Origin of the sequence: Pseudoxanthomonas sp. X-1 (assembly GCF_020042665.1) — a bacterium.
Taxonomy (GTDB): domain Bacteria; phylum Pseudomonadota; class Gammaproteobacteria; order Xanthomonadales; family Xanthomonadaceae; genus Pseudoxanthomonas_A; species Pseudoxanthomonas_A spadix_A.
On sequence record NZ_CP083376.1, the window covers coordinates 2,730,652 to 2,786,165 of the forward strand.

The 55,514-nt window shown below is 70.1% G+C and carries 48 protein-coding genes, 4 tRNA genes and 1 pseudogene (1 of these 53 running past the window's edge); 28 read left to right on the top strand and 25 right to left on the bottom strand.

Features of this window, described 5'->3' with window-relative positions; translation table 11 throughout:
* The first annotated feature begins 52 nt into the window (after nucleotides 1–52).
* Nucleotides 53–943: a LysR family transcriptional regulator gene (locus LAJ50_RS12170; RefSeq protein WP_023103878.1), complete on the top strand. Its 891-nt coding sequence runs from the start codon at nucleotides 53–55 to the stop codon at nucleotides 941–943.
* 22 nt (nucleotides 944–965) lie between these two features.
* Here the strand turns inward: LAJ50_RS12170 and LAJ50_RS12175 are convergent, their stop codons facing one another.
* Complete coding sequence (locus LAJ50_RS12175) at nucleotides 966–1,259, bottom strand: helix-turn-helix transcriptional regulator (protein WP_009459591.1); 294 nt, start codon at nucleotides 1,257–1,259, stop codon at nucleotides 966–968.
* Between the two features lie 119 nt (nucleotides 1,260–1,378).
* Between LAJ50_RS12175 and LAJ50_RS12180 the strand changes: the two genes are divergently transcribed.
* Both LAJ50_RS12180 and LAJ50_RS12185 read left to right on the top strand, forming a co-directional pair.
* Nucleotides 1,379–2,032 carry a substrate-binding domain-containing protein gene (locus LAJ50_RS12180; protein ID WP_023106332.1) on the top strand — a complete coding sequence of 218 codons (654 nt, stop codon included), beginning with the start codon at nucleotides 1,379–1,381 and terminating at the stop codon, nucleotides 2,030–2,032.
* Nucleotides 2,033–2,150: 118 nt separating this feature from the next.
* Complete coding sequence (locus LAJ50_RS12185) at nucleotides 2,151–3,119, top strand: Dyp-type peroxidase (protein WP_020924940.1); 969 nt, start codon at nucleotides 2,151–2,153, stop codon at nucleotides 3,117–3,119.
* 37 nt (nucleotides 3,120–3,156) lie between these two features.
* Here the strand turns inward: LAJ50_RS12185 and LAJ50_RS12190 are convergent, their stop codons facing one another.
* From LAJ50_RS12190 to LAJ50_RS12250, 13 genes and pseudogenes are all read right to left on the bottom strand, one after another.
* Nucleotides 3,157–5,100 (bottom strand): integrase arm-type DNA-binding domain-containing protein, encoded by a 1,944-nt coding sequence (locus LAJ50_RS12190; RefSeq protein WP_009876631.1) that lies wholly within the window; start codon nucleotides 5,098–5,100, stop codon nucleotides 3,157–3,159.
* Nucleotides 5,101–5,326: 226 nt separating this feature from the next.
* Nucleotides 5,327–5,402: transfer RNA gene (locus LAJ50_RS12195), tRNA-Gly, on the bottom strand.
* A gap of 47 nt (nucleotides 5,403–5,449) precedes the next feature.
* Nucleotides 5,450–5,523 (bottom strand) — tRNA-Cys (locus LAJ50_RS12200).
* A 108-nt stretch (nucleotides 5,524–5,631) separates the two neighbouring features.
* Nucleotides 5,632–5,707: transfer RNA gene (locus LAJ50_RS12205), tRNA-Gly, on the bottom strand.
* A complete protein-coding gene (gene pgsA, locus LAJ50_RS12210) occupies nucleotides 5,698–6,342 on the bottom strand; it encodes a CDP-diacylglycerol--glycerol-3-phosphate 3-phosphatidyltransferase (protein WP_138651583.1) in 645 nt (214 codons plus the stop codon). Before pgsA ends, LAJ50_RS12205 begins: the two co-directional genes overlap by 10 nt.
* On the bottom strand, nucleotides 6,339–8,210 hold the full coding sequence (uvrC, locus tag LAJ50_RS12215; RefSeq protein WP_130553096.1) for an excinuclease ABC subunit UvrC: 1,872 nt from the start codon (nucleotides 8,208–8,210) through the stop codon (nucleotides 6,339–6,341). The genes pgsA and uvrC overlap by 4 nt, the downstream gene beginning before the upstream one ends.
* The gene (locus LAJ50_RS12220) at nucleotides 8,207–9,625 is read right to left on the bottom strand and encodes a redoxin domain-containing protein (protein WP_138651581.1); all 1,419 of its coding nucleotides are present in this window, start codon (nucleotides 9,623–9,625) and stop codon (nucleotides 8,207–8,209) included. Before LAJ50_RS12220 ends, uvrC begins: the two co-directional genes overlap by 4 nt.
* An 88-nt stretch (nucleotides 9,626–9,713) precedes the next feature.
* On the bottom strand, nucleotides 9,714–10,493 hold the full coding sequence (gene kdsB / locus LAJ50_RS12225; protein ID WP_138651579.1) for a 3-deoxy-manno-octulosonate cytidylyltransferase: 780 nt from the start codon (nucleotides 10,491–10,493) through the stop codon (nucleotides 9,714–9,716).
* Between the two features lie 124 nt (nucleotides 10,494–10,617).
* Complete coding sequence (lpxK, locus tag LAJ50_RS12230; protein ID WP_138651577.1) at nucleotides 10,618–11,628, bottom strand: tetraacyldisaccharide 4'-kinase; 1,011 nt, start codon at nucleotides 11,626–11,628, stop codon at nucleotides 10,618–10,620.
* Nucleotides 11,625–13,382, bottom strand: a complete 1,758-nt coding sequence (gene msbA, locus LAJ50_RS12235; RefSeq protein ID WP_138651575.1) for a lipid A export permease/ATP-binding protein MsbA — start codon at nucleotides 13,380–13,382, stop codon at nucleotides 11,625–11,627. The genes lpxK and msbA overlap by 4 nt, the downstream gene beginning before the upstream one ends.
* On the bottom strand, nucleotides 13,379–13,807 hold the full coding sequence (locus LAJ50_RS12240; protein ID WP_138651573.1) for a biopolymer transporter ExbD: 429 nt from the start codon (nucleotides 13,805–13,807) through the stop codon (nucleotides 13,379–13,381). The genes msbA and LAJ50_RS12240 overlap by 4 nt, the downstream gene beginning before the upstream one ends.
* 12 nt (nucleotides 13,808–13,819) lie before the next feature.
* Entirely contained in the window at nucleotides 13,820–14,443 is a 624-nt protein-coding gene (locus LAJ50_RS12245) for a MotA/TolQ/ExbB proton channel family protein (RefSeq protein ID WP_130553102.1), read from the bottom strand.
* Nucleotides 14,444–14,483: 40 nt separating this feature from the next.
* A pseudogene (locus LAJ50_RS12250) lies at nucleotides 14,484–16,819 on the bottom strand (DNA internalization-related competence protein ComEC/Rec2); the annotation flags it as partial.
* Nucleotides 16,820–17,103: 284 nt separating this feature from the next.
* Here LAJ50_RS12250 and LAJ50_RS12255 point away from each other — a divergent pair.
* Nucleotides 17,104–18,336, top strand: coding sequence for a TCR/Tet family MFS transporter (locus LAJ50_RS12255; RefSeq protein ID WP_138655086.1), 1,233 nt, complete (start codon nucleotides 17,104–17,106; stop codon nucleotides 18,334–18,336).
* On the opposite strand, the gene LAJ50_RS12260 is transcribed toward LAJ50_RS12255, so the two are convergent.
* Together LAJ50_RS12260 and LAJ50_RS12265 are read right to left on the bottom strand one after the other, a co-directional pair.
* Nucleotides 18,337–18,894, bottom strand: coding sequence for a 2'-5' RNA ligase family protein (locus LAJ50_RS12260; protein ID WP_138655084.1), 558 nt, complete (start codon nucleotides 18,892–18,894; stop codon nucleotides 18,337–18,339). It lies immediately after the preceding gene.
* 47 nt (nucleotides 18,895–18,941) lie between these two features.
* A complete protein-coding gene (locus LAJ50_RS12265; protein ID WP_138655082.1) occupies nucleotides 18,942–19,283 on the bottom strand; it encodes a RidA family protein in 342 nt (113 codons plus the stop codon).
* Between the two features lie 373 nt (nucleotides 19,284–19,656).
* On the opposite strand from LAJ50_RS12265, the gene LAJ50_RS12270 reads away from it, so the two are divergent.
* On the top strand, nucleotides 19,657–19,839 hold the full coding sequence (locus LAJ50_RS12270; RefSeq protein WP_130519540.1) for a hypothetical protein: 183 nt from the start codon (nucleotides 19,657–19,659) through the stop codon (nucleotides 19,837–19,839).
* Between the two features lie 312 nt (nucleotides 19,840–20,151).
* Here the strand turns inward: LAJ50_RS12270 and LAJ50_RS12275 are convergent, their stop codons facing one another.
* Nucleotides 20,152–20,490: a zinc ribbon domain-containing protein YjdM gene (locus LAJ50_RS12275; RefSeq protein ID WP_130553106.1), complete on the bottom strand. Its 339-nt coding sequence runs from the start codon at nucleotides 20,488–20,490 to the stop codon at nucleotides 20,152–20,154.
* 169 nt (nucleotides 20,491–20,659) lie between these two features.
* Between LAJ50_RS12275 and LAJ50_RS12280 the strand changes: the two genes are divergently transcribed.
* The 6 genes from LAJ50_RS12280 (at nucleotide 20,660) to LAJ50_RS12305 (ending at nucleotide 25,907) form a co-directional block, all read left to right on the top strand.
* Complete coding sequence (locus LAJ50_RS12280; protein WP_138655080.1) at nucleotides 20,660–21,613, top strand: cation diffusion facilitator family transporter; 954 nt, start codon at nucleotides 20,660–20,662, stop codon at nucleotides 21,611–21,613.
* 162 nt (nucleotides 21,614–21,775) lie between these two features.
* Nucleotides 21,776–22,405, top strand: coding sequence for a hypothetical protein (locus tag LAJ50_RS12285; RefSeq protein ID WP_138655078.1), 630 nt, complete (start codon nucleotides 21,776–21,778; stop codon nucleotides 22,403–22,405).
* Between the two features lie 112 nt (nucleotides 22,406–22,517).
* Nucleotides 22,518–23,000 carry a peptidylprolyl isomerase gene (locus LAJ50_RS12290; RefSeq protein ID WP_138655076.1) on the top strand — a complete coding sequence of 161 codons (483 nt, stop codon included), beginning with the start codon at nucleotides 22,518–22,520 and terminating at the stop codon, nucleotides 22,998–23,000.
* Between the two features lie 110 nt (nucleotides 23,001–23,110).
* Nucleotides 23,111–24,976 carry an ABC transporter ATP-binding protein gene (locus LAJ50_RS12295; RefSeq protein WP_138655074.1) on the top strand — a complete coding sequence of 622 codons (1,866 nt, stop codon included), beginning with the start codon at nucleotides 23,111–23,113 and terminating at the stop codon, nucleotides 24,974–24,976.
* Nucleotides 24,977–24,999: 23 nt separating this feature from the next.
* Complete coding sequence (locus LAJ50_RS12300) at nucleotides 25,000–25,416, top strand: hypothetical protein (RefSeq protein ID WP_224096311.1); 417 nt, start codon at nucleotides 25,000–25,002, stop codon at nucleotides 25,414–25,416.
* Between the two features lie 47 nt (nucleotides 25,417–25,463).
* The gene (locus LAJ50_RS12305; RefSeq protein WP_138655092.1) at nucleotides 25,464–25,907 is read left to right on the top strand and encodes a GNAT family N-acetyltransferase; all 444 of its coding nucleotides are present in this window, start codon (nucleotides 25,464–25,466) and stop codon (nucleotides 25,905–25,907) included.
* Nucleotides 25,908–25,954: 47 nt separating this feature from the next.
* On the opposite strand, the gene hemN is transcribed toward LAJ50_RS12305, so the two are convergent.
* From hemN to LAJ50_RS12320, 3 genes are all read right to left on the bottom strand, one after another.
* A complete protein-coding gene (gene hemN, locus LAJ50_RS12310; protein WP_138655072.1) occupies nucleotides 25,955–27,364 on the bottom strand; it encodes an oxygen-independent coproporphyrinogen III oxidase in 1,410 nt (469 codons plus the stop codon).
* A gap of 112 nt (nucleotides 27,365–27,476) precedes the next feature.
* The gene (locus LAJ50_RS12315; protein ID WP_138655070.1) at nucleotides 27,477–28,274 is read right to left on the bottom strand and encodes an amidohydrolase; all 798 of its coding nucleotides are present in this window, start codon (nucleotides 28,272–28,274) and stop codon (nucleotides 27,477–27,479) included.
* A 348-nt stretch (nucleotides 28,275–28,622) separates the two neighbouring features.
* Nucleotides 28,623–29,771: a pyridoxal phosphate-dependent aminotransferase gene (locus LAJ50_RS12320; RefSeq protein WP_138655068.1), complete on the bottom strand. Its 1,149-nt coding sequence runs from the start codon at nucleotides 29,769–29,771 to the stop codon at nucleotides 28,623–28,625.
* A gap of 138 nt (nucleotides 29,772–29,909) precedes the next feature.
* Between LAJ50_RS12320 and LAJ50_RS12325 the strand changes: the two genes are divergently transcribed.
* From LAJ50_RS12325 to LAJ50_RS12380, 12 genes are all read left to right on the top strand, one after another.
* Nucleotides 29,910–30,389, top strand: a complete 480-nt coding sequence (locus LAJ50_RS12325; protein ID WP_130553114.1) for a DUF3293 domain-containing protein — start codon at nucleotides 29,910–29,912, stop codon at nucleotides 30,387–30,389.
* A 76-nt stretch (nucleotides 30,390–30,465) separates the two neighbouring features.
* Entirely contained in the window at nucleotides 30,466–31,119 is a 654-nt protein-coding gene (ccmA, locus tag LAJ50_RS12330; RefSeq protein ID WP_138655066.1) for a heme ABC exporter ATP-binding protein CcmA, read from the top strand.
* Nucleotides 31,116–31,799 carry a heme exporter protein CcmB gene (gene ccmB, locus LAJ50_RS12335; protein WP_130553116.1) on the top strand — a complete coding sequence of 228 codons (684 nt, stop codon included), beginning with the start codon at nucleotides 31,116–31,118 and terminating at the stop codon, nucleotides 31,797–31,799. Before ccmA ends, ccmB begins: the two co-directional genes overlap by 4 nt.
* A gap of 239 nt (nucleotides 31,800–32,038) precedes the next feature.
* Nucleotides 32,039–32,497, top strand: a complete 459-nt coding sequence (azu, locus tag LAJ50_RS12340) for an azurin (protein ID WP_130553117.1) — start codon at nucleotides 32,039–32,041, stop codon at nucleotides 32,495–32,497.
* Nucleotides 32,498–32,687: 190 nt separating this feature from the next.
* Nucleotides 32,688–33,446 carry a heme ABC transporter permease CcmC gene (gene ccmC / locus LAJ50_RS12345; protein ID WP_130553118.1) on the top strand — a complete coding sequence of 253 codons (759 nt, stop codon included), beginning with the start codon at nucleotides 32,688–32,690 and terminating at the stop codon, nucleotides 33,444–33,446.
* On the top strand, nucleotides 33,443–33,619 hold the full coding sequence (ccmD, locus tag LAJ50_RS12350) for a heme exporter protein CcmD (RefSeq protein WP_130553119.1): 177 nt from the start codon (nucleotides 33,443–33,445) through the stop codon (nucleotides 33,617–33,619). Before ccmC ends, ccmD begins: the two co-directional genes overlap by 4 nt.
* Nucleotides 33,616–34,059, top strand: coding sequence for a cytochrome c maturation protein CcmE (gene ccmE, locus LAJ50_RS12355; protein WP_130553120.1), 444 nt, complete (start codon nucleotides 33,616–33,618; stop codon nucleotides 34,057–34,059). Before ccmD ends, ccmE begins: the two co-directional genes overlap by 4 nt.
* Nucleotides 34,060–34,096: 37 nt before the next feature.
* A complete protein-coding gene (locus LAJ50_RS12360) occupies nucleotides 34,097–36,016 on the top strand; it encodes a heme lyase CcmF/NrfE family subunit (RefSeq protein WP_138655064.1) in 1,920 nt (639 codons plus the stop codon).
* The gene (locus LAJ50_RS12365; RefSeq protein WP_171044679.1) at nucleotides 36,013–36,588 is read left to right on the top strand and encodes a DsbE family thiol:disulfide interchange protein; all 576 of its coding nucleotides are present in this window, start codon (nucleotides 36,013–36,015) and stop codon (nucleotides 36,586–36,588) included. The genes LAJ50_RS12360 and LAJ50_RS12365 overlap by 4 nt, the downstream gene beginning before the upstream one ends.
* Nucleotides 36,589–36,593: 5 nt before the next feature.
* Entirely contained in the window at nucleotides 36,594–37,025 is a 432-nt protein-coding gene (locus LAJ50_RS12370; RefSeq protein ID WP_171044680.1) for a cytochrome c-type biogenesis protein, read from the top strand.
* Nucleotides 37,025–38,044 carry a cytochrome C biogenesis protein gene (locus LAJ50_RS12375; RefSeq protein ID WP_224096312.1) on the top strand — a complete coding sequence of 340 codons (1,020 nt, stop codon included), beginning with the start codon at nucleotides 37,025–37,027 and terminating at the stop codon, nucleotides 38,042–38,044. The genes LAJ50_RS12370 and LAJ50_RS12375 overlap by 1 nt, the downstream gene beginning before the upstream one ends.
* Before the next feature lie 89 nt (nucleotides 38,045–38,133).
* Complete coding sequence (locus tag LAJ50_RS12380) at nucleotides 38,134–39,249, top strand: homoserine O-acetyltransferase (protein WP_138655326.1); 1,116 nt, start codon at nucleotides 38,134–38,136, stop codon at nucleotides 39,247–39,249.
* 413 nt (nucleotides 39,250–39,662) lie between these two features.
* Here the strand turns inward: LAJ50_RS12380 and LAJ50_RS12385 are convergent, their stop codons facing one another.
* Together LAJ50_RS12385 and LAJ50_RS12390 are read right to left on the bottom strand one after the other, a co-directional pair.
* Nucleotides 39,663–42,761, bottom strand: coding sequence for a TonB-dependent receptor (locus LAJ50_RS12385; protein WP_138655324.1), 3,099 nt, complete (start codon nucleotides 42,759–42,761; stop codon nucleotides 39,663–39,665).
* A gap of 506 nt (nucleotides 42,762–43,267) precedes the next feature.
* Nucleotides 43,268–45,829 (bottom strand): glycoside hydrolase family 3 protein, encoded by a 2,562-nt coding sequence (locus LAJ50_RS12390; RefSeq protein ID WP_138655322.1) that lies wholly within the window; start codon nucleotides 45,827–45,829, stop codon nucleotides 43,268–43,270.
* Between the two features lie 110 nt (nucleotides 45,830–45,939).
* Here LAJ50_RS12390 and LAJ50_RS12395 point away from each other — a divergent pair, with 110 nt between their 5' ends.
* Nucleotides 45,940–46,947, top strand: coding sequence for a LacI family DNA-binding transcriptional regulator (locus LAJ50_RS12395; protein ID WP_130553126.1), 1,008 nt, complete (start codon nucleotides 45,940–45,942; stop codon nucleotides 46,945–46,947).
* A gap of 395 nt (nucleotides 46,948–47,342) precedes the next feature.
* Nucleotides 47,343–48,053, top strand: a complete 711-nt coding sequence (locus LAJ50_RS12400; protein WP_138655320.1) for a response regulator transcription factor — start codon at nucleotides 47,343–47,345, stop codon at nucleotides 48,051–48,053.
* On the opposite strand, the gene LAJ50_RS12405 is transcribed toward LAJ50_RS12400, so the two are convergent.
* Nucleotides 48,050–49,420, bottom strand: coding sequence for a HAMP domain-containing sensor histidine kinase (locus tag LAJ50_RS12405; RefSeq protein ID WP_138655318.1), 1,371 nt, complete (start codon nucleotides 49,418–49,420; stop codon nucleotides 48,050–48,052). The genes LAJ50_RS12400 and LAJ50_RS12405 overlap by 4 nt on opposite strands.
* A 210-nt stretch (nucleotides 49,421–49,630) precedes the next feature.
* On the opposite strand from LAJ50_RS12405, the gene LAJ50_RS12410 reads away from it, so the two are divergent.
* A complete protein-coding gene (locus LAJ50_RS12410; RefSeq protein ID WP_224096313.1) occupies nucleotides 49,631–51,976 on the top strand; it encodes a YadA-like family protein in 2,346 nt (781 codons plus the stop codon).
* A gap of 65 nt (nucleotides 51,977–52,041) precedes the next feature.
* Nucleotides 52,042–53,925, top strand: coding sequence for a S8 family peptidase (locus LAJ50_RS12415; protein ID WP_224096314.1), 1,884 nt, complete (start codon nucleotides 52,042–52,044; stop codon nucleotides 53,923–53,925).
* Between the two features lie 241 nt (nucleotides 53,926–54,166).
* Here LAJ50_RS12415 and LAJ50_RS12420 read toward each other — a convergent pair.
* A tRNA-Leu gene (locus tag LAJ50_RS12420) sits at nucleotides 54,167–54,252 on the bottom strand.
* 189 nt (nucleotides 54,253–54,441) lie between these two features.
* Between LAJ50_RS12420 and LAJ50_RS12425 the strand changes: the two genes are divergently transcribed.
* Nucleotides 54,442–55,065, top strand: coding sequence for a TetR/AcrR family transcriptional regulator (locus tag LAJ50_RS12425; RefSeq protein ID WP_171044659.1), 624 nt, complete (start codon nucleotides 54,442–54,444; stop codon nucleotides 55,063–55,065).
* A 7-nt stretch (nucleotides 55,066–55,072) separates the two neighbouring features.
* On the opposite strand, the gene LAJ50_RS12430 is transcribed toward LAJ50_RS12425, so the two are convergent.
* On the bottom strand, nucleotides 55,073–55,514 hold the 3' portion of the coding sequence (locus LAJ50_RS12430; protein WP_138654618.1) for a hypothetical protein. 32 nt of this gene lie beyond the right edge of the window; 442 of the gene's 474 nt are visible here — the last part of the coding sequence; its start codon lies beyond the right edge, outside the window — the gene reads right to left on this strand; it ends in the stop codon at nucleotides 55,073–55,075.

Here is a 55,514-nt window from a genome sequence, read left to right on the forward strand (position 1 = left end):
TTCTATAGGGAGATAGCACAGTGTTGGATAAGTCGGAACGGGAGGGTGGCCTATGGAGCTGCGCCATCTTCGCTGCTTCGTAGTTCTTGCTGAGGAGCTACATTTCACGCGGGCGGCTGAGCGCCTGCATATCGAACAACCACCGCTATCACGAGCCATCAAGGAACTTGAGGACGAGTTGGGCGTAGTGCTCTTCGACCGAAACCGACGAGGAACAGTTCTAACGGCGGCGGGCGCGGTCTTCTTGCAAGATGTTCGCCGTCTATTCACAGTGCTGGAACAGGCTCGTGAAAATGCCAAGGCTGTGGCATCGGGCTTGCGCGGTAGCCTGCGCATCGCTGTATCAGATGGGGCTATCGATCCACGGCTGTCGGCATTTCTGGCTCGTTGCCGCGCCGAGGAGCCGGAGATCGAAATACGCTTGTCAGAAGTGCCTCTGGCAGAGCAAGTGCGTGGCTTGCGTTCGGGCGACTTCATGATCGGGTTCGCGCACACGGGCGATGTCGGCGACGGTATCGCTGCCGAACCAATCTGGCACGACCCGCTGGTGATTGCGGTGCCAGCTCGTCACTCATTGCTCACCTACAAGGAGGTGCCACTTCAAGAACTTCAAGGCCATCCACTTGTCCTGTGCGACCCGCAGGTATGCGAGGGCTATTGCCGCGAACTCAAGCGGCTGCTCAACACGTTGGAGCACAAGCTGAATGTTGTCGAGGAAGTGTCCTCGCTGGACATGATGCTCACGTTGGTCGGCGCCGGCTACGGCATCGGCTTCATGACGGCGACCAAGATTCCCATCTCCCAACGGCCGGATGTGGTGATCCGCCCCTTGGCGATGGATTCTGCCGTGATCACCACCTACCTGCTTCGGCCCGACGGCGGCAATTTATCGGCTTCGGTGGAGCGATTTATCGTTCGCCTTCGCGACTCTTCGGACGGTTGACGGAGCCTGGCAGGCTAGACACTCAGGGATCAGTGTCGGCACGCAGATTGCGTTCGGTCGCCGTCATCAGGTCAGCCGCGCTTATTCCAAGTGCCGTAGAAATTTTCAGTATGAGCGGAAGCGTGGGCACGTGCTCACCACGCTCGATCTTACCCATGTGAGAACGCGAAATGCTTGCCCGAGATGCGAACTCGTCTTGCGCGACTCCTTGAGCGACGCGCGCAGCGCGCACGGCCTGTCCGAAGGCTAACGCCGACTCGGATTCATACGTCGATGTGCCAGAAGGACGGCCTGGCTGAATTGTTGATTTCTGCATTAGCAGAAGCGTCAAACAATCTGCCACAATTAACCACGTTAAAGATAACGACGTTAAACTTCACTCTTTCCTGCAACGCTGGTTTGCCTTTCTGGACAGATCGCTTATTGGGGGCCCTCATGCATGACGCCACCAGCCAGTTTTCCCATTTCAGGCTTGCTATCGCGCCCGGAGTGCCATCCTCTTGCCTCACAACGCTTCTTGCCCTACAGCGCGCGGAGGAACCAGAAGTCACCATCACGTTCTTTGAGACCTCAGCCGATGATCTGTTGACGGGCCTTGAGGAAGGCCGCTACGACGCTGGAATGACGCTTCGGAACGCTGGTGCTCCGGCCGTGAAAAGCCAACCGCTCTGGGTGGAGAACGTGGCTGTTGCAGTGCCGCTGGGGTCCCCCTTAGTTGCCCAGGCGAAGATCACGCTTGCCGAGCTTCTGGACTATCCGGTGTTTCGCTGGCCGGCGGAGGCTTGCCTACTGCTGGATCAGCGACTGTCCTTTCTTCCGTTGAGCCAGCAGAGCATTCAGCACGTGACTTCGTTCGAGATGATGGCGCTTTGGGTGACCGCTGGCTACGGAGTGGGGCTCTCCGCGCAATCGCGCATTGAGCGTGCCCATGCGTGGGGGATCACTATGCGACCGCTTTCAGACGGCCCCTACGAGATCGTGACATATCTGCAGCGGCCCCACGGACGAGCCAATGTTGTTTCTGAGCGGTTCGAGCACAGGGCAATGTTGGTTGCCAGGGACAGGGCGGCTTGCTCGAATACCCCATAGCCCGCTCTCGCCGAGGCTGCGTGCGGGTAATTGCAGCGGCACGCGCCTGTTAGCGCGCCAGTGATAGCGCTTCCATCTCTGGCAATATGATGAATTAACATGGTCTTTGGAGGCACGAATGGTTGGAAGTGGTTGGGATCGAGTACCAATTGACTCGCAAAGCATCGATGCGCCGCTGTCGCGCGCGGCGGTGTTTCTCACGTTGACAGTCGCCGAGGGCCACGAGGCCCTTCAGGCGGTCGCCGGCGTCTTGGACGGGCTGGACGACCTGATCAAAACGGTGGGCTTCCGCGATCTCAACGGCCGGCTGTCGTGCATCACTGCACTGGGATCGGCGCTATGGGACCGTTTCCAGACCGGGAAGCGCCCGAAGGAACTACGGCCCTTCGTGCCCATCGAGGGTGCCAAGCACACCGCGCCTGCCACGCCCGGCGACCTGTTCTTTCACATCCGTGCCGAACGCGAGGACCTCTGTTTTGAATTCGAGCGCCTGCTGCTGGACCAACTGGGCAGCAGCGTGACGGTGGCCGACGAGGTGGTCGGTTTTCGCTACTTCGACTCCCGCGACCTGCTTGGCTTTGTCGATGGCACGGCCAACCCGACCGGGCACGACATCGGCGCCTCGACGCTGGTCGGCAGTGAAGATCAGGCGTTCGCCGGCGGCAGCTACTTGGTGGTGCAGAAGTATCTGCACCAAATGCAGCCGTGGGCTCGGCTCGCCAAGGACGAGCAAGAGCGGATCATCGGCCGGGAGATCGTCAGCAATGTCGAATTGCCCGACGCGACGAGCGGCCAGAAATCGCACAAGACCCTCGCCACGATCGTGGACGACGACGGCACCGAGCACGACATCCTGCGCGACAACATGCCCTTCGGCCGCCCCGGCCAGGGCGAATATGGCACCTACTTCATCGGCTACTCCAGGCATCTGTGGGTGACGCAGAAGATGCTGGAGCGCATGTTCCTCGGCGATCCGCCAGGCATGCACGACCGCCTGCTCGATTTCTCGACGGCGCACACCGGCGCCGTGTTCTTCGCTCCCGCACCGCGCACGCTGAGCGAACTCGTGGAGGCGGTGCAAGCGTAATGCAGGGGCCGCAAGGCCCCTGCAAGGTTTGAGAGCCCTATGCTCCGTCTAGAACTACTGCGCTATCCACCAGCCGACGAACGCTTTGCCGCACATCCTCGGGGATGGGGTACGGGGCAATGGCCTCGGGCATATCCGCATAGTGCTGGTAGTCGCCCATGATGACCTGGATGATCGCCGGCACGTTGGTCGGCGTGACCGCATCAATGGCCGCGCGGTCCCCCAGGTCAGGGTGCGGCTGGGTCAGCATGCGGTACAGATCCCACGAATCCGCGTGCGGGCACTGGTTCATGAGCACCTGGGCCAGCTTGTGCTTGAGCGGCACCAGTTGCCAATCGGGAACACGCTGCCCCCGATTGCCCAAACTGATGGACAGCAACTTGCCCGCTTTCAGTTCGCGGTTGATCTGGTCCTTGGACTTTCCGGCCAGCTTGCCGAACAGCGGGACCGGCAAGCTGCTTGGAGACTCGTAGATGGTCAGCATTTCCTCGCGCTCGCGCTGGATCGCGGACACTTCCGGCTCTGGGGCATGCGTCGGAGGCGGCGGTACCTGAGACAGCCGCTGGAACGTGATGCCGCCGTTGCTCGGGGTTACGACAATAGGCGTGGCCACGACGGGCGGGACGCCGGGAGGAGTGGGCTCGGCCATCGCGAGGGTCGCATCCACCGCTTCCTCCACTTCTGCCATCGCCGGCACCCCGTCGATACGGATGGTCAGATGCGCGCTCGCGGCTTCCACTTCGCCCTGTTCGAGCAGGTCGAGCCGATCGGCCCAGTCCTGCATCATCCGACGGCGCGGCTCAACGTACTTGGCGTGGTTGTAGGACGAACTCACCTTGTTGGGGTCGGAATGGGAAAGCTGCGCGTCCACCCAAATCTTCGGGTAGCCAATCTCGTTGAGCGCCGTCGAGATAGTGCCGCGGATGCCGTGGCCGGTCAGGCGCCCCTCATAGCCCATGAGCTGCACGGCCTTGTTGAGGGTGTTCTCGCTGATGCGCTTCTTGAGTTCGCTGCGGTGTGACAGCAAGTACTTCTGCGCCGGCCGCATCACCCCCAGGAGATAGCGCACGATCTCGATGGCCTGCAGGGATAGCGGCACGATATAGGGGGGCACATCCTGCGGCCGCTTCCCTGCCTTGCGCATTTCATCCTGGAGCTGCTTGACGATCTGCGGTGGGATGATCCACAAGCCCCTGTCGAGGTCGAACTGTTCGGGTTCGGCCAATCGCAGTTCGCCGGTGCGCACCCCGGTCAGGAACAGCAGCCGGACGCCAAGCTGGGTCTGCCAGCCACGGGGGTTGTAGAGCCGGAGCTTCTGGAGGAACTCGGGCATCTCGGGCAGGTGCAGGTAGGGATTGTGGGCTACGGGGGGCTTGGGCTCTGCCACCACGTCCAGGTCGGCGGCCGGGTTGACTTCCAACCCCTCGGCAATGACCAGGGCATAGCGGAACAACTGGTTGAACCAGGTGCGGACCTTCTCGGCGGTGGTGAACGCCTTGCGTTTCTCGATCGCCGCCAAGACGCCCAGGAGTTGGGGGCGGCGAATGTCGTAGATCGACATTCTTCCCAGGGTGGGCAACACGTCCTTGTTGAAGATGCGCAGGATCTGCGACAGCGTGCTTTGACGGCCTTCCTTGAGTTCCTTGCGGCGATGCTCGACCCAGGCATCGAAGACGGTCTTGAAGGTGTATTCGCCCGCCAGCTTGGCCGCGTGCCGTTTCTGGTCGCGCTCGACCTGAGGATCGATCCCCCTGGCGAGCAGGGCCTGGGCCTTGTCTCGCTCGATCCGGGCCTCGCGCAGGCTGAGAGCAGGATAGCCGCCCAGGCACAGGCGCTTTTGCTTGCCCAGCCAGTAGTAGCGGAATTGCCATGACTTGCCGCCTGCGGCTGAGACCATCAGGCCCAGGCAGTCGTTGTCGGAGAGGGTGTAGCGTTTTCCGGTGGTCTTCGCCTGCCGGACGGTCAGATCAGAGAGCGCCATTTCGAGACTCCTAAGTAATGACTTAGGCCCTATGCTCGTCATGGTCCCCGCTCAGCCCCAGCAACTATCCGGTAGCCGACCCACCCGTATTCTTGTGCCTTATTTGGTCACTCAAAAACGGTAGCTGTGGGTGGATTTCCGTGGCACTCGCTGGAATGAAAAAAGGAGCCGAAGCTCCTTTTTTCAATGACCTACAGACCCCAGTAGAAGTCTGTGGATCAAAATTTGGAGCGGGATAAGAGACTCGAACTCTCGACCCCGACCTTGGCAAGGTCGTGCTCTACCAACTGAGCTAATCCCGCGTTGTGTGTTGCGTGAAGCGAAAGTCTACCCTCGCTTCTTCGAGTTGTGGAGGCCTGGGTCGGAATCGAACCGGCGTGCACGGATTTGCAGTCCGCTGCATAACCACTCTGCCACCAGGCCGGTGACGCGCGGTTGGCCGTAAGAGCCTTCCGACAAAACAAAACCCCGATGGGCCGGGGTTTCGTCAACGCCGTTGAAGCAACTCCACTTCAACTGCGCCTTGAAACTTGGAGCGGGATAAGAGACTCGAACTCTCGACCCCGACCTTGGCAAGGTCGTGCTCTACCAACTGAGCTAATCCCGCGAGAGAGGCGAAATTGTAGTGCCTTTCTTGCGCGTGTCAACGGCTGCCTGCTCATCCTCGCGCAGGCTCGGCCAGGCGGCCCGCAGGTACTGGTAGCCCGAGTACAGGGTCAGCAGCGCCGCCACGGCCAGCAGCCAGTCGCCGAGGTGGAACACCGGCACGCTCATCCACACATCGCTCAGCGAATGGCCGGCCGGGCGCACCGAGTACAGCAGGCAGCCCAGCGCGATCATCTGCACGGTGGTCTTGACCTTGCCGATCCAGGCGACCTTGACCTTGCCGCGCTGGCCGATCTCGGCCATCCACTCGCGCAGCGCCGAGACGGCGATTTCGCGGCCCACGATCACCGCCGCCCAGAACGCCATCCACGGCGTGGGATGGCCCTGGACGATCAGGAATAGGGACACGGCCACCATCAGCTTGTCGGCGACCGGGTCCAGGAACGCGCCGAAGGCCGAATACTGGTGCCAGCGCCGGGCGATCCAGCCATCGAGCCAGTCGGTGACCGCGGCGATCGCGAACACCGCCGCGGCGGCCACGCTGGTCCACGCGTACGGCAGGTAGAAGACCACCACCAGCACCGGGATCATCACGATCCGCAGCAGGGTCAGCCAAGTGGGGATGGTCAACTTCATGGGCGATCTGGGCCGGGCGTTGTGGGCGCCGCCGGTTCCGGCAACCCGTGCAGGTTAGCGTAGATGCGCTGGGCCAGCGCGTGATTGACGCCCTCCACCCGCGCGATCTCCTCCACGCCGGCGGCCTTGAGCCCGGCCAGGCCGCCGAAATGCTTGAGCAGACTGGCGCGCCGGCGCGGGCCGATGCCGGCGATGTCCTCCAGCTTGCTGGTGGTGCGCGCCTTCTGGCGCTTGCCGCGATGGCCGGTGATGGCGAAACGGTGGGCTTCGTCACGGACCTGCTGGATCAGCTGCAGCGCCGGCGAGGCGGCGCCGGGGCTGACCTCGCGGCCGTCGTCCAGGATCAGGGTCTCGTGGCCGGCGCGGCGTTCCACGCCCTTGGCCACGCCGACCAGGGCCACGCCGTCCACGCCCAGGTCGGCCAGCACCTCGCGCGCCTGGCGCAGCTGGCCGGCGCCGCCGTCGATCAGCAGCACGTCCGGCAGCACCGTGCCCTCCTCCATCGCACGCCGGAAGCGGCGCTCGATCGCCTGGCGCATAGCCGCGTAGTCGTCGCCCGGCTCGATGCCGGTGATGTTGAAGCGCCGGTACTGCGAACGCACCGCGCCCTTCTCGTCGAACACCACGCACGAGGCCACCGTGGCCTCGCCCATGGTGTGGCTGATGTCGAAGCACTCGATGCGCTGGGCCGGCTCGGCCAACCCCAGCAGCTCGGCCAGGGCCTGGCTGCGCGCGGCCTGGGCGTTGCGGCTGGTCATCTCGGTGGCCAGGGTGATCTGCGCGTTGCGCCGGGCCAGATCGAGGTAGCCGGCGCGCTCGCCGCGCACGTTCCACTTCAGCTGGACCTTGCGGCCGGCGGCGGTGGACAGCGCGGCCTCGATCAGCTCGGCATCGGGGATCTCGCGGTCCAGCAGCAGCTCGCGCGGCGGCACCTGCTCGGCGTAGTACTGCGAGACGAAGGCGGCCAGCACTTCCTCGGCGCTTTCCTCGCCGTTGGTGCGCGGGTAGAAGGCGCGCGTGCCCAGGTTGCGGCCGTCGCGGAAGGCCAGCAGCAGCACGCAGGCGGTGCTGCCCTGCATCGCGCAGGCCAGCGCGTCCAGGTCCGCGGCGTGGCCGTCCACGTACTGGCGCGACTGCATGCCGCGCAGGCGCTTGAGCAGGTCGCGCAGGCGCGCGGCCTCCTCGAAGTCCAGCTTCTCCGCGGCGCGCTCCATCTCGGCGGTCAGCTCGTCGGACAGCTCATCGCTGCGCCCGCCCAGGAACAGACTGGCGCGATGCACCGACTGGTCGTATTCGGCCTGGCCGACCAGCTCCACGCACGGCGCGGTGCAGCGGCCGATCTGGTACTGCAGGCACGGCCGGGTGCGGTTGCGGAAGACGCTGTCCTCGCAGTTGCGGATGCGGAACAGCTTCTGCATCAGGTTGAGCGTGTCGCGCACCGCGCCGGCGCTGGCGTAGGGGCCGAAGTAGCGCCCGGGGATCGCGCGCGGGCCGCGGTGGAAGGCGATGCGCGGGAACTCCTCGCTGGTCAGCAGCACGTAGGGATAGCTCTTGTCGTCGCGCAGGGCCACGTTGTAGCGCGGGCTGAGCGACTTGATCAGCTGGTTTTCCAGCAGCAGCGCCTCGGCCTCGGTGCGGGTGACCGTGACGTCCATGCGCGCGATCTGCGAGATCATCGCGATGGTGCGCGGGTTGCGCGGCGCGTTGTTGAAATAGCTGCCCACGCGGTTGCGCAGCGCGCGCGCCTTGCCGACGTACAGCAGCGTGTCGTCGGCCGCGTACATGCGGTACACGCCCGGCGCGGTGCTCAACGAAGCGGCGAAGGCCTTGCCGTCGAACGGCTGGCCTGGGGAACTGCGACGACTCATGCTTCGATCGGCACCTGCGAGACCGCGCCGCTGGCCAGATCCACGCACAGGACCGCGTGCGCGTCGGTCTCGGCGATCCACAGTTTGCCGCCGAAGGCGGCCACGCCGGCAGGCTGCGCCAGGCGCCGGCCCACCTCCAGCGAGGTCACCGCGCCGCCGCCCAGGCGCAGGCTGCGGATGCGGCCGTTGCCGGTGTCGGCGATCCACAGCACCGGCGCGTCGGGATCCAGCGCCACGTCTTCCGGCGCCTGCAGGCGCGCCTGCTGGCGCTGGCCGTCGGCATCGCCGAACTCCCACGGCCCCTGCCCGCCCACCAGGGTCTTGGCGAAATCGCCGCCCAGCTGCACCGCGCGCAGCGAGGCGCCCAGCGTGTCGCACACGTACAGCGCCTGCTGTACCAGCGCCAGGCCGGTCGGCTGGGCGAAGCTGGCCAGGATGCCGGCGCCGTCGCGCTGCCCCAGTTGGCCCGAGCCGGCGCGGCATTCGAGGATGCGGTTGCCCAGGTCCCAGCTCCACACCCGGTTGTCGCCGGACAGGGCGAAGTGCAGATGGCTGTTGGTCGCCACCAGCCCGGCCGGCGAGGCCAGCGCGACATCCCCGGGGGCGTGGATCGGGCCCTCGGCCGGCACCCCGGCCTTGCCCGTGCCCAGCAGGGTCTGCACCGCCCCGGTGCCCAGGTGGATGCGCCGGATCAGGTGGTTGCCGGTGTCGGCCACGTAGAGCTCGTTGCGCAGCAGCGCCACGTGGGTGGGGCTGCGGAAGCTGGCGATCTCCATGTCGCCGTCCAGCGCGTCGGCGTTGCCGTTGCCGAAGCGCCGCATCACGCGGCCGGCGTGGTTGCATTCCACGATCTGGTGGTGGCCGGTGTCGGCCACGTACAGGCGCTCGGCATTGACCGCCAGGCCGGTGGGGAAACGCAGCGGCAGGCGCGGCTCGGGGTTGGTCTCCACGGGGCGGGTGTCGACCCGGGGTTCTTCCAGCGGCTCGCACAGCGCGCCCAGCCGGTTTTCCAGCGCACCGACGCCGGGGGTGCCGACGATGTGGTCGACCATCATGCCCTGCGCGTCGATCAGCACCACGGTCGGCCAGGCCTCGATGCCGAAGCGCTGCCAGGCGTGCCAGTCCGGATCGTGCGCGATCGGGAAAGAGACCCCGAAGCGGCGCAGGCGCTTGAGCGCGGCCTGCGGATCGCGGTGCACGTCGAAACGCGGCACGGCGATCACCCGCACCTGCAGGCGCGCGCCGAAGCGGCGCTGCAGCACCGCCAGGTCGGCCAGGCGCTGCAGGCACCAGCTCGAGGCCGGATCGACGAAAGCCAGCGCCACCGCGCTGCCACGCAGCGACTGCAGCGCGGTCGGCGCGGCGTTGAGCCACAGCAGACCGTGCGGGAAGTCGGGAGCGTGGATCGGATTCATGGAGACTGGATGATGCCGCAGGCGGCCGGCTTCAAGCCGTGCGCGCCGGCGCGCTTAACGCGCGGCAGCAGCGGCGCGCGGCCGATCCTCACCGCATGCCGTCCAGATGGCGCTGGGCGCGCGCCAGGTCCTCGGGGGTGTCCACGCCGGGCGGGAAGGCCTCTGGCGTCAGCGCCACGGCGATGCGGAAGCCGGCCTCCAGCGCGCGCAGCTGCTCCAGCGATTCGGTGCGCTCCAGCCGGCCCGGCGGCAGCGCGGCGAAGGTGCGCAGGAAGCCGGCGCGGTAGGCGTAGATGCCGATATGGCGCAGGAACGGCGCCGGCGCGTCGGCCAGCGCTTCGCGGCTGCGCGCGAAGCCGTCGCGGTGCCAGGGCAGCGGCGCGCGGCTGAAATACAGCGCATCGCCGTTGTCGGCCAGCACCACCTTCACCGCATTGGGGTCGAACACCTGCTCGGCCTCGTCGATCGGCGTGGCCAGGGTCGCCATCGGATGGCCGCTGGCCGACAGCGCGGCGGCCACGGCGCGGATGCCGGCCGGCGGGGCGAAGGGCTCGTCGCCCTGCAGGTTGACCACCAGGGTCTGGTCGTCCCAGCCGGCGATGCCGGCGCATTCGGCCAGGCGGTCGCTGCCCGAGGCGTGGCCGGCGGCGGTCATCGCCACCCGCACGCCGCTGCCGTCCAGCGCGCGCGCCACGCGTTCGTCGTCGGTGGCCACCCACACCTCGCGCGCGCCGGCGGCCAGCGCGCGCTCGGCCACGTGCAGCACCAGCGCGCGGCCGCCGAGCAGCCGCAGCGGCTTGCCGGGCAGGCGCGTGGCGTCGTGGCGGGCGGGAATGGCGACGACGAAGGGTTCTTGCAGGTCGGTCATGTGACGGAGCTTGCGGGCGCCGGCAACGGGCGCACCTGCCAGGCGTGGCGATGGGAAGGAACCGCCATTCTAGCCGCTGGCCCAGACCGGTCCGACGCGCCCGGGGCCGTCGCGCCCGAAGCGTTCAGCCCTTGCGGCCGGGCGGCGCCAGGCTCCGCAGCGCGGCCACGCGGCCCAGCAGCGCCACCCAGAACGCCTCGGGCAGCTCCGCCTCGACCGGGACGCTGTAGGCCCAGGGACCGGCGAAGGCGGCGCATTTGACCGCGTCCTTCTCGGTCATCAGCAGCGGCAGGTCGCTGCCGAAGCGCAGATCGTCCGCGCTGTAGGCGTGGTGATCGTCGAAGGCATGCGGCACCACGCCGATGCCGTAGCCGCGCAGCAGGTCGAAGAAGCGGCCGGGATGGCCGATGCCCGCCACCGCGTGCACGCGGCGGCCGCCGAAGGCCGCCAGCGTGGTCGGCTTGCCGCCGGCCAGCGGCAGGGCCAGGCCCGAGCGCAGCGCCATCGCCCATTCGCCGAAGCCGGCGCTGCCGCCGTTGACCACGCGGAAATCGACCTGCCCGCTGCGTTCGGCCGGCTCGCGCAGCGGCCCGGCCGGCAGCACGCGGCCGTTGCCGTAGCGGCGGCGGCCGTCGATGACCTCGATCTCGATATCGCGCCGCAGCCGCAGGTGCTGCAGGCCGTCATCGCAGACCACGATGTCGCAACCGGCCGCCGCCAGCGCGCGCGCGGCGGCGACGCGGTCGCGGTCCACCCGCACCCTTGCGCGGGTGCGGCGTGCGATCAGCACCGGCTCGTCGCCGCCTTCGGCCGGGGTGGTGTCCGCCTCCACCCAGCGAGGGGTTTTCGGGTCCTGGCGACCGTAGCCGCGGCTGGCCACGCCTGGGTTCCAGCCGGCCTCGCGCAGGCGCTGCACCAGCGCGATGGTCAGCGGCGTCTTGCCGGTGCCGCCGACGGTCAGATTGCCCACCACCACCACCGGCACCGGCGCGCGCCGGCGCCGCAGCAGGCCGAGGCGATACAGCGCGGCGCGCAGGCGCAGCGCGCCGCGGTAGACGTGTTCGAGCAGCCGCGGCAGCAGCGGCACCGGCGCGCCGTCGAACCAGTACCTGGGCACGCCGCGCGAAGCGCTCATTCGGCCTCGCGGAACTGGGCGCCGTGCAGTTGCGCGTACAGGCCGCCACGGGCGAGCAGTTCGGCGTGGGTACCCTGCTCGACCAGGCGGCCATGGTCGAGCACCAGCACCTGGTCGGCGTGTTCGATGGTGGACAGGCGGTGGGCGATGACCAGGGTCGTGCGGTCGGGCATCAGCTGGGTCAGCGCGTCCTGCACCAGGCGCTCGGATTCGTTGTCCAGCGCGGCGGTGGCCTCGTCCAGGATCAGGATCGGCGCGTCCTTCAGCATCGCCCGGGCGATCGCCAGGCGCTGGCGCTGGCCGCCGGAGAGCTTGCCGCCCTTGACCCCGATCGCGGTGTCCTTGCCCTGCTCGAGCTGCTCGACGAATTCCATCGCATGCGCGTCGCGCAGCGCCTTGTCCAGCGCCTGCGCATCGGCCGCCTGCATCTCGCCATAGGCCACGTTGGCCGCGACGGTGCCGTCGAACAGCATCACCTGCTGGCCGACCAGGGCGATCTGGCGGCGCAGGTCGGCCAGGCGGTACTCCTGCACCGGCGCGCCATCGATCAGGATCTGTCCGGACTCGACGTCGTAGAAGCGCGGGATCAGCTTGATCAGGCTGGACTTGCCGCTGCCCGAGCGGCCGACGATGGCGGTGACCGTGCCGGGGCGCGCGACGAAGCTGATGTGCTCCAGCGCCGGCCGCAGCTGGCCCGGATAGCGCGCGGTGACGTCGCGGAACTCGATCGTGCCCCGCGCTCGGGCCAGCGGACGGGTGCCGGCGTCGACCTCGTCCGGCGCGTCGAGCACCGAGAACAGGCGCTCGGCCGAGGCCACGCCGCGCTGCAGGACGTTCTGCACGTTGGTGAGGTTCTTCAGGGCCGGGATGATGCCGGCCATGGCCAGCAGCAGGCTGAAGAAACCGCCGGCGCTCAGCCGCCCGGCGGCGGCTTCGTGACCGGCGATCAGCAGCAGCGCCGCCAGGCCGATGGCGCCCATCATCTGCACCGTGGCGGTGGAGATGCCGCGGGTGGACTCGACCTTCATCGCCAGGCGCAGGTTGTGGTCGGCCAGCGCGTGGTAGCGCTCGAGCTCGGACCGCTGCGCGCCGTAGACCTTGACCTCCTGATGGTTGGACAGCGTCTGGTCGGCCGCCTGCAGCAAGCGCGCGCCGCTCTCCTGGATGCGGTGGCTCACCCGCCGGTAGCGCTTGGCGACCTTGTTCATCACGAACGCCAGCGGCGGCACCAGCACCAGGATGGACAGGGTCACCTGCCAGCTGGCGCCCAGCATCACGATCAGCAGCACGATGGCCTGCAGCGCCTGCTGGATCATGGTCTTGAGCGCATCGACCGCCGCCTGCGCGACCTGGTCCGAATCCGACCCCAGCCGCACCAGCATCGACGGCACCGGCTCGGCGTCGAAGCGCGCGCCCGGCAGGGACAGGTACTTGCCCAGCACCTTGACCCGCAGGTCGCGGGCGATGCTGCGCGCCGCGCGTCCCATCGACATGTCGGTGATGTAGCCGGCCACACCGCGCACCAGGAAGATCACCAGGATCAGCGTGGGCATGACCCACAGCGCCTGCGGCGCCCCCTGGTTGAGGAAGGTCCGGTTGGTGATCGGCTCCATCAGCCGGGTGAAGGCGCCCGTCCCCGCCGCTTCGACCAGCGCCGCCACGAACGCCAGCAGCAGCAAACCGCGGTATGGCTTGGCGAAGGCCAGCAGCCGGCGATAGGTCTGCCAGGCCGATCCGGGGACGGCCGCATTCACCGGCGTGGCTCCTGCTCGGGCGCCGTGGCGATGGAAATGCGCTTGAAGCCCAGCTGGGCCAGCGCGTCCAGCGCGGTCACCACCGCCTGGTGCGGCGTACGCGCGTCGGCGCGCAGCAGCACCGGGCGCGCATGGTCCTTGCCGGCGGACTGGGCGATGGCCTGCTTGAGCGCGTCGGCGTCGGTGCGCAGCACTTCGCTGTCGCCGACGAAGTAGCGGCCCTCGGCATTGATGAGGATGCTCAGCGCCTTGGCCGGCGCGTCGGCCGGCTGCTGCGAGGCCGACGGCAGCTGCAGCTGCAGGGTCGAGCGCGCATCGAAGGTCGTGGTGATCACGAAGAAGATGATCAGCACCAGGATCACGTCGATCAGCGGGACCAGGTTGATCTCCGGCTCGTCGTGCGCGCGGTCGTCGCGGATACGCATCGGGCGCGGCCTTCAGTCGACGCGCGCGGCGGCGTGCGGCGCTTCCAGCGCGTCGGACAGGGCCATGGCCTGCTGCTCCATCTCGATCACGTAGCCGGCGATGCGGCCGCGGAAATAGCGATGGAAGATCAGCGCCGGGATCGCCACCAGCATGCCGGTGGCGGTGCACACCAGCGCCTTGCCGATGCCGCCGGCCAGCTGGTTCACATCGCCCAGGCCGTGGTCGAGGATCCCCAGGAACATCTGGATCATGCCCACCACCGTGCCCAGCAGGCCCAGCAGCGGACCGGCCGCGGCGATGGTGCCCAGCGTGTTGAGGTAGCGCTCCATGCGGTGGACCAGGTGGCGGCCGGTGTCCTCGATGCGCTCGCGGATCACATCGCGCGAGCGGTGGCGCACGTCCAGCGCGGCGGCCAGCAGCGCGCCCAGCGGCGAGGTGCGGCGCAGCGACTCGATATGCGAGGCCTCCAGGTTGGACGAGGTCGCCCAGCGGCGCACCTCTTCGCCCAGGCCCGGCGGCAGGATCTCCTTGCGGCGCAGGCTCCAGAAGCGTTCCACCACGATGGCCAGGGCCAGCACGGCGAGCAGCAGCAGCGGGAGCATGGGCCAGCCGCCCGCCTTGACCAGTTCCAGCACGTTGAATCCTTACGGCGCAGCCGGCCGTGTGAGAGCAGGCCGATAGGATAGCCCAGACGCCTCGCGCGCCCTGACCGCGTCCCACAGCCGCGCGCGCCAGCGCCGGCGCTCGCGGACCGACTGGCCGTCGGCGTCCAGCCAGACACTCAGCGCGCCGCTGTCGGCGGTGTTCAGCACCTCGGCGCCGGCCCGCTGCCAGCGTCGCACCACCACCGGCTGCGGATGCCCGAAACGGTTGTCCGCGCCGGCCGAGACCAGCGCCAGGCGCGCGCCCGTGGCCTCGACGAACGCGGGATCGGAGGAATCGCGGCTGCCGTGGTGGGCCACCAGCACCAGCTTCGACTTCAGCGCCTGCGGGTGCGTGCGCAGCAGCTGGCGTTCGATCACCTGGCCGATGTCGCCGGTCAGCAGCACCGCGCCATGCGCGGTGCCCACGCGCAGTACACAGCTGGATTCGTTGCGCAGGTAGGGAAAGCCACGCGTCGGATGCAGAACCTCGAACCGCACGCCGTCCCAGGTCCAGGCCTGTCCGGCGCGGCAGGCGGTCTGCAGCGGAATCGGCGCACCGGCCGGTCCCAGCACCTCCAGCACCGGCATCCCGCTGCGCACCGCCCCCAGACCACCGGCATGGTCGGCATCGCCGTGGCTGACCATCACCCGGTCCAGCCGGCGCACACCCAGGGCATGCAGCGCCGGCACCACCACGCGTTCGCCGGCGTCGAAGCCGTCGGCCACCGCCGGCCCGGTATCGAACAGCAGCGCATGGCCGCGCGTGCGCACCAGCACCGACAGGCCCTGGCCGACATCGAGCGTGGTCACGCTGGCCTCGCCCTCGCGCGGCAGGTCCAGGTCGGGCAGCAGCAGCGGCAGCCACAGCAGCAGCGCCAGCGGCTTGCCGGGCACCCCGCGCGGCAGCAGCAGCCAGAACGCGCCCAGCACGGCCATGGGCAGCGCGAACCAGGCACCTTCCGGCAGCCACCACAGCGCGAAGCGGCCCTGTGCCAGCCAGGCGAACAGCCGCCAGCTCGGTTCGAACGCCTGCCCGGCCAGCCACCAGGCCGGCGTGCCCCAGCCGGCGTGCAGGGTCTCGGCGGCCACGCCGAGCAGGCAGGCCGGCACCACCACCAGGCTCCACCAGGGGATCGCCAGCAGATTGGCCAGCGGCCCGATCAGCGAGGCCTGGCCGAACAAGGCCACGGTCAGCGGCAGCAGTCCGAGTGTGGCCACGCCCTGCGCCGACAGGAACGCGCGCCACGCCGGCAGGCCGTGCGTGGGCAGGCACCACACCAGCCAGGCCACGCCGGCGAAGCTGAGCCAGAAGCCGGCCAGCAGCGGCGCCAGCGGATCCACCAGCAGCACCGCCAGCATCGCCAGGGCCAGCGCGGCCACCGCGCCGGCCGGACGCCGGCCGCAGCGGGCCAGGGCCACCACCGCGATCATCAGCACCGTGCGCACCGTCGGCAGCGCGCCCCCGGACAGCAGCGCATAGCCGCCGGCGAACAGCATCGCCGCCACCCCGGCCGCGACCGGCCGCGGCAGCCACCGTCCCAGCCGCGGGAACAGCCGCCACAGGCCCGCGGCGAGCAGCGCACCGAAGCCGGCGACCAGCCCGACATGGAACCCGGAGATGGCGATCAGATGGGTGAGCCCGGCCGCACGCAGCGTGGCCCAATCGGCATCGTCCAGGCCGCCGGTGTCGCCCAACGCCAGGGCACGCACGAAGCGCTGCGCTCCGGCCGGCGCCTGCCCGGCGATGCGCGCGGACATCCGCGCGCGCCACGCGTCGATGCCCACCGGCGGCCCCAATGCACGCGCCAACGGCGCGGCGCGCACATAGCCGGTCGCCGCCACGCGCCGCGCCAGCGCATAGCGCTCGCTGTCGAACCCGCCCGGGTTGACCAGCCCGCGCGGCGCGCGCAGCCGCACCAGCAGCCGCCAGCGCTGCCCGGCCTGCAGCTGCGCGCGCGGCCCCGGCACGCTGGCGTCGGTCTCGTCGTACCAGGCCAGCTGCAGGCGCCGGCCGCATGGCAGCTCCGCGCCGGCAGGGCAGGCCTCGGCGAGGAACTCGAAGCGCGTGCGCCGCGCCTCGACCTGGGGCAGGCCGACGACGCGGCCTTCGACGCTCCAGTCTCGCGCCTGGGCGCGCGCCGGCAGCTGTGCCGACAGCGCCCAGCCCGCCTGCAATCCGGCCCAGCCGACGCCGACCAGCAACGCGCCGGCCAGGCGCATGGCCCCGCCCCGCACCCAGCACGGCAGGCCGACGGCCAGCGCCGCGCACAGCCAGACGCGCCCGGGCAGCGCCGGCAGCAGCAGGCAGCCGCAGACGCCCAGCAGCAGGCACACGGCGACCGCGCCGCCAAACGCCGGCACGGGCATGGCGCCAGGCGCGGCGAAGCGCCGGGCCCACGGGTGCCGCGCGTGCGTACTGGCCTGCGTCCATTGCATCGGCTGGCGTCCTGCCTGGGTCCGACGCCAGCCTGCGCCGGACCCGCCGGGGGCGCCATCGCCGCGCAGCGCGTTCCGGCGTGGGAAAAGTCCCAGCGCCGGCAAGGCAGGCGCGGCGGGAGCCGACGGACGTCCACGTCGTCAATGCGGGTTACCATCGCGCCGCGCGCCGCTCACCCCAATCCCGCCCGCGGCGCATCACCCGAGCCTTCCCGATGCCGCTTCCCGCCTTCCGCGCCGGCAAGGCCGCCGTCGCCTTCATCCTGGTCACCGCGATGCTGGACATCGTGGCCATGGGCATCATCATCCCGGTGCTGCCGCACCTGATCGAGCAGTTCTCCGGCTCCAACGCGCGCGCCGGGCTGATCAATGGGATCTTCGTGGCGCTGTGGGCGCTGATGCAGTTCCTGGTCTCGCCGATCGTGGGCTCGCTGTCGGACCGGTACGGCCGCCGCCCGGTGATCCTGCTGTCCACCGCCGGGCTTGCGATCGACTACCTGCTGATGGCGCTGGCGCCCAACCTGTGGTGGCTGGCGGCCGGGCGCATCATCTCGGGCATCACCACGGCCAGCTTCACCACCGTCTATGCCTACATGGCCGACATCACCACGCCGGAGAACCGTGCGCGCGGCTACGGCCTGATCGGCGCGGCCTTCAGCGCCGGCTTCGTCGCCGGCCCGCTGCTGGGCGGGGTACTGGGCGAGTGGTCGCCGCGCGCGCCGTTCTGGGCGGCTGCGGGGATGAGCGCGCTGGCCTTCGCCTACGGCGCGTTCGTGCTGCCCGAATCTCTGGCGCCGGACAAGCGCATGGCCTTCTCCTGGACGCGGGCCAATCCGCTGGGCGCGCTGCGCCTGCTGCGCTCGCATCAGGAGCTGACCGGCCTGGCGGTGGTGAACTTCCTGCTGTACTTCGCCCACCACGTGTTCTCGGCAGTGTTCGTGCTGTACGCGGCCGACCGCTACGGCTGGGGCGCCTGGCAGGTGGGCCTGCTGCTGGCCATGGTCGGGGCGCTGGACATGCTGGTCCAGGGCACGCTGACCGGCCCGGCGGTGCGCCGCTTCGGCGATCGCCGCACGATGATCATCGGCCTGTGCTTCGGCGCGCTGGGCATCGCCTGCATGGGGCTGGCGCCGACCGGCTGGCTGTTCGTCGCCGCCATGCTGCCCAACGCGCTGTGGGGGCTGGCGATGCCGACCATCCAGTCGCTGATGACCCAGCGTGTGTCCGAGTCCGAGCAGGGCCAGCTGCAGGGCGCCAACAACAGCGTCGGCGCGATCGCAGGCGTGGTCTCGCCGGTGTTCTTCGGCTGGGTGTATTCCAGGTCGGTCGGACCCGAGGCGGCCCTGCCCTTCATCGGCACGCCGTTCCTGATCGCCGCCGGCGTGCTGGCCGCGGCCGCGCTGACCGGGATCGCGGTGGCCCGGAGCCAGCGCGCGCGGGCGGGCTGATCAGCCCAGCAGCCAGCGGCCCAGTTCGACGTAGGCCTCGCGCTGGCCACCGCGCAGCAGGACGAAGGCGTCGAAGGCCAGGCGCACCGGCGCGCAGGCCTCCGGCGCGAGGCGTTTACCGTCGTTGTGGCCCAGGGTCAGATGCGGATGCAGCGGTGGCGACCTGGCCAGCACGATGCGCTGGCGCGTGGCGGCCGCGCGCAGCGCCGATTCCAGCGCGGCCAGCGCCGGCGGCGTCTGCGAGGCGGCCAGTACCACCGCGTTGCGGCCGAACACCGCCAGCCGGTCCAGGCTCAGCACGAAGGCCTGCCCCTGCACCCCGGCCACCGCGCGCTGCGCGCCTTCGACCAGGCCGGGGATCTGCTCGTCGAACGGCTCGCCCAGGTACAGCAGGGTCACGTGGCGCTTGGCCGCGCGCATCGGCTTGAAGCCCTCGAAGCGCGGCGCATGCGCCTGCACCGCCGCCTCCAGCGGCGCCTGGTCGCCGGCCGCGGGCAGCAGCGCGAAGAACAGGCTCGGCGGCGGCGCGGCCGGGCGGGCGAAGAGGTCGTCCTGCATCGTGGGCAAGTCTCAGGATCGGCTGCCGGCGCGAGGCCGCGCAGGCCTCAGACCGCGGCGGTGACGACGATCTCGACCTTCCACGACGGATCGGCCAGCCGCGCCTGCACGGTGGCGCGGGCCGGCGTATGGCCGGGCACCACCCAGGTCTCCCAGACCGCGTTCATGCCGGAAAACTCGGCCAGGTCGGCCATGAAGATCTCGGCGCGCAGGATCCTGGACTTGTCGGAGCCGGCGCGCGCCAGCAGCGCGTCGATGGCGGCCAGCACCTCGGCGGTCTGCGCGGCGATGTCGCCACCGCCTTCGGCGATCTGCCCGGCCAGGTAGGCCACGCCGTTGTGCACCGTCATCTCGGACATGCGCAGACCGGTATCGAAACGCTGGATCATCGACAGACACTCATCGGGAGGGGGCGCGCCACGCTACCCGGCCCTCACCGCGCTGCCAAGCCGCCGCGGGGCTTCCGGGGCCTCGGAAAACCGTGGAACATCGGATGTGATATACTTCGCATGTTCCACGATTCGCACGCACCGGACCGAGCTTTCCCGCCCACCGGCGCACGCGACCGGCCGGGTCCGCCCAGCTCCCGGCCCTCCGACGCAGTCCTGTCCGGCTTCGGCCTGTTCCCTGCGGCTCGCCTTGCCCTGACCGGCGACCGGCCGCATATCGGATTGGACACCTGCACCCGCGCACTGCGGCCGCCCGTCACGCGACGAGGGCGGATCGCAGCGCCCCCGCCGCTCCACGACGAAGGAGAGCTTCATGCCCCGCACCAGTTCCAAGATCGCCGCCAGCAAGCCCCGCGCCTCCGACAAGAGCGCGCCGCTGACCCACGAGCGCATCCAGGCCGACCTGGCCGCCTTCCGCAAGGCCGGTGGCCGCATCGAGAAACTCGGCAATACCCGCGTGCTGACCAAGGTGGAAGTGCCCGAAGACGGCACCTGACCGGGCAGCAGCCGGACGATCCGACAGGCCGCGCAAGCGGCCTGTCGTTTTTTGTGGCGTGGGAAAGCAAGCGTGCCTGGCCGATTGCGGCGCGCAGCTGGTGGCAGCGCCTGCGGGTTGCGCGCCGCAATCGCGCCCTGAGTCGAAGCCTCCGTCGTTTCCCGCCGGGGAGCCCGTCATTCCCGCGAACGCGGGAATCCACGCCTTCGAGGCTCCTGCGCGAAAGTGACGGGGTCCCGCGTCCGCGGGAACGACGGTAGAAGGTTTGCGCAGCGGCGTCTCGCCGAGCGCGGGCAACGCGCGACCGCGCGCTCAGGCCTTGCGCAAGAAGCAGGTCTTCAGCACCAGGCCCTTGATCTTGTCCGAGTGGCCTTCGATGTGTTCGGCATCGTCCTCGACCAGGCGGATGTTGCGGATCACGGTGCCCTGCTTGAGCGGGATGCTGGAGCCCTTGACCTTGAGGTCCTTGATCACCGTGACCGTATCCCCGGCGGCCAATACATTGCCATTGACATCGCGCACCACCAGCGCCTGCTCGGCGGTGCCGGCGTCGGCCGTCCACTCGTGGCCGCAGTCGGCGCAGATCCACAGCGCGCCGTCGGCGTAGGTGTTGTCCAGCGTGCACTGCGGACAGGCGGGGGCGGTGGGCATGAGCAGCAGGACCGATGCGAAGTCAGGAAAGCGCGCATTGTAAGGCCTAGGCCGCGCGCCCCATCCCGCACACGCTTGCCGCCGCGCGCCGCGCTGCTCCGGTGCGCTCACGCGCAGGGGACGCGGGCGTGACCAACATGACAGCCCCACCCGCACCTCGCCGCCGCCCATGGCCAAGCCCTCCGGCTCCCGTCTCGTCGTCTATGCCGCGCTGGCCGGCAATCTGGCCATCGCCGTGGCCAAGTTCATCGCCGCCTGGCTGTCGGGCAGCTCGGCCATGCTCAGCGAGGGCGTGCACTCGCTGGTGGACACCATCAACGAGGTGCTGCTGCTCTACGGCCTGCACCGCGCGGAGAAGCAGGCCGATCCCACCCACCCGTTCGGCTACGGGCGCGAGCTGTACTTCTGGAGCTTCATCGTGGCGCTGCTGGTGTTCGCCGCCGGCGCCGGCGTGTCGGCTTACGAAGGCATCGCGCATATCCGCCAGCCCGAGCCGGCCAGCAACCACCTGGTGAGCTACATCGTGCTGGGCGTGTCGATGCTGTTCGAAGGCGGCTCGTGGTGGGTCGCGCTGCGCGAGTTCCGCGCGACCAAGGGCGAGCTGGGCTATTTCGAGGCGTTCCGCCGCAGCAAGGACCCGTCCACCTTCACCGTGCTGCTGGAAGACAGCGCCGCGCTGCTGGGTCTGGGCTTCGCGCTGGTGGGCCTGATCGCCGCGCAGGTGCTGGACATGCCCGTGCTCGACGGCGTGGCCTCGCTGTGCATCGCCGCGGTGCTGGCGGTGGCGGCATTCATGCTGGCGCGCGAGACCAAGGGCCTGCTGATCGGCGAGCCGGCCCAGCCCGGCATCGGCCGGAGCATCCTGGAGATCGCCAACGCCGATCCCGAGGTGGGCAACGCCAACGGCGTGACCACCATCCAGATGGGGCCCAACCAGGTGCTGGCCACGCTCAGCGCCGAGTTCGAGGACACGCGCACGACCGAGCAGATCGAGGCCTGCGTCGCCCGCATCGAGGCCGCGGTCAAGGAGCGCTACCCGGAGCTGGTGGCGCTGTTCATCAAGCCGCAGACCGAGGCGGTCTACCGCGCTCGGCGCGCCGCATTGGCCCCCGCGGCGCAATGAGGTAAAACGGCGGCGCCCCGCCCCTCAAGGCCTCCATCAAGGACCGATGCAATGCGCCCGATCATCCTGTTGGCGTGGCTGCTGAGCCTGCCCATCTGCGCCGCGCGCGCGGCCGAGGCCGCGCGCACGCCACCTGCGCCTGGCTGCCTGGATGCGCGCCGGATGACCGAGGTCCGCCAGGTCGATGCACGCACGCTGGTCATCGTCGCGCACGACGGCCAACCCTACCGCCTTGGGCTGCAGTCCGACTGCCCCGGCACCGACGCCGCGGCCGACGCACGCCTGTTCGGCGCGGAAGGCTGGATCTGCAACGGCGCACCGGCCTACGTGCAGACGGACGGTCGACGCTGCGCGGTGGCCAGCGTCGAGCCGCTGGAAGCGAAGACCCATGCGCTGCTGATGCAGCAGGCCGATCGGGACGCCATGGCCACGCTCGATCCGGTCAAGGTGATCGGCCCGCAGCGCGGCGCCGGCTTCAGAGGCTCGCCAAGCTATTGCTTCGCGCCGCGCTACCTGCGGTCCTGGTCGAGCGATCCCGACGGGCTTCTGGTGGAGGTCTCGCGCCGCCATCCGGGCGGACATCGCTGGTATCGGGTCGAGCTCACCGGCAGCTGCCCGATGCTGCAGCGCAGCCCGACGCTCGTGTTCCGCTCCGGCATGGACCTGGGGATGATCTGCGGCAATCCCGGCGACGTGGTGGTGGGCGATGCGCGTCCGGAAAGCTTCGCGCAGTCATTGCCCGCGGGCGGCTGCGGCGTCGCCGCGGTCTATCCGGTCGACACGCGTAAATGAACGGGCTGCGGTTGTGTCGGCGCCTGCTTTTGCCTAGGGTAGTGGCGTGTCCTTCTCCTGCGCGTCGTGAAGCCACCGACGTGCTCCCCTCACCCGTTCACGGATGTTTTTCATGGAAATCCAGGATGGCCGCGTGGCCACGATCCACTACACCCTCACCGGCGACGACGGCAGCGTCATCGACCAGTCCGCGCCCGATACGCCGCTGAGCTACCTGCACGGCGCCAGCAACATCGTGCCGGGCCTGGAGAGCGCGCTGACCGGCAAGCAGGTCGGCGACAAGGTCCAGGTCGACGTACCGCCCGAGCTGGGCTACGGCCCGCGCCACGAGCAGCTGCAGCAGGTGGTGCCGCTGGGCGCGTTCCCGACCGGTGCCAACATCATGCCGGGCATGCAGTTCGAGGCCCATGGCGAACACGGCCCGCTGGTGGTGACCGTGGTCCAGGTCGGCCCGGACGAGGTCACCGTGGACGGCAACCATCCGCTGGCCGGCAAGACCCTGCACTTCGCGGTCGAGGTGACCGACGTGCGCGAGCCCACGGCCGAGGAACTCAGCCACGGCCACGTGCACGGCCCGGGCGGCGCGCACCACTGATCGCACGGCCATCGCCGATCGCGGCATCCCGACACCCCGGCCCTCGCGCCGGGGTGTCTGCTTTTGCGGGGTTCTCGTCGTCGTGATCGCCGCGGCGCCACAATGGCGCCATGCCGCCTGCCGCCACCGTCTCGCCCAGCCCCCGTCCCAGCCTGCGCGAGCGCTTCGCCGCCATGCGCAACGTGCCGCCCTTCCTGCGCATGGTCTGGGCGACCAGTCCGTGGCTGACCGTGGGCAGCCTGGGCCTGCGCCTGGTCAAGGCGCTGCTGCCGATCGCCGCGCTGTACGTGGGCAAGCTGATCATCGACGAGGCGGTGCGCCTGGTCGGTGCCGGCGTTCCGCTGGATTCGCTGGCCGATGCGCTGTCCAGCGGCGCGCTCAACCGGCTGATGGAACTGCTGGCGCTGGAGTTCGTCCTGGCCATCGGCTCGGACCTGCTGGGCCGGGCGATCAGCTATGCCGACACGCTGCTGTCCGAGCTGTTCACCAACGCCAACAGCATCCGGCTGATGGAGCATGCGGCCACGCTGGATCTGGAGGACTTCGAGGATCCCGAGCTGCAGGACAAGCTGGATCGGGCGCGGCGCCAGACCATGGGCCGCATGAACCTGCTCAGCCAGCTGTTCGGCCAGGTCCAGGACACCGTCACCGTGATCAGCTTCGCCATCGGCCTGCTGGCCTATGCGCCGTGGCTGATCGCGCTGCTGGTGGTGGCGCTGGTGCCGGCCTTCGTCGGCGAATCGCACTTCAACGCGGTCGGCTATTCGCTCAACTTCCAGTGGACGCCCGAGCGCCGCCAGCTTGAGTATGTGCGCCAGACCGGCGCCAGCGTCGAGACCGCCAAGGAGGTGAAGATCTTCAACCTCCACCGCTTCCTGATCGAACGCTACCGCAGCCTGGCGCAGAGCCTGTTCGCCGCCAACCGCGCCCTGGCGCGGCGGCGCGCCCTGTGGGGCACGGCCCTGGCGGCGCTGGGTTCGCTGGGCTACTACGTGGCCTATGCCTACATCGCCTGGCGCACGGTCAAGGGCGACTTCTCGATCGGCGACCTGACCTTCCTGGCCGGCAGCTTCCTGCGGCTGCGCCAGCTGCTGGAAGGCCTGCTGGTGGGCTTCTCGCAGGTGGCCGGCCAGGCGCTGTACCTGGACGACCTGTTCTCCTTCTTCGCCATCCAGCCGGAGATCACCTCGCCGGCCGAGCCGGTGCCGTTCCCCCAGCCGATCCGGCAGGGCTTCGTGTTCGAGAATGTCGGCTTCCGCTATCCCGATGCGCGGCACTGGGCCGTGCGGCATCTGGATTTCGAACTGAAGGTCGGCGAGGTGCTGGCGCTGGTCGGCGAGAACGGCGCGGGCAAGACCACCCTGGTCAAGCTGCTGGCGCGGCTGTACGACCCGGATGAGGGCCGCATCCTGCTGGACGGGCGCGACCTGCGCGCGTACGACCTGGACGAACTGCGCGCCAATGTCGGGGTGATCTTCCAGGACTTCGTGCGCTACTACCTGACCGCCAGCGAGAACATCGGCGTGGGCCGGATCGAGGCGATGGACGATGCCGCGCGCATCCGCGCCGCCGCGCACAGCGCGCTGGCCGACCAGGTGATCGAGAGCCTGCCGGGCGGCTACGAGCAGCTGATCGGCCGGCGCTTCAAGACCGGCGTGGACCTGTCCGGCGGCCAGTGGCAGAAGATCGCCATCGCCCGCGCCTACATGCGCCAGGCGCAGGTGATGATCCTGGACGAGCCCACCGCCGCGCTGGATGCGCGCAGCGAGTTCGAGGTGTTCCAGCGCTTCCGCGAGCTGTCCGAGCAGCGCACCGCGGTGCTGATCTCGCACCGCTTCTCCTCGGTGCGCATGGCCGACCGCATCCTGGTGCTGCACCTGGGCCGGATCGAGGCGGTCGGCACCCACGAGAGCCTGCTGGCCGAGGGCGGTCGCTATGCGGAGCTGTTCGAGCTGCAGGCCGCCGGCTATCGTTGATCGCCTGGCTCGAGGAGTTTCCCATGCAACGCACCATCGTCCGTACCGCCGCCTTGTTGGCCTGCCTGCTGTGCCTGCCCGCGCTTGCGCAGACCCCGGCGCCGGGCAGCGAGGGCTGGAATCCGGCCGACCTGGCCCAGGCCAAGGCGCAGGCCGATCACGACGAGGCCTCGCTGCCGCCCGATCTCGGCCAGGCCATGCTGGCCGCGCAACAGGCCATGCTCGAGCGCGGTATCGCCGCATGCGCCTCACCCAAGCCCGATACCGCCTCGTTTGTGGTCGTCGCCCGGCTGGACGCGCGTGGCGGCATCGCCCGCACCTGGCGCAAGGGCGACACGCCGCTGGCGATCTGCGTGGACCGCTTCCTGCGCGGCAAGGTGCTGATGGCCCCGCCGCACGCCCCCTTCTTCGTCTCGTTCGAGCTGACTTTCGTCCCGTGACCGATCGGGTCCGCATCCGGCCCGCCAGCAGCGAGGACGCCGAGGCCATGAGCGCGGTCCTGCGGCAGATCATCGCCGTCACCGGCCGCGAGCGCCCCAGCGACCGGGAGACGGTGCTGGCCCGCTACATCCAGCACCCGGCGCGCCTCCAGTGCAGCCTCGCGCAGGACGCGCAGGGGCGCGTGCTCGGCTTCCAGTCGCTGATCCGGGCCACGGCGGGCAATCCCTACGACGTGCCAGAAGGCTGGGGCATCATCGGCACGCATATCGGTCCCCAGGCGCACCGGCTCGGGATCGGCAAGGCGCTGTTCGCGGCCAGCCGGCAGGCGGCCATCGCGGCGGGGCTGGAGAAGATCGATGCCTACATCGGCGCCGACAATCCCGCGGGCCTGCGCTACTACGAGGCCATGGGGTTCCGCACCTACCGGGAACCGGCGGGCATCGTGCAGAAGTGCTTCGTGGTGACGCGCGCGCCGTCCGAAGCGACCTGACTGTGGCGCGGTTGTCGCCGGACAACAGAAGACCGCCCTGCCCGGCCTCACACCGCGCGCGAGTGCCGTCCCTCCAGGCCACCTTGGGCCAGGTAGCGGTCGAAGCGCATCGCCACCAGGCGCAGCAGGCCGCGGCCGCGCGCGGTGACCTGGATGGCGTCGGGGGCGACCTGTACCAGCCCGTCGCGCACCAGCGGCGCCAGCGCGTCGATCTCGTCGCGGAAATAGTCGTTGAAACGGATGCTCCAGGCGCGCTCGACCTGTTCGGCATCCACGCGTCCGCCGCACATCAGCTGCTGGATCACATCGGCGCGGATGGCGTCGTCCTCGTCCAGCAGCACGCCCCGCATCGTCGGCAGCCGGCCGGCGTCCAGCGCCGCCTCCCAGGCGGGCAGTTCGCGCTGGTTCTGGCTGTAGCTGTCGCCGACATGGCTGATGGCGCTGACGCCGAAGCCCAGCAGGTCGGTCTGCGCATGGGTGGTATAGCCCATGAAGTTGCGGTGCAGGCCGCCACGGCGCAGCGCCACCGCCAGATCGTCGCTGGGCAGGGCGAAATGGTCCATGCCGATGTATTCGTAGCCGGCCGCGCGCAGTCTGCGCACCGCCAGTTCCAGCAGCGCCAGCCGGCCCTCGGCATCGGGCAGCGCCTCCTCGTCGATCTGCCGCTGCGCGCGGAACAGCGTGGGCATGTGCGCATAGCCGTAGACGGCCAACCGGTCCGGGCGCAGTTCGAGGGTCTGGTCCAGGGTGCGGCCGAAGCCTTCCAAAGTCTGGTGCGGCAGGCCGTAGACCAGGTCCAGGTTGATCGAGGCGATGCCGTGGGCACGACAGCCGGCCACCACCGCATAGGTCTGCTCGAAGCTCTGCACGCGATTGATCGCCACCTGCACACTGGGCGAGAAGTCCTGCACGCCCAGGCTGGCGCGGGTGAAGCCGCAGGCGCCGAGCGCGGCGATGTGCCCGGGCGTGGTGGTGCGCGGGTCCAGTTCGACGGAGATGTCGCGATCGGCCGTCTGGCTGAAGCGGAAATGGCGACGCAGGCCGTCCACCACGCGCGTCAGCTGCGCCGCGTCGAGGAAGTTGGGCGTGCCGCCGCCGAAATGCAGCTGCACCACCTCACGGTCGGGCTCGAACAGCGCCGCCACCTGCGCGATCTCGCGCTCCAGGTGGCGCACGTAGCGCTCGCCGGCCACCGGGCTGCGCGTGATCACCCGGTTGCAGCCGCAGTAGAAGCAGGGGCTGGCGCAGAACGGCACATGCACGTACAGCGACAGCTGCCGCGAGTAGTGGCCCACGTTGCTCTGCCGCGCCTGTTCGGCGAACTGCGCCGGCCCGAACGCGGGATCGAACTGCAGCGCACTGGGATAGGAGGTGTAGCGCGGGCCATTGACGCCGTAGCGCCGCAGGAGGTTGGCGTCGAAGGACCAGGCGCCGGGTTCGGGAAGGGCGGGATACATGCGCCCATGGTCGCGGCCCGGCGCGCGGACCGCCTTGACCTGGATCAATCCACGGGCCCGTCCCTGCCCGCGTGGCGCGGACGACGCGGGAGCGGGAAGCCAGGCCCGGGCTTCAGGTCAACGCGAAGCGGTCGGCATCGAGCATGGCCGGGAAATGCGCGCGGTGCGCCAGCAGCGCCTGCGCCGAAACCGCGGCGTAGGTCAGCCCCTCGGCGGCGGCGGCCTCGGCCAACGGCTGGCCCAGGGCGTCGAGCACCACGCTGTCGCCGGCGTAGCTGAGGTTGTTGCCGTCGGTGCCGACGCGATTGACCGCGGCCACCACGCACAGGTTCTCGATCGCCCGCGCGCGCAGCAGCGTCTGCCAGGCGTAGCGGCGCGGCGAGGGCCAATTGGCGACGAACAGCTGCAGGTCGAAGTCCAGCTGCCCCGGGCGCTCGACATCGAAGCGGTTGCGGCAGAAGACCGGGAAGCGCAGGTCGTAGCAGACCTGCGGATTGATCCGCCAGCCCTTCCACTCCACGCTCAGGCGCTCGCGGCCCGGCGCGTAGCGCAGGTGCTCGCCGGCATAGCGGAACAGGTGGCGCTTGTCGTACCAGGACAGCCCGCCATCGGGCGTGGCCCACAGCAGGCGGTTGAACACGCCCTCCTCGGTGCGCAGCTGCACGCTGCCGGTGACCGCCGCGTCCAGCTGCCGCGCCTGCTCGACGATCCAGGCCACGGTCGGCCCGTCCATGCCCTCGGCGCGGTCGATCGCATCGTTGGAAAAGCCGCTGGTGAAGGTCTCCGGCAGGATCACCAGGTCGGCCTTGCCCACCGCCGGCGCGATCAGCTCGCCGTAGTAGCTGCGGTTGCCGGCCGGGTCGTGCCAGCGGGTCGCGCCCTGGACCAGGGCAATGCGGAGGTCTTGCATGGGAGTGCTCTTCGGGATGGGGCCTGGACCGCGGAACTGAAGATTACGCCCAACCCGGACGACGCGATCACGCGGCTACCGCTTCGATGCCTCGCCGTTCAAGAACCGCCCCCCGTCATTCCCGCCTGCGCGGGAACGACGGTTGAGGCGTTCCCGAGGCGAACATGCGCTTCTGCCCCCTCCCTTTGGCCGCCAGGCCAAGGGGAGGGCTGGGGAGGGGTCGCGCTTCGCGGGGAAGGCCAAAGAAAAAGCGAAGGCAAAAGCCCCCCCTCCCAACCTCCCCCCTTCGCTGCGCGAAAGGGGAGGCGCCCTACCCTGCCGTCTGAGACGAAGGCGCCGTCCCTGCCCTCAGAGCTTCACCAGCCGCTCGATCGCCGCATCCAGCGTGGCGGCGTTCTTGGCGAAGCACAGCCGCGCCAGGCGCTGGCCGACGGGCGGGGTCTCGTAGAACGGCGACAGCGGGATCGCGGTGACACCGTGCTCGATGGTCAGCCACTTCACGAAGTCGACATCCGGCAGGTCGCTGACCGCCGAATAGTCCACCAGCTGGAAGTAGCCGCCCGGCACCGGCAGCGGCTTGAGCCGGGTGCCCAGCAGCTGCTCGCGGAAGCGGTCGCGCTTGGCCTGGTAGAACGCGCCGAGCTGCTCGTCGTGCTCCGGCTCGGCCTGCAGCATCGCGGCGAAGGCGTGCTGGGCCGGGGCGAAGCTGGTGAAGGTGTTGTACTGGTGGACCTTGCGGAACTCGGCGGTCAGCGCCGGCGGGGCGATGGCGTAGCCGATCTTCCAGCCGGTGCAGTGATAGGTCTTGCCGAAGCTGGACACCACGAAGGCGCGCCGGGCCAGCTGCGGCCAGCGCAGCACGGACTCGTGCACGCGGCCATCGAAGACGATGTGCTCGTAGACCTCGTCGGACACCAGGAAGATGTCGGTGCCTTCCAGCAGGTCGCTCAGGGCCTGCAGGTCGGCCTTGCCGAACATGGCGCCGGACGGATTGTGCGGGCTGTTGACCATGATCAGGCGCGTGGCCGGCGTGATCGCCGCGCGCACCTTGTCCCAGTCCACCGCGAAGGTCTGCGGATCCAGCGCCACGTGCACGGCGCGCGCGCCGGCCAGTTCGATCGCCGGTTCGTAGCTGTCGTAGGCCGGGTCGAGCACGATCACCTCCTCGCCCGGGCGCACCACGGCGTGGATGGCGTTGAACAGCGCTTCGGTCGCGCCGCTGGTCACGGTGATCTCGGTGTCCGCATCCACCCGCGCGCCGTAGCAGCGCTGCACCTTGGCGGCGATGGCCTGGCGCAGCGGCGCCACCCCGGTCATCGGCGGGTACTGGTTGTGACCGGCGCGCATGGCGCGGTCCAGTTCGTCGACCAGGCGCTGCGGCACCGGGAAATCCGGAAAGCCCTGCCCGAGGTTGACCGCGCCGTGCTCGGCGGCCAGCTGCGACATCACGGTGAAGATGGTGGTGCCCACGCGGGGCAACTTGGTCTGCGGCTGCATCGGTCCAGGGGAGCGGCGGTGGGGGCGGCAAGTGTACGCAATGGCATCGGCCACGCCGGTGACCGGGCCGGGCCGTCCGGGCGCCCACGACCTTCGTCTGGTTGGCGCCGACGCCGCGCCATGCCCATGATCCGCGCCATGAACGGGGAACCGGATCCGACATCGCCATCGCTGGGCGCCCTGGCCCGGCTGTACGCCGCCGCGCACTACTTCGTGGTGGTGGGCCGGCAGGAATGGCTGTTCCAGGTCGGCCAGTCGGCCGCCGACGTGGAGCGGCAGCTGGGCGCGCGCAGCTATCAGTTCGTCACCGCCTGGAATCCGCGCTCGCGGCCCGCCGGCGAGGCGCGCAACCTGGAAGCCGCCGAAGCGCTGGAACGGCGCCTGCGCGAGGCGGACCTGAGCATCCACCGTGCCCTGGGCTGCGACGCGCACGGCGGCGCGGTCGAGCATGGCTGGCTGGTGCTGGACATCGGTTGGGACCAGGCCGACGCGCTGGCGCGCGACTTCGGCCAGGCCGGCACGCTGTACTGGCTGGCCGGCGAACCGGTGCGCCTGCGCATGCAGGCCCCGCGGCCGGACGACGCGGCCGACGACATGTTCACCGACTGGACGGGCTGAGCGGCGCGCGCCCCCGCAGTGCCGGCCATCGGTTCCGGGCGGGCCGCGATCCAAGACAGCCCCTAGAATGCGGCCGATGACGTCCGATGCCCCGCGCCCGCCGCTGCTGTCCGTCCAGGGGCTGGCCTTCAGCCGCAACGAGGAACCGGTCTTCGGGCCGCTGGCCTTCCAGCTCGACGCCGGCGAGGCGCTGCTGGTCCAGGGCGGCAACGGCGCCGGCAAGACCACCCTGCTGCGCGTGCTGGCCGGCCTGCTGCGCGCCGACGCCGGCACCATCGCGCTGGAAGGCCGCGCCGCCGATGCGCACGTGCGCGCGCTGGCCATGGCCTACCTGGGCCATCTGCCGGCGTTGAAGGGCGACCTGGGCGCGCTGGAGAACCTGGAGTTCCTGTGCGGCCTGCACGGCCGCCGCGACACCCTCACGCCGGTCCAGGCGATGGCGGCCACGGGGCTTGCCGGCTACGAGGACACCCTGGCTCGGCAGCTGTCGGCCGGCCAGAAGAAACGCCTGTCGCTGGCGCGGCTGTGGCTGTCGCCGGCGCCGCTGTGGCTGCTGGACGAGCCCTACGCCAACCTCGACCTGGACGGCATCACCCTGGTCAACCGGATGATCTCGGCGCACCTGGCCCAGGGCGGCGCGGCCCTGGTCACCACCCACGGCGCCTACGCCGCCCCGCCGGTGCGCACCCGGCAGTTGCTGCTCGCCGGGCGCGAACAGGCCGCCGCGTGAGTCTGCCCACCCTGCCCGGCACCGCCGCCGCGCTGCTGCGCCGCGACCTGCGCCTGCTGTGGAGAAGGCGCGGCGATGCGCTGCAGCCGGCGCTGTTCGCGCTGCTGGTGGTGGTGCTGTTCGCCCTGGCGCTGGGCGCCAACCCGCAGCTGCTGGGCCGGGTGGCCGCGGCCGTGCTCTGGCTGGCCGCGCTGCTGGCCGGGCTGCTGACGCTGGACACGCTGTTCCGCGGCGATGCCGAGGACGGCTCGCTGGAGCAATGGATCCTGGCGCCGGTGCCGCTGGCCTGGCTGGTGGCCGTGCGGGTGCTGGCGCACTGGCTGGCGACCGCCGGGCCGGTGTTGCTCGCCACGCCGCTGCTGGCCGAGCTGCTGTACCTGCCGCGCCCGCTGCTGCCGGTGCTGATGGCCTCGCTCGCCCTGGGCACGCCGCTGCTGAGCCTGCTGGGGGCGGTGGTGGCCGCGCTGACGGTGGGCATGCGCAGGGCCGGCGTGCTGCTGGCCCTGCTGGCGCTGCCGCTGTACGTGCCGGTGCTGGTGTTCGGCGCCGGCGCGGTGGCCCGGGCCGCCGAGGGGCTGGATCCTGGCTTCGCCCTGCTGATGCTCGCCGCCGGACTGGTGCTGGCCCTCGTCCTGGCGCCGCTGGCGGCGGCCGCGGCGCTGCGCATCGCCACCGAGTAGCCTGCGCATGCCCAGACGGCCGACCGACGCGACGACCGCCGCGCGATCTACCTGCCCGGTCGCGCCCCACCCTCTGCCGCGCTTCCCTTTCCGGCCCCGACTGTCAGACCATCGGACAGTTCCACCCATTACAGTGCCCGGGCGATGCTGTGCGCCAAGCTTCGGCAGCGCCTCGCGCGGACCCTGCGACCCGGGTCTTCCACCCGCTTCCATGCCCACCCCTCATCGGAGTTCGAAACATGCGTCCCTACCTGATCGCCGCCGCCCTCCTCGCCGCGTCCGTGTCCTGTGCGTCCTTCGGCGCGCGCGCCGCCACCTGCTCGGCCGACCTGGAAGGCAACGACATGATGAAGTACAACCTGGCCAACATCGATGTGCCCAAGAGCTGCGCCAACTTCACCATCAACCTCAAGCACACCGGCAAGCTGGCCAAGACCGTCATGGGCCACAACGTGGTCATCGGCAAGACCGCCGACATGGCCGGCATCGACAGCGACGGCATGAAGGCCGGCGCGCCCGCGGACTACGTCCAGGCCGGCGATGCGCGCGTGGTGGCGCACAGCAAGCTGATCGGCGGCGGCGAGACCACCTCGGTCAGCTTTCCGGTCGCCAAGATCGCCAGCGGCGGACCGTACGCGTTCTTCTGCAGCTTCCCAGGCCACTCGACGCTGATGAAGGGCACGCTGACGGTCAAGTAATCCCGTGCGCGCGGCCCGGGACTTCCCGGGCCAGGGCCGGCGCCCGTGTGCGGTGCAGCGTGGCGGCCGTCCGTGCTTTTGTTGGACAATCCAGCCGCCACCGCGCGCAGGCGATGCCTGGCGCGGGGGCGAGGTTGCCCTCGCCCCACGGGTGCCAGCTGGCGTCTTCCCGCAAGCCCAACGAGTCTCGATGTCCCAGAACAATGCGCTAGTGCTGTGGTTCCATCGGCTCGGTTCGCCGCCGGTGTTCGATCGCTTCGCCGCGCGCTGGGCGCCCTGGTGCTTCGGCGCGGGCCTGCTGGCGATGCTGTTGGGGCTGTGGCAGGCGCTGTTCGTGGTGCCGGCCGATTACCAGCAGGGCGACAGCTTCCGCATCCTCTACATCCACGTGCCCGCCGCGTGGATGAGCCTGTTCGTGTTCGGGCTGATGGCGCTGTACGCGGCCATCGCCCTGATCTGGCGCATCAAGCTGTGCGAGATCCTGGCCATGGCCTGCGCGCCGATCGGCGCGGCCTTCACCGCGATCACCCTGGCCACCGGCTCGATCTGGGGCAAGCCGATGTGGGGCACCTGGTGGGACTGGGACCCGCGCCTGACCACCGAGCTGATCCTGCTGTTCCTCTACCTGGGCGTCATGGGGCTCTACGGCGCCATCGAGGACCGCCGCGCCGCCGCCCGCGCCGCCGGGTTGCTGGCCATCGTCGGGGTGGCGCTGCTGCCGGTGATCCGCTATTCGGTGGTGTGGTGGAACTCGCTGCACCAGGGCCAGACCATCAGCCTGATGGGCCCCTCGCACATGGACGCCAGCATGATCGCGCCGCTGTGGATCATGGTGCTGGCGACCAAGGCCTGGTTCGCCGGCTCGCTGCTGCAGCGCGCGCGCCTGGACAACCTGCGCCGCGAAGCCGGCAAGGACTGGGTGCTGCGGCTGGCGGAGGCGCGTCCGTGAGCTACCTGCCCTACGTCATCGGCGCCTATGCGGTGTTCGCGATCGTGCTGGCCTGGGATTTCCTGCTGCCGCGCCTGCAGCTGCGCCAGCTGCTGCGCAACGCCCGCCAGCGCCAGGCCCGCGCCCAGGCCCGGCGGGTGGCCGCGTCCACGCAGACCGAGTTGCCGCGATGAATCCGGTCCGCCGCCGCCGTCTGCTGCTGGTCTGCGCGCTGCTGGTCGCCGCGGGCCTGGCCACCGCGCTGGTCGCCGCGGCGCTGTCGCGCAACACCAACTATCTGTTCACCCCGGCCGAGGTGCTTTCCGGCCAGGCCGGCGACCATGCGCGCTTCCGCCTGGGCGGCATGGTCGAGCGCGGCTCGTTCCAGCGCGCGCAGGGCTCGATGGAGGCGCATTTCCGCGTCACCGACGGCGATGCGCAGCTGCCGGTGGTCTATACCGGCATCCTGCCGGACCTGTTCCGCGAGGATCAGGCCGTGGTCGCCACCGGCTCGATGCAGGGCGGCCAGTTCGTCGCCACCGAGGTGCTGGCCAAGCACGATGAGACCTACATGCCCAAGGAAGTCGCCGACAAGATGGGCAAGGCGCATCAGAAGCATCAGGTGAAGCAGTGAGGTCTCGCAGGGGCGGGACCGCGAACCCGGCTTTGCCATGCTCCCTGAGCTAGGCCAGTTCGCCCTCATCCTGGCGCTGCTGGTGGCCGTTGTGCAGACGGTCCTGCCGGCGCTGGGCGCGCACCGCGGGCGCGTGGCATGGATGGCGATCGCACGACCGGCGGCGATCGCGCAGCTGGCCGCGGTGTTCGTCGCGTTCGCGGCGCTGACCGCCGCCTTCGTGGGGCAGGACTTCTCGGTGCGCTACGTGGCCGAGAACTCCAACTCGCTGCTGCCGCTGGTCTATCGCTACACCGCGGTATGGGGCTCGCACGAGGGATCGCTGCTGCTGTGGGCGCTGGTGCTGGCCGGCTGGAGCGCGGCGGTGGCCTGCTTCTCCGCGCACCTGCCGCAGGTGGTGGTGGCGCGCGTGCTGGCGGTGATGGGCGCGGTGGCGGTGGGCTTTTTGTCCTTCCTGCTGTTCACCTCCGACCCGTTCGTGCGGCTGCTGCCCTCGCCCGGCGAGGGGCGCGATCTCAATCCGCTGCTGCAGGACCCGGGGATGATCATCCATCCGCCGATGCTCTACATGGGGTACGTGGGCTTCGCGGTGCCTTTCGCCTTCGCCGTGGCCGCGCTGCTGGACGGCACGCTGGACGCGCGCTGGCTGCGCTGGACGCGGCCGTGGACCAACGTGGCCTGGGCGTTTTTGACCGGCGGCATCGCGCTGGGCAGCTGGTGGGCGTATTCGGAGCTGGGCTGGGGCGGCTGGTGGTTCTGGGACCCGGTGGAGAACGCCAGCTTCATGCCCTGGCTGGCCGGCGCGGCGCTGATCCATTCGCAGGCGGTGACCGAGAAGCGGGGCAGTTTCCGCGGCTGGACGCTGCTGCTCGCCATCACCGCGTTCTCCCTGTCGCTGCTGGGCACCTTCCTGGTGCGCTCGGGCGTGCTGACCAGCGTGCATGCGTTCGCCGCCGATCCCACGCGCGGGCTGTTCGTGCTGGTGTTCCTTGGCATCGTGGTCGGCGGTTCGCTGCTGCTGTACGCGCTGCGCGCGCCGCAGATGGGCGACGGCAGGCCGTTCGCGGCCAGTTCGCGCGAGACCCTGCTGTTGGCCAACAACGTGCTGCTGGCCTGCGCCTGCGCGATGGTCGCGCTGGGCACGCTGTATCCGCTGCTGGCCGATGCGCTGGACCTGGGCAAGATCTCGGTGGGCCCGCCCTACTTCAGCCTGCTGTTCCTGCTGCTGATGGCCCCGCTGGTGCTGCTGCTGCCGTTCGGCCCGCTGTTCAAATGGCAGCGCGAACAGGCCTCGCGCGTGGCCGCGCTGCTGGCGCCATGGGCGGTGCTGGCCGTGGTCGGCGGCGGCGGCGCCTACTTCCTCGCGCCGCAGGGCCAGTGGAAGACCGCCGCCGGCATCGCCGGGGCGCTGTGGGTGGCCGCCGGCACGCTGCGCTTTGTCTGGCAGCGGCTGCGCGCGCAGGGCCGGATGACCGCCGAGATGCTGGGCATGAGCCTGGCGCATCTTGGCATCGCGGTCTTCCTGGTCGGCGCGCTGCTGGTCGAGGCGCTCAACGTGCAGCGTGAAGTGGCGCTTAGGCCCGGCCAGACCGTCGAGGTCGGCCACTACGGCTTCACCTTCGAAGGCGTGCAGGAAAGCCGCGGCCCCAACTACGTCGCCGACCGCGGCACGCTGCAGCTGACCCGGCGCGATGCGCCGCTGCAGACCCTGCATCCGGAGAAGCGCGCCTACGCCAGCGGTGGCCAGGTCATGACCGAATCGGCCGTGCGCCTCGGCGTGCTCGGCGATGTCTACGTGGCACTGGGCGAGCCGCTGGGCAACGGTGCCTGGGCGGTACGCATCCAGGTCAAGCCGATGGTGCGCTGGATCTGGGCCGGCGCGGTGCTGATGGCCTTGGGGGGACTGGTCAGCGCCGGCGATCGCCGCTTCCGCCGCCGCCCGGAGGCCACGCCGTGAGCGCGCCGACCGAGCGCCGCGGCGTCTCGCGCGGCGCGCTGATCATCGGTGCGCTGTGCCTGGCCGCCCTGTTCGCGCTGCTGCTGGTGGCCGTGCAGCGCTCCGATCGCCCCGACCGCCAGGCCCTGCCGTCGGCGCTGATCGGCCGCCCCGCACCGGCCACGGTGCTGCCGCTGCTGCACGCCCCGGAGGGCACGCTGGACCTGGCCACGCTGCGCGGCCGGCCCTACGTGCTCAACGTCTGGGGCAGCTGGTGCCCGGAGTGCCGGGTCGAACACCCCACCGTCAGCGCGCTGGCGCGCTCGGGTCGGGTGCGCGTGATCGGCTATGCGCTGAAGGACGATCCCGCCGATTCGCTGCGCTGGCTGCAGCAGTTCGGCAACCCGTACGAGGCCGTGGTCAGCGACGTGGAAGGCAAGGCCTCGCTGGACTGGGGCATCTATGGCGCGCCCGAGACCTTCCTGGTCGACGCCGGCGGCATCGTGCGCTGGAAGCACGTTGGCCCGCTCGACCAGGCCATCGTCGAACGCGAACTGCTGCCGGCGCTGGCCGCCGCGGAGCGTGCGCGATGAAGGCGCTGCTGCGTGCCCTGCTGCTGATCCTCCTGGCCGCGCCGCTGTTGGCCTGGGCCCAGGTCAGCGATCCCACGCCGCTGCAGTTCCGCGACCCGGCGCAGGAGGCGCGCTTCAACGCGCTCACCCACGAGCTGCGCTGCGTGATGTGCCAGAACCAGTCGCTGGCCGATTCCAACGCGCAGATCGCCCACGACCTGCGCCGTGAAGTGCTGCAGCTGATGAACGCCGGCCAGAGCGACGCGCAGATCAAGACCTACCTGGTCTCGCGCTACGGCGAGTTCGTGCTGTATCGCCCGCAGGTCGAACGCAGCACCTGGCTGCTGTGGTTCGGGCCGGCGCTGCTGTTGGCGGTTGGCGCGCTGATCGTCGTGCGTGTGGTGCGCCGGCGCAGCGCGCAGGCGGTGCCGCCGGCCGACGACGGGCAGGAGTGGTGATGACGGGCTTCGTGATCGCCGCCGCCGTGCTGACCCTGCTGGTGCTGGGCGGCGCGCTGTGGCCGCTGTGGCGCGGCGCGCCGAAGCTGGCTGCCGGCCTGCTGGTCGCCCTGGGCGTGTGCGCATTCGCGCTGTACCGGCTGCTGGGCACGCCGCAGGCCCTGGCGCCGCAGGCCAGCCAGGCGCCGACCACGGTGGAGGACGCCATCGCCCTGCTCAAGGAGCAGCTGCGGCGCGATCCGCGGGCCGCCGAGGGCTGGCAGCTGCTGGGCCGCACGCTGGCCGCGCAGGGCAAGGCCGTCGAAGCGCGCGAGGCCTTCGCCCGCGCCGTGGCGCTGCTGCCGGAGGACGCGAACGCGCTGGTCGAGGCGGCGCAGTCGCGCAGCCTGGCCGATCCGCAGCGGCGCCTGGACGACCAGGCCGTGGCGATGCTCGAACATGCGCTGCGGATCGACCCGACGCAGCAGCGCGCGCGCTGGTTCCTGGGCGTGGCCCAGCGCCAGCGCGGCGCCGCCGCGCAGGCCGCCGCCACCTGGGAACCCCTGCTGGCCCGCGTCGACGCCGCCACCGCCAACAGCCTGCGCGAACAGATCAACGCGGCCCGCGCGGAGGCCGGCCAGCCGCCGCTGCCCGCCGCGCCGCCGGCATCCGCAGTCGCTGACGAGGCCAACGCGGTGCGCGTGCGGGTCACGCTGGACCCCGCGCTTCCGGCCGCCGCACGCCCGCCGGCCGACGCCACGGTGTTCGTCATCGCGCGCATGCCCGATGGCCCGCCGATGCCCGTGGCCGTGCAGAAGCACACGCTGGGTCAACTGCCGCTGGAGATCGTCCTGAGCGATGCGGACAGCCCGATGCCCACGCAGAAGCTCTCCGCACTGCACGAAGTCGAACTCATCGCCCGCGTGTCGGCCAGCGGCAATGCGCAGCGCGGCGCCGGCGATCTGGAATCGGCGCCGGTGCGCGTGCGCCTGCCGGCCCAGGCGCCGGTGACGCTGGTGATCGGCAGCGGCGCGCGCTGAGGGCGCGCTGGATCATCGGCACGCTGCGTTGCCGGATCCACGCAAGCCGCGCGACGCGTCACGATTTGCCCACCGGCTACACTGACGCGATGACCGAATTCATCCCCCCCGGCACGCGCTGGCACGCGCTGTCCTCGCCCTTCCCGATGAAGCGCGGCGGCGCCCTGCACGGCGCGCGCGTCGCCTACGAGACCTGGGGCACGCTGTCGCCCGGACGCGACAACGCCATTTTGATCGTCACCGGCCTCTCGCCCGACGCGCATGCGGCCTCCAGCGCGCTGGACGACACGCCGGGCTGGTGGGAGGCGATGCTTGGCCCGGGCAAGGCGATCGACACCACGCGCTGGTTCGTGGTGTGCGTCAACTCGCTGGGCAGCTGCAAGGGCTCGACCGGACCGGCGTCGATCGACACCGCCACCGGCCAGCCGTATCGCCTCACCTTCCCCGACCTGTCGATCGAGGACGGCGCCGCCGCTGCCGTGGAAGTGGTGCGCGCGCTCGGGATCGAGCGGCTGGCCTGCGTGATCGGCAACTCCATGGGCGGCATGACTGCCCTGGCCCTGCTGCATGCCCATCCCGGCATCGCGCGCAGCCACATCAACATCTCCGGCAGCGCGCAGGCGCTGCCCTTCTCCATCGCCATCCGCTCGCTGCAACGCGAGGCGATCCGCCTGGACCCGCTGTGGAACGGCGGCGACTACAGCGAGAACGCCTATCCGGAAAGCGGCATGCGCATGGCGCGCAAGCTGGGCGTGATCACCTACCGCTCGGCGCTGGAATGGGACGGCCGCTTCGGCCGCGTGCGGCTGGAATCCGACCGCCCGGACGAGGAACCGTTCGGCCTGGAGTTCCAGGTGGAGAGCTATCTGGAAGGCCATGCGCGCCGCTTCGTGCGCCGCTTCGACCCCAACTGCTATCTGTACCTGAGCCGCTCGATGGACTGGTTCGACCTGGCCGAATACGCCCCGGGCGGCGACGTCCTGCAGGCACTGACCACGATCCGGCTGGAGAAAGCCATGGCCATCGGCGCCACCACCGACATCCTGTTCCCGCTGCAGCAGCAGGAACAGATCGCCTCGGGCCTGCGTGCCGGCGGCGCCGACAGCAGCTTCGTCCCCCTGCCCTCGCCGCAGGGCCACGACGCCTTCCTGGTCGACTTCGCCCGCTTCGATCCGGCGGTGCGGGGGTTTCTGGCGGGGCTGTGAGCCCGCGCCCTCGATGCGTCATGAAAAGGCCGGGCATCGCCCGGCTTCTGCATGGTTCTTCGCGGGAACGGGTGGCCGGTGAGGCCTTCGCAGCCGGCCTCGACCCGCATTGAGTAGGTCAGGACTCCTTCCGACACGAAGCCCATTCGCTCAAACGCTCGCGGCAGCGGGCCGGCAGGCGGTGGCCGCGCTTAGCGAGGCGGGACGCCGAGCGCCCGAATCAGGGCAGGATGCCCTGATTGGGGGACAAGCGGACACCGCCCGCCGGACCGCTACCCTCCCGAGGCCGGAACACCCTGCAATCCGAAGCCGCAGCGCCCAAGCACCGCAATGCGCCGAACAAGCTGAGAACCAAAAGAGAAACCGGCTCCTCGCGGAGCCGGCTCTTTTGCAGCTGCCGCAGTCGCGTCGGCTTACCAGTCGTAGGCCGCCGAGAACTGCACGTAGCGCGGGGACTGGAACGCATACGGCAGGCCGTAGGTGTTGGAAACGGTGTAGGCCGCCGTTTCCGAGGTCCAGCCCTGCGAGGTGATGCCGTGGGAATTGAACACGTTGAATGCGTTCAGACCCAGGCGCAGCTTGTGGTCGAAATAGCCGGGCGCGTACACCACGCCCAGATCCCAATCGTGCGTCCACGGCAGGAACTTGGTACCGGGAGAAGCCGATTTGCCGAAGCAGGTGTGGTAGGCCGCGCCATAGTTGCCCGCCGGATCGGCCGGGCCGCCGTCGGCGTTGTCGTTCTCGTTGATGCTGCCATCCGGGTTGTAGTAGCCGAAACAGTTGGCCGGCGCACCCGCCATCAGGCGCGCACTGACCCCCACCGACCAGTCGTCGTTGAAGGCGTAGCTGCCATGCAGCTTGATCTGATGGCGATGGTCGTTGGCCAGATAGCCATCGGCGTACTTCATGATCGCCGCGATATCCCAGTTCTCCGAGGTGGAAACGCCGTTGTCGTGGCTGTCGCTGCCCTGCCCGGTGTCCGAATTGGCCGGACCCTCGGTGTTACCCTGCAGCTTGGAGTAGGTGTAGTCCACGCGGAACTCCCACTTGCCATCGAACGGATGCTCCAGGAACAGGTCGATGGCCTTGTAGGTGCGCTTCATCGGCGACGGCCAGCCCCAGTCGCTGGGGTTCATGGTCAGCTTGGTATAGGTGCCGGTGGGGTTGCCGTTGGCGTCGACGTTCTGCAGGTTGAAGGTGTTGCTGGCGCTGGGGTTGGCGAGGAAGCAGCCCGGAATGCTGACACCGTCCGCCACGGCCTGTCCCTGGGTCGCCGCGAGCTTGTTGTACATCGTGCCCGAATCGCAGATGTCGTCCACCGCCGACTTCAGATCGCGATAGGTGACCTTGGCGCCAAAGGCCCAGGACGCGCCGAGCGTCTTCTCGAATCCCAGGATGTATTCGTCCTGGTACTCGCTCTTGAGGTTGGTCGGCGCGATCGTATTGGGATCGACGGGCTTGCCGTCCTCACCGTTGAGCACCAGCACCGTACTGGCCTGATCGGTCACCGGGGCGCCGGTATTGGGATTGATGCCGGTGTAGGTGAAGTACTGGCGGGTGAAGGTGGAGGGCGAAGCGCCACGCAGCGCCACCGCATTGGGCAGCGCCAGGAAGTAGCGCCCCGCGTTGGCGAACAGCTTGAACGAGGAATCACCGAAGACATCCCACGCCGCGCCGATCCGCGGCGCCCACTGGTTGCCACTGTCCACGTAGGGCTTGCCGACGTTGTTGTAGTTGGTGAACTTGTCGTTGCGCAGGCCCACGGTCAGCAGCAGGTTGTCCACGACCTGCCACTTGTCCTCCAGGTAATAGGCATCCTGCTTGAGGGACATGCTGCTGGCATCGCTGTAGAACGTGTTGCTAACGTAGTAGCCATTGGACGCGGCCAGGCTGGGAATGCCGTAGGCGGCCAGCGCCCCCATGTTGTTGGTGTGGGAGTAGCGCCAGTTGTTGACGTACTGGGTGATGCCCTCGTTGTCGGACGAGAACTTCATGTTGTCCACGCCCAGGGTGAGGGTGTGGTCGCCCACCACCCATTGCAGGTCCGCGCGCAGGCCATGGCTGCGATCGATGGCGTTGGTACCGCCGGCGGTGATCGTGTTGGGAATGGTGACACCGCTGATGTCGGCCACGGCCGGATTCACCGTGGCCTGCGACGCGGTGACCATGTCGATGCCGGCCGACACCTGGGGATTGATCGCCTTGTAGGCCTGACGCGTGCGGCCGTAGGTGGCGTCGAAGGTCAGGCTGTCGGTGAGATAGCCGGTGTACTTGATCACCGACAGGTCGTTGGTCAGGTAGGTCGGCGTGATGGGGTTGAGCGCGTTGCCGATGGCCTGGGTATCGAAGTCGTAGTCGTAATCGGTGCCGCGCTCGTTGGTCTTCTCGTGCAGATAGGTGTACTCGAGCAGGTTGCTGTCGTTGATGTTCCAGTTCAACTTGGCATACAGCTTGGGATTGGTGCTGCTGTAGCGCTCGTAGGTCGCCGGCGCGGCCTGGCTGGGCGAACCGGTCGCGGTATCGACCTTGTCGGTTTCGGCGGAGATGAAGCCGAACAGGGTGTCGCGGATCAGCGGACCGCTGACGTAGCCGCTGTAGGTGCTCTCCCAGCGCTCGTGCTGGTTGCCCTTGTCGTAGAGGGTGCCCGCCAGCTGGGGCGATTCGTAGCCGTACTGATAGGGCTTGCCGGTGTCCGGATTGACCGGCATGTTCGGATTGGCGTTGGCCGCGCTGAAATCCATGTTCGGGTAGTAGCGATCCGGATTGTTGGAGCGCAGGCCCTTGGGCGAGAACGTGATCTGCCCGCCGAAATGCAGATCGTTGCTGCCGCTCATGCCGATGCCGTTGATCACGCCGCCGTCGGAACGACCGTACTTGGCGCTGTAGCCACCGGTATAGGTTTCCTGCTGGGCGATCGATCCATAGGGCAGCGTGTAGCCGCCGACGTTGGTCATCGGGTTGCCGGTGAAGAAACCGTTGATGTAGTAGGCGTTCTCCGCGACCGAGGCGCCGCCGAAGGACACGCTGTTGCCGAAGTAGTAGCCGTTGCCCGACGCGGTCCCAGGCGCCAGCAGCGCGATGGCTTCGGCCGAGCGCGGGATCGGCAGGCGCTTGAGCTGCTCGGCGGTGATCACGGTATGGGTATCGGTCGCGGTCACGTCGATCTTCGGCGCCGACGCGCCGGTGACCCGGACCGTTTCCAGCGTCGCGGCGTTGCCGCCGAAGGACGCATCGACCGCGCTGCCGACCGTCACGGTCACCGTCCTGCTGCCGCCGTCCTGCGCGGTGACGGTGTAGGACCCCACCGGCAGCGAGCCCAGGCTGTAGCGGCCATCGGCATCGGCCGTGACCGTGCGGCTGAAGCCGCTGTTGTTGCTGATGATCACGCTTGCGCCGGGCGGGACGGTGCCGCGGATGCTGCCGCTGGTGCTCTGGGCGTAGGCGCCGCCGGCAAAACACATGCCCAGCGCCACACTCAACGCCGTGCGCTTCATGGTCTTGGCGAATTTCATCGAAGATCTCTCTGGTTGACAGGTAGGAGCAAGGCCACCCGGCTGCCTTTCGCACTTCACCCCAGCCGGGGCTGCGCGGGTCTTGGAAGCAACCTCCGCAACACGAGAGTAACGAGAAACTCACAAAAAATTACAGATTGGTCATCTTTTTTTTGTGGCTTATTTCGCTACATTTGACCGCTTTTTTCCAGACTTTGCCGGCGTGTCGCCGAAATGCAATCAGGATGGTTCCACCCGTCTCAAATGACATCCGCGGCCTGAAAAGACCAATACCGTCCCAGTTATGCACCTAGGCACCGCTCATCCCGCAAGCCTCTGGCCTCCCTGAGCGCGCTGGTCCGCGATCGCGGTTGCTGGCGGGATCTTCGGTCCGGGCCAGCGGGACTCGGCCTCACCGGCGCGCGAGGCGCGCGCAACGAAGACAGGCGGTGTCGCCACGCGCCTGTTTCACATTCCGGAACGTCCCGGCAACTCCGTTCATCGGCGGCCGTAACGGCCGCCGGGCGTCACTTCGCCGCGCAATCGAGCACGTGCTGCGCCTCGGTGCCCAGGCCGACTTCGTGGATCGACAGCACCGTGCCGGCCGGCATGCGCCAGCCCAGCGGCGCGGTGACCTGCCCCATCTGCGCGTTGCGCGCGGCGAAGCATTTCAACGGGATACCCAGCGTGCCCCAGGTGCCGCGCGGCGCCTTGGCCAGCGCGGTGTCGATCGGCAGGGACGCGCTGCAGCCCGGGCCGCATTCCAGGAACAGTTCGGCGCCCGGCTGCGAAGGCGCCGCGTCCACGCGCAGGGTGACGCGCAGCATCACGTTGCCGTTGGTCTCGCGCACCAGGTCCAGCGGGCGCGGCGCGAGCAGCGCGATCTCGCCTGTCTGCTTCCAGGTGATCTTCCACGCATCTTCCTGCGCCTTGTAGTCCAGCGGCGCGATCGCCACGTCCGGCGCGTCGCGCTGGCCGGAAGGCTGGGACAGCGTGCGCGGCTTGCCCACCACCGACTGCACGCGCAGGGTCCAGCCGGTGGCCGGGGTTCCGCGTTCGAAGAAGGTCTGCGCGCCCAGCGATGCCAGATCCATGCCCGCATCCTCGGACAGCGCCGGCAGCGACGCCGGCTTGGCGTAGGTCAGGCCATAGCCATAGGCGAACTGCGGGTCGTAGCCGGGCTGGCCGACATTCAAGGGCGTCTGCACCGCGGTGCGTGGCCACGAATAGGACAGCGTGCCGCGGAAGTCGTGCTGCACCTTGCCCTTCGCGTCGCGCAGCAGCACGTCGGCCACGCCGCCGCCTTCCGAGCCCGGCAGCCAGGCGGCCACGAAGGCGTCGGCGGCGTTGATCTCGCGGTTCATCCACAGCGGGCGGCCGGACAGGAACACGGCCACCACGGGGATGCCCTCGGCCTTGAGCTTGCGCAGCAGCTTGAGGTCGCGATCGTCGCCGGGGCGATAGGCCAGCACCTTCAGGTCGCCCTGGAACTCGGCGTACGGCGTTTCGCCGAACACCACCACCGCCGCATCCGGCTTGCGCGTGTAGTGGCCGTCGGCGGCCAGCTCGACCTGGCCGCCTGCACGCGCCACCTGCTCGCGCAGGGCCGAGGCGATGGTCTGGGCGTGCGGGAAGTCCTCCGGCTTCAGGCCGGTGCCCTGCCAGCTCAGGGTCCAGCCGCCGGACTGCATCATCATGTCGTCGGCGCCGTCGCCGGCCACCAGCAGCTTCGCGCGCGGGTCCAGCGGCAGCACGCCGCCGTTGTTCTTCAGCAGCACCAGCGACTCGCGCACCGCGCGACGCGCGATGGCGCGATGCTCGGCGCTGCCCAGCAGGTCGAAGCGGCCCGCCACCCCGCGCGTGGAGGGCTTGCCGGCCTCGAACATGCCGGCGCGGAACTTGACCCGCAGGATGCGGCGCACCGCCTCGTCCAGGCGCCCGGCCGGCAGCGCCTGGCCCTTCTCGGCCGCCAGCAGATGTTCGTAGCAGCCCTTCCAGGTGTCCGGCGCCATGATCATGTCCACACCGGCGACGAAGGCCGGCACGCAGTTCTCGCGGCTGCCGCCGGGCACGCTGGCATGGCCGTTCCAGTCGCTGACCACGAAGCCGTCGAAGCCCATGCGCTGCTTCAGCACCGCATCCAGCAGCGAGGCGTTGCCGCTCATCTTGACCCCGTTCCAGCTGGAGAACGAGACCATCACCGCCTGCACGCCGGCCTTGAGCGCCGGCGGATAGCCGGCGCCATGCACGTCGCGCAGCGTGGCCTCGTCGATGCGCGCATCGCCCTGGTCGCGGCCTTCGAAGGTGCCGCCATCGGCCAGGAAGTGCTTGGCGGTGGCCACCACGTGCGCGCCCTTGAGGAAGTCCTGGCTGCCCGGCTTGCCCTGCAGGCCCTGGATCAGCGGACCGGCATAGGCGCGCACGACGTCCGGGTTCTCCGAATAGCCCTCGTAGGTGCGGCCCCAGCGATCGTCCTGCGGCACCGCCAGGGTCGGGGCGAAGGTCCAGTCGATGCCGGTGGCGCGCATCTCCGCGGCGGTGGCCTGCGCGATCTGGCCCATCAGCGCCGGGTCGTGGGTCGCGCCCAGGCCGATGTTGTGCGGGAACAGCGTGGCGCCCACGACGTTGTTGTGGCCGTGCACGGCATCGACGCCGAAGATCACCGGGATGGCGTTGTACTTGCCGCCGCTGGTGTCCATCGAGGCGGCGTAGAACTCATCGGCCAGCGCCAGCCAGGCGCTGGCCGGCGCGTTGTACTGGCCGCCCGGGTCCGAGCTGCCGCCGGCCAGGATCGAGCCGAGGCGGTAGGTCTTCAGATCATCCGGCGTGACGCTGGCGATGTCGGCCTGGACCACCTGCCCCACCTTCTCCTCCGGGGACATCTTCGCCAGCAGCGCGTCGATGCGCGCTTCCAGCCTGGGATCGGGCTTGAGCGGCGAGCGCAGATGCGGCCACAGCGCCGGATGCGCCGTGCCCGCCTGCTGATCGAGCGCGATGGCCGCGCCGCCGCTCAGCACGCCGGCCGACAGCGTGGCCAGCAGCGCGAGGGAGAGGGCGCCACGGGTGGCGCGGAGGGGACGTTGCTTCATGCAGAGAACTCCTGGGAATGGGATGCACGCGCCGGGCGTGCTGCGGTTGCAGCAGGCGTCGGCCGCGCGTTTTGGCAAGATGCGGCGACGGCGACAGGGGATGGCAGGCGATGCGGGTGAGACTGGAGGACGTGGCCGAGGCGGCCGGCGTATCGATGAAGACGGTCTCGCGCGTGCTCAACCAGGAGCCGCGCGTGAGCGAACAGACCCGCCGCCGCGTGCAGGAAGTGGTCGACCGGCTGCACTACAAGCCCAACCTGTCCGCGCGCAGCCTGGCCAGCCGGCGCACCTTCGTGGTCGCGCTGGCCTACGACAACCCGTCGCGCAACTACCTGATGCAGATCCAGGGCGGGGTGCTCGAGGCCTGCCGCGAGCGGCATTACACGCTGGTGCTGGCGCCGGTGACCTATGGCGAGGGCCGCGCGATCGCCGAGCTGCGCGAACTGGCCAACCAGCATGGCGTGGACGGCTTCGTCCTCACCCCGCCGCTGACCGACGACATGGAGCTGCTCGGCTTCCTGGACGATGCCGCCCTGCCCTTCGCCAGCATCGCCCCGCGCACGCATCGCGGCCGCATCGGCGTGACCGTGGACGAGCACGCCGCGGTGTGCGAACTGATGCATCACCTGCTCGCGCTCGGCCATCGCCGCATCGGCCACATCAAGGGGCCGCCGACCCATGGCGCGGCCGAGTGGCGGCACGCCGGCTATCGAGAGACCCTGCGCGAGGCCGGTATCGCCTACGACCCGGCGCTGGTGGCCAAGGGCGAGTTCACCTTCGAGTCGGGCGTGGCCGCGGCCAACCAGCTGCTCGACCTGCCCGAGCCGCCCACCGCGATCTTCGCAGGCAACGACGACATGGCCGCCGGCGTGATCCGCGTGGCCGGCGAGCGCGGCCTGCGCATCCCGCAGCAGCTGTCGGTGTGCGGCTTCGACGACACCCCGATCTCGCGCCACATCTTCCCCTCGCTCACCACCGTGCGGCAGCCGACCCGCGACATGGGCCGCACCGCCACGCTCGAACTGATCAAGACCATCCACAGCCCGGACAGCGGCGAGATGGTGCAGATGCCCTATGCCCTGCAGCTGCGCGAATCGACCGCGGCCCCTTCGACCTGACGCACGCACGCGCGCCGCGCCAGGGCGGCCCCGCAGTGCATGGACGAAACGCAGGTCTGGCAGGCGCATGGACGACAGGAGCCGGGCAACGAGGCAAGGGAGCGCCGCCTCCCGCGATCCCCGGTGACAGCGCTGTCACCATACGAAGCCCGACCCCACCTTGGCATTCTGCGCCGCATCAATCTGGCGCGCTTGTCATCCCGCGGGCAGCGCGAGGCAGGCAGTTCGGGCTTGGCCTTTTGTCCACGCGAAAGGTGGGCACGAAGGCGGCCGCTTTCGCTCCCTCGCGCTCGGCGACCGATTGTTGCCTTAAAGAAGTCGCCCTCCGGGCTGGGACGCGTCAACGCCGCCAGCCGCTCGTTCATGCGGTGGCCTCGGCTAAACTGCGGCCGCGCATGACTTCCGATCCCGCTGCCACCGCCCTGCGCATCCTGGTCCTGGAGGACGATCCGATCCTGCGCGACCGCATCCTGGTGCCGGGACTGCAGCGCTTCGGCTTCGACGTCCAGGGCTACGGCACCGGCGCGGAACTGCAGCAGCGCCTGCAGCGCGACGGCGCCGAGATCGTGGTGCTGGACGTCGGCCTGCCCGACACCGACGGCTTCACCCTGGCCGGCGCGCTGCGCCAGCAGGATCCGGACATGGGCATCGTCATGCTGACCAGCCTGGCACAGACCGAGGACCGCATCCGCGGGCTGACCAGGGGCGCCGACGCCTATCTGTCCAAGCCGGTGGAGATCGACCTGCTGGCCGCGACCCTGCACAGCCTGGCCCGGCGCGTGAGCGGGCGCCCGTCCGCGACGCCGGCGCGCGGGCGCTGGCAGGTGAGCGAGGACGGCTGGTGCCTGCTGTCACCGTCCGGCGCCGCCGCGGCGCTGACCGGCAGCGAGCGCCGCCTGTGCATGCGCCTGCTGGAGCAACCCGGACTGCTGGTCTCGCGCGAAGCGCTGATCGCGGCGCTGACCGACCGCGTCTACGACTTCGACGCGCACCGCCTGGACTCGATGGTGCACCGCCTGCGCAGCAAGGTGCAGCGCCGCTGCGGCGAACCGCTGCCGCTGGCCGCCGTGCACGGCCAGGGCTACGTCCTCGATCCGGCCAGCTAGGGCACGGCCTGGGCCGGCGCCGCACCGGCATGCGGCAGCACGATGCGGAAGCGGGTGCCGACACCCACGCGGCTGTGCACCTGGATCTGCCCGCCGGCGCGCACCACTAGGTCGCGGACCACCGCCAGGCCCAGGCCGGTGCCGCTCTCGGCCGGCTTGGTGCTGTAGAACGGCTCGAACACCTGCGCGGCCACCTCCGCCGGCATGCCATGGCCGTCGTCTGCAACCTCGATGACGGTCAGGCCTTCGGCGCTGGACACGGCGATGTCGAAATGGCCACGGTCGGCGATCGCGTCGCGGCTGTTGGAGGCCAGGTTCAGCAGCATCAGGTCGAACTGGCTGCGCTCGAAGCGGATCGGCGCCGGCGCCGGCGGTAGCGCGCAGCGCAGCACGATCCGCGCTTCCAGCAGCTGCCGCAGCATCGGCTGCAGCGCCTCGACCGCGGCCGCCGCGTCGAAGCGCTCGGCGTGCTCGGCATCGCGGCGGCTGAAGCGCAGCAGGCGGCGCACGATGGTCATGCCGCGCTCGGCCGATGCCTCCACCGCCGCCAGGCTGTCCTCCAGCTGCGCGATGCGCTGCGCATCGCTGGCCAGGTCGTCGTCGTGGCGCGCGGCCGCGAAGCCGGACATCACCGCCAGGATGTTGTTGAAATCGTGGGCCAGGCCGCTGGCCATGCGCTCGGTGATCTCGCGCTTCTGCGCGTGGATCAGCTGGGTCTGCGCGCGCTCGCGTTCGTGCATCTCCTGCTGCAGACGCTGGCCGCGCGCATTGGATTCGCGCAGGCTCTCGCGCAGCGCCTCGGTGGTCCGGTCCAGCAACAGCGTCACCAGCAGGTAGCTGCACAGCACCGGCAGGACGTTGAAGAGCGCCTGCGCCGAGGTATCGGCGCGTTCGGCCAGGGCGTCGTGGCCGACGCCGACGCCGAGCGTCAGCAGCAGGACGGCGAAGGTCACCCACAGCGCGCGGCGCCCGAGCACCAGCCCGGCGAGGATCAGCACCAGCATCTGCGCCAACTGGTCCGGCAGCTGCTTCTGGAAGCCGTGGATGGCGGCATTGACCAGCAGCGCGCCGAGCAGCGCACCGAGCAGCAGGCGCACGCCGCCGCGCAGCGCGCCACGGCGCACGCGTACGAAACCGATTGCCGCGCACGCGCCGATCAGCAGGCTCATGGCCAGCGAGATCAGCATGCCCGGCGGCAGGGGATGCCCGCGCAGCTGCGGCCAGGCCAGGACCAGGGCAACCGCGAGGGTCGCCGGGATGGTCACCGCCAGGAACAACAGCAGCAGCTGGATCACCCGCGCATTGCGCCGATCCACTTCGTCCACCAGCGGCGCGCGGCCCAGCCACGTCCAGAACGCCTTCGCCATGCCGCCGCGCCCCATCCCATTCGGTGAGATTTCGATGATGATCGTGCGAGAACTTGCGGGTGACAAGCCGGTGACGGCCCGCCTAAGTTCGCATGACGGAACGCGCCCGGGGACGACGGCGCGGCTCCCAGACCACGCTCGACCGATACGGAGGCGCACACGCGCCGCCGACGTCTCCTTCTGCCCGCCGTTTACGAACCCGAGATCGCCATGAACGAACGCATTTCCCAGCGCGGCACCGCCGCCCGTCATCCGGCTCCCCGCGCCCGCACGCCCCTGGCGCTGGCCCTGGCCTGCGCGCTGTGCCTGACCTCGACGGCGATGGCGCAGTCCAGCAGCACCGCGCCCACGACGGCCGGCAGCGCCAGACCCGCGGCCGTCGCGACCCGCGGCGTGGACGCCAGCGCCAGCGACGCCAGCGCGACGCCGTACGATCCCAGCGTCTACTTCAAGGCCACCGGCAGCGCCGACAGCGATGCCGGCGCCGAGGCCGACGGCGACGAAGCGCTGGCCGCCGGCGAGGCCGCCTCGGCGGTCGGCACCGGCGCCATCGCGGTCGGCGGCGGCGCGGTCGGCTACGCCGACCATGCGCTCGCCGTGGGCCAGAACAGCCTGGCCACCGAGCTGTCCACCACCGCCGTCGGCGGCATGCTCGACGTGGACTACTCCTATCTGTCCGGCGGCGTGACGGTCCTGCAGCAGACCTCCGCCACCGGCCTGGCCGCGACCGCGATGGGCGCGGGCGCGCAGGCCAGCGGCAAGTTCAACGTGGCCGCCGGCGCCGGCGCGATCGCCAGCGACCGTTCCAGCGTCGCCATCGGCGGCATCGTCGACGTGGGCGAAGACGGCTTCAGCTCCGAAGGGATGCAGCTGCAGGCCACCCAGGCCACCGGACCCTTGTCCACCGCGCTGGGCGGCGGCGCGCTGGCGACCGCCTACAACGCCACCGCGGTCGGCGCGCTGGCCGAGGCCAGTTCCCAGCGCACCGTGGCCGTGGGCTCCACCGCGCTGGCTAACCAGTACGCCGCCGTGGCGGTGGGCGCCCAGAGCCAGGCCATCGCCGAGTGGGCGAGCGCCTTCGGCAACGGCGCACGCGCCTGGGGCGCCAACAGCGTGGCCGTCGGCGCCAGCGCGTTCGCGCAGAACGACTCCGGCACCGCGATCGGGCCGGCGGCGTTCGCGGGCGGTGTCGGCGCCACCGCGCTCGGCAACGGGTCCTGGGCCGGCGGCACGCGCAGCCTGGCCCTGGGCGGGGGCACGGTGTGGAACGGCGATTTCTTCCGCGATATCCCGGTGCTGTTCTACGACAGCGTCGCCATGGGCACCGGCGCCGATGTGTTCGGCGACCACTCCATCGCGATCGGCCCTGGCGCGCGGGTGGGCAACTCACAGTTCGTCGACGATCGACAGGTCATCACCAACAACAGCGTGGCGCTGGGCGCCGGCGCGATCGCCGAACGCGACAACACCGTGTCCATCGGCGCGGCGGGCGCCGAGCGCCAGCTCACCAACCTGGCCGCCGGCACCATGGACACCGATGCGGTCAACCTGGCGCAGTTGCGCCAGGTCGCCACCGCGTTCGGCGCCGGCAGCGTGGTCGACGCCAACGGCAACCTGATCGGCGGCAACTACCTGGTGCAGGGCACGCACTTCGGTGACCTGGGCTCGGCCATGGGGGCCATCGACACCGCGCTGACCGGGCTCGATACGCGCCTCAGCACCCTCGCCAGTTCCGACAGCGGCCGCGGCGTCAGCATCGGCGACGGCGCCGTGGCGCCGCCCAGCACCGGCGCCGGCACCAACGCGGTGGCCGTGGGGTCCGGCGCAACCGCCAACGGCGACAACGGCGTGGCCGTGGGCGCGCAGGCGCTGGCCTACGGACCCAACGACACTGCGATCGGCGGCAACGCCACGGTCAACGCCGACGGCAGCACCGCGGTCGGCGCCAATGCCAAGGTCACGGCGGCGGCGACCAATGCGGTGGCGATCGGCGAAAGCGCGACGGCGGCCGCCGCCTCCTCCACCGCACTCGGCCAAGGCGCCTCGGCCAGCGCCGCCAACGCCGTCGCACTGGGCCAGGGCGCGGTCGCCGACCGCGCCAACACGGTCTCGGTGGGCAGCGTCGGCAACGAACGCCAGATCGCCAACGTCGCCGCCGGCAGCGCCGACACCGATGCGGTCAACGTGGCGCAGATGCGCGCCGGCGACAGCGCCACCCTGAGCAGCGCCAACGCCTACACCAACACCCGCGTCACCGCGCTGGACGACAACTTCAACCAGCTACGCGCCGACACCGAGCGTCGTTTCGACGGCATGGAACGGCGCATGGACCGGCTCGGCGCGATGAGTGCGGCGATGCTCAACATGGCGGTCAATGCCGCCGGCACGCAGAGCCCGCGCGGACGCGTGTCGGTCGGTGCCGGCTTCCAGGGGGGCGAGCAGGCCGTGTCGGTCGGCTACGCCAAGAAGATCGGCGCGCGCGCCTCGTTCAGCCTGGGCGGCGCCTTCAGCAGCGGCGAGTCCTCGGCCGGCATCGGCGTGGGCGTGGACCTGTGATCTCCCGCGGCGGCACGCGCCGCCGCGTTCTTCCTCCTCTCTCTCCTTTCCAGGACCCGCAGATGATGTCTTCCACTCCGCTCGCCGCCGCCCTCGCCGCCATCCTGTTCGCCGGTGCCGCCCAGGCCGCCTCTCCCACCATCGGCCTGGGCCGCGTGCAGGGCCCCGCGCCGCAATCGGACACACCCACCGAGCTGGGCCAGCGCTTCATCGTCAAGACCCGCGACAGTGGCACCCAGGCGCGCAGCCTGCTGACCAGCACCCTCAACAGCGCGGTGGCGCGCAGCGGCATGCAGCGCGCGCTGCCCGCCAACGCCGGCGCACCGGCGCGCAGCGCGGTCAGCGCCAAGGTGCTGCGCGACATGGCGGTTCCGGGCTGGCACGTGGTGCAGACCTCGCGCCGCCTGAGCGACAGCGAGCGCACCGCTTTCATCAACGAACTCAGGGCCGACCCGTCCGTGGTGTCGGTGCAGGTCGACCGCCTCTACCGCCGCCTGGACGAAGCCAGCGTGCGCCTGCCGGCGGCGCGGGCGGCCGCGGCCTCCACCACGCCCAACGATCCGGCCTACGCCCAGCTGCAGTGGAACTTTCACGACCCGGTCGGCGGCGTCAACGCCGAAGCCGCCTGGACCCGCTCCACCGGCGAAGGCGTGGTGGTGGCGGTGATCGATACCGGCGTGGTGCAGAACAATCCGGACCTGGCCGCCAACGTGCTGCCGGGCTACGACATGATCACCGACCACCGCGTCTCGCGCCGCGACAGCGACGGCCGCGTGCCCGGCGGCTACGACCTGGGCGACTGGGTCGAGGCCGACTACTGCACCGCGCTGGGCGCATCCGGCAACGCGCCGGAGCCCAGCTCCTGGCACGGCAGCCATGTCTCCGGCACGATCGCCCAGGTCACCAACAACAGCCTGGCCACCGCCGGCCTGGCGTACAACGCCAAGATCCTGCCGGTGCGCGTGCTCGGCTCCTGCGGCGGCTTCGGCAGCGACATCGCCGACGGCATGCTGTGGGCGGCGGGCCTGCCGGTGGCCGGCCTGCCGACCAATCCGAACCCCGCCGAGGTGATCAACATGAGCCTGGGCAGCGGCGCCCCGGACAACTGCCCGCAGCTCTACCAGGACGCGATCGACCAGGTCAACGCCGCAGGCACGATCATCGTGGTCGCCGCGGGCAACGCCAACGCCAACGCCGGCACCTACACCATGTCCTCCTGCAATGGCGTGATCAGCGTCGGCGCCACGCGCGTCAACGGCGGCCGCGCCAGCTACTCCAACTACGGCAGCCGCGTGGACATCGCCGCGCCCGGCGGCGGCGGCGACGTGGACGGCAACCCGAACGGCTACATCTTCCAGGTGCTCAACGGCGGCACCCAGGGCCCGACCAGCGACTGGCAGATCGGCGGCATGGCGGGGACCTCGATGGCCTCACCGCACGTGGCCGCGGCGGTGGCGATGGTGCAGAGCGTGGCCACGACGCCGTTCACCTGGACCGGCATGCGCGATCTGCTGCGCGCCAGCGCGCGGCCGTTCCCGGTGGCGATCCCGACCACGACGCCGATCGGCGCCGGCATCCTCGATGTGGACATGCTGCTGCAGATGGCCACCACCCCGCCGTGCCAGCCCTCCGACAGCAGCTGCGTGCCGCCGACCAAGACCCTGACCAACAAGGTCGAGCTGCGCGGCCTCGGCAGCCAGGGCGGCGATGCGCTGTACAGCTTCCAGGCCGCGGCCGGCACGGTGGTCAGCTTCATGACCTTCGGCGGCAGCGGCAACGTGGCGATGTACGTGTCGGCGGGCAGGACGCCGACCAGCAGCAGCTACGACGCGCGCTCCACCCGCGCCGGCACCACCCAGACCATCCGCATCACCCCCTCCAGCGCCGGCACCTACTACCTGCGCCTGAGCGGCAGCTACAGTGGATTGACCCTGGTCGCACGGCAGTAACGGGTCGTACATGCGGCGTGGCCGGGCGCGCCCATCTGGCCGGTCGGCCGGTCGCGGCGACCGGCGGACAGGGACGTCCAGCAGCGTCTGGCCATCGGCGGCGCGTGTCGGCCAAGACCCTCACCGCGCTCGGCCGCCGCGTCCTCGCCGTGGCGCCGGGCGGCGCAACAAGCGACTGCTAAATACAAAAAAAGCCCGCCAAGTGCGGGTTTGATTGGAGTTGAACTGCCGGATAACCCCATGGTGCCGAAGGTGGGACTCGAACCCACACGCTTTTAAGGGCGGCGGATTTTGAGTCCGCTGCGTCTACCATTCCGCCACTTCGGCGCGGCCGCGCAGTATAGCGGCCCGGCGCGATGCCTGTAAGCCTGCGGGTCGCCGCGGCGCGCCCATGGCGGCATCCCGCGATGCATCACTGCCCCGCGGCTTTCCTTGTTAGATTGACGGCAACTGGCCAGCCGGATCCCCCCCTTGCCCATGCTCGCTTCCAGACCCTCCCTTCCGGGCGTGCGCCCGATGCCCCAGGTCGAACTGTGCCGGCGCGGGGAACTGCGCGTGGAGAAGTTCCTCGACGCCGCCGCCGACGTGTTCGCCGAAAAGGGCTACCAGCAGGCGCGCCTGAGCGAGATCGTGGCCCGCGCCGGCGGCTCGCTGGCGACGCTGTACCGGGCCTTCGGCGACAAGGAGGGCCTGGCCTTCGCCATCGTCGAGCGTCGTCTGCAGGACATGGCCGAACGCCTGCGGGCGATGGAACTGGAAGGCCTGCCGCCGCAGCAGGCGCTGCGCAAGGCCGGCCGCGAGATCGCCGCCAGCCTGACCACGCGCGACGCGCTGCTGGTCAACCGCATCGTCATCGGCGAAGGCCGCGCCTTTCCGCAGCTGCGCGACTTCTTCTTCGACAACGCCATTGCCGACACCCGCGGCTGCCTGGGCCGCTACTTCGAGCAGCAGGTCACCGCCGGCAGGCTGGTGCTGCACACCACGCCCGACCAGGCCGCGGGCCAGTTCTTCATGATGCTGTTCGGCGAACTGACCATCCGCACCGCCTGCGGCTACATGGCCAGCCCCGACGCCGAGGAATTGACCGGCTACGTGGACGCTTCGGTCGAACAGTTCCTCTACGGCGCGCTGCCGCGCTGAAGCCGGCTCAGCGGGCGGCGCGCCCACGGGCGAAGGGCCACCAGCCCGCGCCGGTCAGGGCATAGCGGTCGGCGGCGCGTTCGAAGCGGTTGCGCACGCTGATCCCGCCGCACAGCAGGTACAGCGGCAGGAACAGCGGCCCCAGCGCCATGTACTGCAGCACGTGCGCGCGTTCGTGATCGCCCAGGCGGATGGCCAAGTCGATGCAATGCCCGGCGCGATGGGCGTAGGTGTGACAGGCCACGTCCAGGTCGGGCCCGGTGTGCAGGATGGTGTTGCCGAAGGTGATCGCCCCGCCCGGTCCCCAGGGCCAGCGCGCGAATACCAGCGCATGTTCGCGCGCGCTCAGGTGCACGCGGGCGCCGCGCAGCAGGCCCGCCACGCCGAGCAGCAGGCCGATCAGGGTGTTGGGCGACGTCCACAGCGCACCCAGTGCCAGCAGCAGCGGA

What these genes read in the sequence shown, in the direction of transcription:
- LAJ50_RS12170 (WP_023103878.1), top strand. Translation starts at nt 53, where the DNA reads ATGGAGCTGCGCCATCTTCGCTGCTTCGTAGTTCTTGCTGAGGAGCTA.
- LAJ50_RS12175 (WP_009459591.1), bottom strand. Translation starts at nt 1,259, where the DNA reads ATGCAGAAATCAACAATTCAGCCAGGCCGTCCTTCTGGCACATCGACG.
- LAJ50_RS12180 (WP_023106332.1), top strand. Translation starts at nt 1,379, where the DNA reads ATGCATGACGCCACCAGCCAGTTTTCCCATTTCAGGCTTGCTATCGCG.
- LAJ50_RS12185 (WP_020924940.1), top strand. Translation starts at nt 2,151, where the DNA reads ATGGTTGGAAGTGGTTGGGATCGAGTACCAATTGACTCGCAAAGCATC.
- LAJ50_RS12190 (WP_009876631.1), bottom strand. Translation starts at nt 5,100, where the DNA reads ATGGCGCTCTCTGATCTGACCGTCCGGCAGGCGAAGACCACCGGAAAA.
- pgsA (WP_138651583.1), bottom strand. Translation starts at nt 6,342, where the DNA reads ATGAAGTTGACCATCCCCACTTGGCTGACCCTGCTGCGGATCGTGATG.
- uvrC (WP_130553096.1), bottom strand. Translation starts at nt 8,210, where the DNA reads ATGAGTCGTCGCAGTTCCCCAGGCCAGCCGTTCGACGGCAAGGCCTTC.
- LAJ50_RS12220 (WP_138651581.1), bottom strand. Translation starts at nt 9,625, where the DNA reads ATGAATCCGATCCACGCTCCCGACTTCCCGCACGGTCTGCTGTGGCTC.
- kdsB (WP_138651579.1), bottom strand. Translation starts at nt 10,493, where the DNA reads ATGACCGACCTGCAAGAACCCTTCGTCGTCGCCATTCCCGCCCGCCAC.
- lpxK (WP_138651577.1), bottom strand. Translation starts at nt 11,628, where the DNA reads ATGAGCGCTTCGCGCGGCGTGCCCAGGTACTGGTTCGACGGCGCGCCG.
- LAJ50_RS12240 (WP_138651573.1), bottom strand. Translation starts at nt 13,807, where the DNA reads ATGCGTATCCGCGACGACCGCGCGCACGACGAGCCGGAGATCAACCTG.
- LAJ50_RS12255 (WP_138655086.1), top strand. Translation starts at nt 17,104, where the DNA reads ATGCCGCTTCCCGCCTTCCGCGCCGGCAAGGCCGCCGTCGCCTTCATC.
- LAJ50_RS12260 (WP_138655084.1), bottom strand. Translation starts at nt 18,894, where the DNA reads ATGCAGGACGACCTCTTCGCCCGCCCGGCCGCGCCGCCGCCGAGCCTG.
- LAJ50_RS12265 (WP_138655082.1), bottom strand. Translation starts at nt 19,283, where the DNA reads ATGATCCAGCGTTTCGATACCGGTCTGCGCATGTCCGAGATGACGGTG.
- LAJ50_RS12270 (WP_130519540.1), top strand. Translation starts at nt 19,657, where the DNA reads ATGCCCCGCACCAGTTCCAAGATCGCCGCCAGCAAGCCCCGCGCCTCC.
- LAJ50_RS12275 (WP_130553106.1), bottom strand. Translation starts at nt 20,490, where the DNA reads ATGCCCACCGCCCCCGCCTGTCCGCAGTGCACGCTGGACAACACCTAC.
- LAJ50_RS12280 (WP_138655080.1), top strand. Translation starts at nt 20,660, where the DNA reads ATGGCCAAGCCCTCCGGCTCCCGTCTCGTCGTCTATGCCGCGCTGGCC.
- LAJ50_RS12285 (WP_138655078.1), top strand. Translation starts at nt 21,776, where the DNA reads ATGACCGAGGTCCGCCAGGTCGATGCACGCACGCTGGTCATCGTCGCG.
- LAJ50_RS12290 (WP_138655076.1), top strand. Translation starts at nt 22,518, where the DNA reads ATGGAAATCCAGGATGGCCGCGTGGCCACGATCCACTACACCCTCACC.
- LAJ50_RS12295 (WP_138655074.1), top strand. Translation starts at nt 23,111, where the DNA reads ATGCCGCCTGCCGCCACCGTCTCGCCCAGCCCCCGTCCCAGCCTGCGC.
- LAJ50_RS12300 (WP_224096311.1), top strand. Translation starts at nt 25,000, where the DNA reads ATGCAACGCACCATCGTCCGTACCGCCGCCTTGTTGGCCTGCCTGCTG.
- LAJ50_RS12305 (WP_138655092.1), top strand. Translation starts at nt 25,464, where the DNA reads ATGAGCGCGGTCCTGCGGCAGATCATCGCCGTCACCGGCCGCGAGCGC.
- hemN (WP_138655072.1), bottom strand. Translation starts at nt 27,364, where the DNA reads ATGTATCCCGCCCTTCCCGAACCCGGCGCCTGGTCCTTCGACGCCAAC.
- LAJ50_RS12315 (WP_138655070.1), bottom strand. Translation starts at nt 28,274, where the DNA reads ATGCAAGACCTCCGCATTGCCCTGGTCCAGGGCGCGACCCGCTGGCAC.
- LAJ50_RS12320 (WP_138655068.1), bottom strand. Translation starts at nt 29,771, where the DNA reads ATGCAGCCGCAGACCAAGTTGCCCCGCGTGGGCACCACCATCTTCACC.
- LAJ50_RS12325 (WP_130553114.1), top strand. Translation starts at nt 29,910, where the DNA reads ATGAACGGGGAACCGGATCCGACATCGCCATCGCTGGGCGCCCTGGCC.
- ccmA (WP_138655066.1), top strand. Translation starts at nt 30,466, where the DNA reads ATGACGTCCGATGCCCCGCGCCCGCCGCTGCTGTCCGTCCAGGGGCTG.
- azu (WP_130553117.1), top strand. Translation starts at nt 32,039, where the DNA reads ATGCGTCCCTACCTGATCGCCGCCGCCCTCCTCGCCGCGTCCGTGTCC.
- ccmC (WP_130553118.1), top strand. Translation starts at nt 32,688, where the DNA reads ATGTCCCAGAACAATGCGCTAGTGCTGTGGTTCCATCGGCTCGGTTCG.
- ccmE (WP_130553120.1), top strand. Translation starts at nt 33,616, where the DNA reads ATGAATCCGGTCCGCCGCCGCCGTCTGCTGCTGGTCTGCGCGCTGCTG.
- LAJ50_RS12360 (WP_138655064.1), top strand. Translation starts at nt 34,097, where the DNA reads ATGCTCCCTGAGCTAGGCCAGTTCGCCCTCATCCTGGCGCTGCTGGTG.
- LAJ50_RS12375 (WP_224096312.1), top strand. Translation starts at nt 37,025, where the DNA reads ATGACGGGCTTCGTGATCGCCGCCGCCGTGCTGACCCTGCTGGTGCTG.
- LAJ50_RS12380 (WP_138655326.1), top strand. Translation starts at nt 38,134, where the DNA reads ATGACCGAATTCATCCCCCCCGGCACGCGCTGGCACGCGCTGTCCTCG.
- LAJ50_RS12385 (WP_138655324.1), bottom strand. Translation starts at nt 42,761, where the DNA reads ATGAAATTCGCCAAGACCATGAAGCGCACGGCGTTGAGTGTGGCGCTG.
- LAJ50_RS12390 (WP_138655322.1), bottom strand. Translation starts at nt 45,829, where the DNA reads ATGAAGCAACGTCCCCTCCGCGCCACCCGTGGCGCCCTCTCCCTCGCG.
- LAJ50_RS12395 (WP_130553126.1), top strand. Translation starts at nt 45,940, where the DNA reads ATGCGGGTGAGACTGGAGGACGTGGCCGAGGCGGCCGGCGTATCGATG.
- LAJ50_RS12400 (WP_138655320.1), top strand. Translation starts at nt 47,343, where the DNA reads ATGACTTCCGATCCCGCTGCCACCGCCCTGCGCATCCTGGTCCTGGAG.
- LAJ50_RS12405 (WP_138655318.1), bottom strand. Translation starts at nt 49,420, where the DNA reads ATGGCGAAGGCGTTCTGGACGTGGCTGGGCCGCGCGCCGCTGGTGGAC.
- LAJ50_RS12410 (WP_224096313.1), top strand. Translation starts at nt 49,631, where the DNA reads ATGAACGAACGCATTTCCCAGCGCGGCACCGCCGCCCGTCATCCGGCT.
- LAJ50_RS12415 (WP_224096314.1), top strand. Translation starts at nt 52,042, where the DNA reads ATGTCTTCCACTCCGCTCGCCGCCGCCCTCGCCGCCATCCTGTTCGCC.
- LAJ50_RS12425 (WP_171044659.1), top strand. Translation starts at nt 54,442, where the DNA reads ATGCCCCAGGTCGAACTGTGCCGGCGCGGGGAACTGCGCGTGGAGAAG.